This is a genomic window from Pseudarthrobacter enclensis (assembly GCF_030811655.1).
Lineage (GTDB): Bacteria > Actinomycetota > Actinomycetes > Actinomycetales > Micrococcaceae > Arthrobacter > Arthrobacter enclensis_A.
The window spans coordinates 1-45,486 of sequence record NZ_JAUSRE010000030.1 but is presented as its reverse complement, the minus strand read 5'-3'; the positions used below and the strand labels follow the sequence as shown (position 1 = coordinate 45,486).

At 67.0% G+C, this 45,486-nt stretch carries 36 protein-coding genes; 9 read left to right on the top strand and 27 right to left on the bottom strand.

Annotated elements, in window-relative coordinates:
* Window positions 1-101: 101 nt before the first annotated feature.
* The 3 genes from J2X98_RS20485 to J2X98_RS20475 form a co-directional block, all read right to left on the bottom strand.
* Window positions 102-590, bottom strand: coding sequence for a PTS sugar transporter subunit IIA (locus J2X98_RS20485; RefSeq protein WP_307311939.1), 489 nt, complete (start codon window positions 588-590; stop codon window positions 102-104).
* 56 nt (window positions 591-646) lie between these two features.
* Window positions 647-2,386, bottom strand: coding sequence for a glycerol-3-phosphate dehydrogenase/oxidase (locus J2X98_RS20480; RefSeq protein ID WP_307311937.1), 1,740 nt, complete (start codon window positions 2,384-2,386; stop codon window positions 647-649).
* A 101-nt stretch (window positions 2,387-2,487) separates the two neighbouring features.
* Window positions 2,488-3,624: a GuaB3 family IMP dehydrogenase-related protein gene (locus J2X98_RS20475; RefSeq protein WP_141942516.1), complete on the bottom strand. Its 1,137-nt coding sequence runs from the start codon at window positions 3,622-3,624 to the stop codon at window positions 2,488-2,490.
* 73 nt (window positions 3,625-3,697) lie between these two features.
* Between J2X98_RS20475 and J2X98_RS20470 the strand changes: the two genes are divergently transcribed.
* Window positions 3,698-4,303 (top strand): hypothetical protein, encoded by a 606-nt coding sequence (locus J2X98_RS20470; RefSeq protein WP_307311935.1) that lies wholly within the window; start codon window positions 3,698-3,700, stop codon window positions 4,301-4,303.
* Here the strand turns inward: J2X98_RS20470 and J2X98_RS20465 are convergent.
* From J2X98_RS20465 to J2X98_RS20450, 4 genes are all read right to left on the bottom strand, one after another.
* On the bottom strand, window positions 4,300-6,159 hold the full coding sequence (locus tag J2X98_RS20465; RefSeq protein WP_141942519.1) for an ABC transporter ATP-binding protein: 1,860 nt from the start codon (window positions 6,157-6,159) through the stop codon (window positions 4,300-4,302). The two genes, J2X98_RS20470 and J2X98_RS20465, sit on opposite strands and share 4 nt — an antisense overlap.
* Before the next feature lie 73 nt (window positions 6,160-6,232).
* Complete coding sequence (locus J2X98_RS20460) at window positions 6,233-7,765, bottom strand: HNH endonuclease signature motif containing protein (protein ID WP_307311932.1); 1,533 nt, start codon at window positions 7,763-7,765, stop codon at window positions 6,233-6,235.
* Between the two features lie 134 nt (window positions 7,766-7,899).
* Window positions 7,900-9,411 carry an IMP dehydrogenase gene (gene guaB, locus J2X98_RS20455; protein ID WP_141942523.1) on the bottom strand — a complete coding sequence of 504 codons (1,512 nt, stop codon included), beginning with the start codon at window positions 9,409-9,411 and terminating at the stop codon, window positions 7,900-7,902.
* A 213-nt stretch (window positions 9,412-9,624) separates the two neighbouring features.
* Window positions 9,625-11,703, bottom strand: a complete 2,079-nt coding sequence (locus J2X98_RS20450; protein WP_373460937.1) for an acyltransferase family protein — start codon at window positions 11,701-11,703, stop codon at window positions 9,625-9,627.
* A 117-nt stretch (window positions 11,704-11,820) separates the two neighbouring features.
* Between J2X98_RS20450 and J2X98_RS20445 the strand changes: the two genes are divergently transcribed.
* Window positions 11,821-12,789 carry a DUF389 domain-containing protein gene (locus J2X98_RS20445; RefSeq protein ID WP_141942527.1) on the top strand — a complete coding sequence of 323 codons (969 nt, stop codon included), beginning with the start codon at window positions 11,821-11,823 and terminating at the stop codon, window positions 12,787-12,789.
* 24 nt (window positions 12,790-12,813) lie between these two features.
* On the opposite strand, the gene J2X98_RS20440 is transcribed toward J2X98_RS20445, so the two are convergent.
* Window positions 12,814-14,337, bottom strand: coding sequence for an ATP-dependent DNA ligase (locus J2X98_RS20440; RefSeq protein ID WP_307311929.1), 1,524 nt, complete (start codon window positions 14,335-14,337; stop codon window positions 12,814-12,816).
* A gap of 57 nt (window positions 14,338-14,394) precedes the next feature.
* On the opposite strand from J2X98_RS20440, the gene J2X98_RS20435 reads away from it, so the two are divergent.
* Complete coding sequence (locus J2X98_RS20435) at window positions 14,395-14,997, top strand: dihydrofolate reductase family protein (protein ID WP_307311927.1); 603 nt, start codon at window positions 14,395-14,397, stop codon at window positions 14,995-14,997.
* A 185-nt stretch (window positions 14,998-15,182) separates the two neighbouring features.
* On the opposite strand, the gene groL is transcribed toward J2X98_RS20435, so the two are convergent.
* The 3 genes from groL to J2X98_RS20420 all read right to left on the bottom strand — a co-directional run bounded on the left by groL (window position 15,183) and on the right by J2X98_RS20420 (window position 17,801).
* Window positions 15,183-16,793, bottom strand: a complete 1,611-nt coding sequence (gene groL, locus J2X98_RS20430) for a chaperonin GroEL (RefSeq protein WP_307311925.1) — start codon at window positions 16,791-16,793, stop codon at window positions 15,183-15,185.
* Window positions 16,794-16,871: 78 nt separating this feature from the next.
* Window positions 16,872-17,165 carry a co-chaperone GroES gene (gene groES, locus J2X98_RS20425; protein WP_003805290.1) on the bottom strand — a complete coding sequence of 98 codons (294 nt, stop codon included), beginning with the start codon at window positions 17,163-17,165 and terminating at the stop codon, window positions 16,872-16,874.
* Window positions 17,166-17,420: 255 nt separating this feature from the next.
* The gene (locus tag J2X98_RS20420) at window positions 17,421-17,801 is read right to left on the bottom strand and encodes a hypothetical protein (RefSeq protein ID WP_141942535.1); all 381 of its coding nucleotides are present in this window, start codon (window positions 17,799-17,801) and stop codon (window positions 17,421-17,423) included.
* 52 nt (window positions 17,802-17,853) lie between these two features.
* Here J2X98_RS20420 and J2X98_RS20415 point away from each other — a divergent pair, with 52 nt between their 5' ends.
* On the top strand, window positions 17,854-19,119 hold the full coding sequence (locus J2X98_RS20415; RefSeq protein ID WP_307311924.1) for a class I SAM-dependent methyltransferase: 1,266 nt from the start codon (window positions 17,854-17,856) through the stop codon (window positions 19,117-19,119).
* On the opposite strand, the gene J2X98_RS20410 is transcribed toward J2X98_RS20415, so the two are convergent.
* Window positions 19,103-19,900 carry a shikimate 5-dehydrogenase gene (locus tag J2X98_RS20410; RefSeq protein ID WP_307311943.1) on the bottom strand — a complete coding sequence of 266 codons (798 nt, stop codon included), beginning with the start codon at window positions 19,898-19,900 and terminating at the stop codon, window positions 19,103-19,105. The two genes, J2X98_RS20415 and J2X98_RS20410, sit on opposite strands and share 17 nt — an antisense overlap.
* 63 nt (window positions 19,901-19,963) lie before the next feature.
* Complete coding sequence (locus J2X98_RS20405; RefSeq protein WP_307311941.1) at window positions 19,964-21,412, bottom strand: glycoside hydrolase family 3 N-terminal domain-containing protein; 1,449 nt, start codon at window positions 21,410-21,412, stop codon at window positions 19,964-19,966.
* Window positions 21,413-21,785: 373 nt separating this feature from the next.
* Here J2X98_RS20405 and J2X98_RS20400 point away from each other — a divergent pair, with 373 nt between their 5' ends.
* A complete protein-coding gene (locus J2X98_RS20400; protein WP_307311922.1) occupies window positions 21,786-22,937 on the top strand; it encodes a glutamate--cysteine ligase in 1,152 nt (383 codons plus the stop codon).
* Window positions 22,938-23,050: 113 nt separating this feature from the next.
* On the opposite strand, the gene tsaD is transcribed toward J2X98_RS20400, so the two are convergent.
* From tsaD to J2X98_RS20370, 6 genes are read right to left on the bottom strand one after another with little or no spacing between them, the layout of a single operon-like run.
* The gene (gene tsaD, locus J2X98_RS20395; protein ID WP_307311920.1) at window positions 23,051-24,142 is read right to left on the bottom strand and encodes a tRNA (adenosine(37)-N6)-threonylcarbamoyltransferase complex transferase subunit TsaD; all 1,092 of its coding nucleotides are present in this window, start codon (window positions 24,140-24,142) and stop codon (window positions 23,051-23,053) included.
* Entirely contained in the window at window positions 24,139-24,609 is a 471-nt protein-coding gene (gene rimI, locus J2X98_RS20390; RefSeq protein WP_373460938.1) for a ribosomal protein S18-alanine N-acetyltransferase, read from the bottom strand. Before rimI ends, tsaD begins: the two co-directional genes overlap by 4 nt.
* A gap of 44 nt (window positions 24,610-24,653) precedes the next feature.
* On the bottom strand, window positions 24,654-25,325 hold the full coding sequence (tsaB, locus tag J2X98_RS20385; RefSeq protein ID WP_307311914.1) for a tRNA (adenosine(37)-N6)-threonylcarbamoyltransferase complex dimerization subunit type 1 TsaB: 672 nt from the start codon (window positions 25,323-25,325) through the stop codon (window positions 24,654-24,656).
* Window positions 25,319-25,924, bottom strand: coding sequence for a tRNA (adenosine(37)-N6)-threonylcarbamoyltransferase complex ATPase subunit type 1 TsaE (gene tsaE / locus J2X98_RS20380; RefSeq protein ID WP_307311912.1), 606 nt, complete (start codon window positions 25,922-25,924; stop codon window positions 25,319-25,321). The genes tsaB and tsaE overlap by 7 nt, the downstream gene beginning before the upstream one ends.
* On the bottom strand, window positions 25,921-27,159 hold the full coding sequence (gene alr, locus J2X98_RS20375; RefSeq protein ID WP_141942550.1) for an alanine racemase: 1,239 nt from the start codon (window positions 27,157-27,159) through the stop codon (window positions 25,921-25,923). Before alr ends, tsaE begins: the two co-directional genes overlap by 4 nt.
* Window positions 27,160-27,212: 53 nt before the next feature.
* Window positions 27,213-28,304, bottom strand: a complete 1,092-nt coding sequence (locus tag J2X98_RS20370; RefSeq protein ID WP_307311906.1) for a carbohydrate kinase family protein — start codon at window positions 28,302-28,304, stop codon at window positions 27,213-27,215.
* An 80-nt stretch (window positions 28,305-28,384) separates the two neighbouring features.
* Between J2X98_RS20370 and J2X98_RS20365 the strand changes: the two genes are divergently transcribed.
* The 4 genes from J2X98_RS20365 to J2X98_RS20350 all read left to right on the top strand — a co-directional run bounded on the left by J2X98_RS20365 (window position 28,385) and on the right by J2X98_RS20350 (window position 33,963).
* Window positions 28,385-29,812, top strand: coding sequence for a 6-phospho-beta-glucosidase (locus tag J2X98_RS20365; protein WP_307311903.1), 1,428 nt, complete (start codon window positions 28,385-28,387; stop codon window positions 29,810-29,812).
* A 76-nt stretch (window positions 29,813-29,888) separates the two neighbouring features.
* Window positions 29,889-31,154 (top strand): D-inositol-3-phosphate glycosyltransferase, encoded by a 1,266-nt coding sequence (gene mshA, locus J2X98_RS20360; protein WP_307311901.1) that lies wholly within the window; start codon window positions 29,889-29,891, stop codon window positions 31,152-31,154.
* Window positions 31,155-31,244: 90 nt separating this feature from the next.
* Window positions 31,245-32,921 (top strand): formate--tetrahydrofolate ligase, encoded by a 1,677-nt coding sequence (locus tag J2X98_RS20355; RefSeq protein ID WP_307311898.1) that lies wholly within the window; start codon window positions 31,245-31,247, stop codon window positions 32,919-32,921.
* A gap of 124 nt (window positions 32,922-33,045) precedes the next feature.
* The gene (locus J2X98_RS20350) at window positions 33,046-33,963 is read left to right on the top strand and encodes an endonuclease domain-containing protein (protein WP_141942560.1); all 918 of its coding nucleotides are present in this window, start codon (window positions 33,046-33,048) and stop codon (window positions 33,961-33,963) included.
* A gap of 80 nt (window positions 33,964-34,043) precedes the next feature.
* On the opposite strand, the gene J2X98_RS20345 is transcribed toward J2X98_RS20350, so the two are convergent.
* The 8 genes from J2X98_RS20345 to J2X98_RS20310 form a co-directional block, all read right to left on the bottom strand.
* Window positions 34,044-35,129: an inositol-3-phosphate synthase gene (locus J2X98_RS20345; protein ID WP_307311895.1), complete on the bottom strand. Its 1,086-nt coding sequence runs from the start codon at window positions 35,127-35,129 to the stop codon at window positions 34,044-34,046.
* Window positions 35,130-35,291: 162 nt separating this feature from the next.
* Window positions 35,292-36,332 (bottom strand): L-glyceraldehyde 3-phosphate reductase, encoded by a 1,041-nt coding sequence (gene mgrA / locus J2X98_RS20340; protein WP_307311890.1) that lies wholly within the window; start codon window positions 36,330-36,332, stop codon window positions 35,292-35,294.
* A gap of 101 nt (window positions 36,333-36,433) precedes the next feature.
* Window positions 36,434-38,200, bottom strand: a complete 1,767-nt coding sequence (gene treZ / locus J2X98_RS20335; protein WP_307311887.1) for a malto-oligosyltrehalose trehalohydrolase — start codon at window positions 38,198-38,200, stop codon at window positions 36,434-36,436.
* The gene (gene treY, locus J2X98_RS20330) at window positions 38,197-40,524 is read right to left on the bottom strand and encodes a malto-oligosyltrehalose synthase (RefSeq protein ID WP_307311885.1); all 2,328 of its coding nucleotides are present in this window, start codon (window positions 40,522-40,524) and stop codon (window positions 38,197-38,199) included. The genes treZ and treY overlap by 4 nt, the downstream gene beginning before the upstream one ends.
* Window positions 40,521-42,779, bottom strand: a complete 2,259-nt coding sequence (glgX, locus tag J2X98_RS20325; RefSeq protein WP_141942570.1) for a glycogen debranching protein GlgX — start codon at window positions 42,777-42,779, stop codon at window positions 40,521-40,523. The genes treY and glgX overlap by 4 nt, the downstream gene beginning before the upstream one ends.
* A 69-nt stretch (window positions 42,780-42,848) precedes the next feature.
* Entirely contained in the window at window positions 42,849-44,444 is a 1,596-nt protein-coding gene (locus J2X98_RS20320) for an NAD(P)H-hydrate epimerase (protein WP_307311881.1), read from the bottom strand.
* 15 nt (window positions 44,445-44,459) lie between these two features.
* The gene (locus tag J2X98_RS20315) at window positions 44,460-44,807 is read right to left on the bottom strand and encodes a holo-ACP synthase (protein ID WP_141942574.1); all 348 of its coding nucleotides are present in this window, start codon (window positions 44,805-44,807) and stop codon (window positions 44,460-44,462) included.
* A 175-nt stretch (window positions 44,808-44,982) separates the two neighbouring features.
* A partial coding sequence (locus J2X98_RS20310; protein WP_307311877.1) for an SIS domain-containing protein occupies window positions 44,983-45,486 on the bottom strand: 504 nt, incomplete at its 5' end.

Genomic DNA, 45,486 nt, shown 5'->3' with positions numbered 1-45,486 from the left:
TCTTCGCCATGCTCCGAGACGGAACCCTCTACCAGGAGCCGGAACCACGAAACCACCCCGCAGCGGCTTGACGAAAACCATAGAGGCACCCCCCGGCCTGCCTAGTGGTCGAAGAACACCAGGCTGGAATTGATGAGCTCCGCGATCACTTCGGCGTCGTAGGCACGCCGAAGTGATTCGCGGAAGGATTCCTTCGAGAGCGACCGGGCCAGCGTGGCCAGCACCTCCAGGTGGTCCGAAAAGGAGCTGGCCGGCGTGGCAATCAACAGGATGACCGAGGCCGGGCCATCAGCGGCACCGAAGTCCAATGCATGCCCGTACTTGGCAATCCCGACCGCGATGGAGGTCTGGGAAACGAACTCGCTGCGTGCATGTGGCAGCCCGATGCCTCCCGGGAGCCCCGTAGCCAGCTGGTGCTCCCGGGCATTGACGTTCTTCAGGAACCCGTCAAGATCCGATATCCGCCCGGCGGCATACAGCCGCTCTGCCAGTTGGGTGGTGGCGTCGGTCTTGTCCTTCGCCTCCATTTCCAGGATCACCATCTCGGCGGTTGTCAGGTGGGCGTCATACGGGTCCAGTGGTTCCGCCAAGGCGTATCCCTTCAGTCAGCAGTGGGGCGGCCAGCCGCTCCACGCAGAACGGCCCCTCAACGCAAGGGCACGATGTCTTCCGCGCCCAGGCGGGCGGCGTCTGCGGATTCGTCGTCCGGCTGTTGCTGGCTTAGGCGTTCGGCCTCCACTCGGGCAAGGTAGTGGCGGACTTCGTTTTCGCGCTGTGTCTCACTCCAGCCAAGGACGTCACCCATCAGTTTAGCGACAACAGGGGCCGCCGACACGCCGCGGTCCCACGCTTCAATGGAGATCCGTGTCCGCCGCGTCAGGACGTCCTGCACATGGCGGGCGGCCTCGTGGGTGGCGGCATAGACGGCTTCTGCCTGCAGATAGTCATCCGCACCCGGGATGGGCTCGGCCAGTTCGGGATTCTGCTCAATGATGGCCAGGACCTCGGGAGTCATGGACCCATAACGGTTGAGCAGGTGCTCGATCCGCGCCACATGCACTCCGGATTCCTCCGCCGTGCGGTTCCGGCGGTTCCAGGCTGCCCGGAAACCACTGGCACCCAGCAGCGGGATGGTCTCCGTGCAGCTCGGCGGCACTCGTTCGTCCATGGTGCGGGTGGCCTCGTCCACCGCGTCCTTGGCCATGACCCGGTAGGTGGTCCATTTGCCTCCCGCCACCACCACCAGGCCGGGGACCGGGTGTGCCACCACGTGCTCCCGGGAAAGCTTGGCGGTGGAGTCGTTCTCGCCCGCGAGCAGCGGCCGCAGCCCGGCATAGACACCTTCAACGTCTTCCCTGGTGAGGGGGCGTTTAAGCACCTGGTTCACGTGTTCCAGTACGTAGTCGATGTCCTTGCTGGAAGCGGCGGGGTGGGCCTTGTCCAGGTGCCAGTCGGTGTCCGTGGTGCCGATGATCCAGTGGCGTCCCCACGGGATGACGAACAGCACGGATTTCTCGGTGCGCAGGATCAGCCCCACGGTGGATTGGAAACGGTCCCGGGGAACTACCAGGTGGATCCCCTTGGAGGCGCGGACTTTCAGCTGGCCGCGCTCGGTCACCATGGCCTGGGTTTCATCCGTCCAGACGCCCGTGGCATTGATCACCTGCTTGGCCCGGACATTGAATTGGCTGCCGTCCTCACGGTTTTCAACCTTGGCCCCAACCACCCGCTCACCCTCGCGCAGGAAGTCCACCACCTTCATCTGATTCACCGCGTGGGCTCCGTAATAGGCAGCCGTACGTATCAGGTTTGCCACATACTTGGCGTCGTCCACCTGGCCGTCGTAGTACCGGATGGACCCTACGAAGGCATCATCTTTCAGGCTGGGGGCGGCGCGGAGGGTGCCGCGCCTGCTCAGGTGCTTGTGGAATGGGACGCCCCGGCTGTGCCCGCTGGAGATGGACATGGCGTCATACAGCGCGATGCCGGCGCCCACGTAGGGCCGTTCGATGAACGGCTTGGTGAGCGGATACAGGAAGGGCACTGGCCGTGCCAGATGGGGGGCGATCTCGGAAAGCAGGAGCCCGCGTTCCTGAAGGGCTTCCTTGACCAGGGCGAAGTCCAGCATTTCCAGGTATCGGAGGCCACCGTGAATCAGTTTCGAAGAGCGTGAAGAGGTGCCCGCCGCCCAGTCGCTCGCCTCGACGATGCCAACGCTCAATCCGCGCGTCACGGCGTCCAGCGCTGCTCCTGTACCAACGATGCCGCCGCCGACGATCAGGATGTCCAGTTCCTGGCCCGGTTCGGTGGTGGCCCGCAGCCGCTCGATTGCCGCTTCCCGGGCTTCGGGTCCGAGAACCCCGCCGTTTACAGGAACACTCTTCATTGAACGCCTCCAGTGCCTCTAGTGCCGCCAGTAAGCCCACATTACTTGCAACCGGTGGCCTTTGGGCAGGGCAGCGCGGACCGCGCTGCCCTGCCTCCGGGTCAGTTCCCCTCGTAAGGCGAAACGACGACGTCGACCCGCTGGAATTCCTTCAGGTCCGAGTAGCCGGTGGTCGCCATGGAACGGCGCAGCGCACCGATGAGGTTGGACGTGCCGTTGGTGTGGTGTCCGGGCCCGAAGAGGACCTCCTCCAGCGGGCCGACAGTGCCGACGTTGGCGCGGTCTCCGCGGGGCAGCTCCGTGTGGTGCGCCTCCTGGCCCCAGTGCCAGCCCTTGCCCGGCGCCTCCTCGGCCCTGGCCAGCGCACTGCCCAGCATGACGGCGTCGGCGCCCATGGCGATTGCCTTGACGATGTCACCCGAGGTGCCCATGCCGCCGTCGGCAATCACGTGGACGTAGCGGCCGCCGGATTCGTCCATGTAGTCGCGGCGTGCCGCGGCGACGTCGGAGATGGCTGACGCCATGGGTGAGTGGATGCCCAGGGCGCGGCGTGTGGTGGTGGTTGCGCCGCCGCCGAAGCCCACCAGCACCCCCGCCGCACCGGTGCGCATCAGGTGAAGGGCGGGCGTGTAGCCGGCGGCGCCGCCGACGATGACGGGGACGTCGAGTTCATAGATGAACTGCTTCAGGTTCAGCGGCTCGTGGTTCTTGGAGACGTGCTCAGCTGACACGGTGGTGCCACGGATGACGAAGATATCGACGCCGGCGGCCACGACCGTCTTGTAGTGTTCCTGGGTGCGCTGCGGGGTCAGGGACCCGGCCACGGTGACGCCGGCCTCGCGGATCTCGGCCAGGCGGGACGTGATGAGTTCGGGCTGGATGGGTGCCAGGTACAGCTCCTGCATCCGTCCGGTCACGGCCGGGCTGTTGGTTTCATCCTCCAGGGCAGCGATTTCGTCGAGCACCGGCTGCGGATCCTCATAGCGGGTCCACAGGCCTTCGAGGTCCAGCACCCCGAGGCCGCCCAGCTTGCCCAGGGCAATGGCGGTGGCCGGGGACATGGCCGAGTCCATCGGGGCTGCGATCACCGGCATGTCGAACTGGTACGCGTCTATCTGCCAGGAGACCGAGACGTCCTTGGGGTCGCGGGTGCGACGGTTGGGGATGATTGCAATGTCATCCAGGGAGTAGGCACGACGCCCACGCTTGCCACGGCCGATCTCGATCTCATAAGTCACTGCTCTAGGTTATCCCAGTGGCTCATCGCGCCCGCCCAGCCGCGATGGGCCGCCGGTTGGTTACAGTGGCGTGATGGGCAGACGATGGATCTTCGATGGGCACATCGCCGGTGTTGGCACTGCCTCCGGGCTGCGCGCCGTGGTGGGCATGTGGCAGGACTCCGCTTTTGGGCCCTTCTCCGACGTTATGGTCCAGGAACCTTCCGGGCACCGCATACTGCTGGCACCCACACCACACGTCGCCGAATTCATTGCCGCCACATACAGCTTTGACGAAGTGCGGGTGGTGGAAGTCTGTGCCCGGCTGGCGGACGGGACGTTGAATGTCGACGCCGGCCCCCTGGAAATCAAGGCCGTCACCGGCTCCAGGACTTTCCTTGGCTCGGCACTGCGGTCACTGCCCCGGCGCCTTGCAGTCCATCCCCGCTGGCTCGCCGCGGTCAATCCGCTCGCTGCCCTTGCGGCACCCGGCGCCCGCACTTACGGAACTGCCGGCAGCGGAAGGACGGAGTTCTATGGGGTGAGCGACCTCCACCACGTGACCGCCGCCGTCGTTAGCTGGGAAGGGGGCGACGCCGGAGTGCTGGCGCCCATCCGTCCCGCGGTTACGTTCGGGTTCAGCAGCGTCCCGCCGCGGCCCAGCGTGGCCCGTGTCCGCACCACCGTGGTGGAGGGCTAGGAACCGGTGGGCTCCTCCACGGAAAGCTGGGATTCGAACATGCGGAAGTAGCGCCCGCGGAGGGCCACCAGTTCCTTGTGCGTTCCCTGCTCCACGATGCGCCCATCTTCCAGCATGTACACCACATCGGCCTTTTCGATGGTCGCCAGGCGGTGGCTGATGGCAATGATGGTGCTGCTGCGGTCAGCGAAGAGACGGGTGAATATCCTGTGCTCGGCCAACGCGTCAATAGCCGAGGTGGGCTCGTCCATCACCATGAAGGACGCATCCCGATAAAAATTCCGGGCCATCGCCAGGCGCTGCCACTGGCCTCCGGACAGGCCGCTGCCCTTGCGTCCGCGGGGGTCCTCCATCCAGTTGCTGACGTGGTTCTCCAGGCCGTTGGGCAGTTTGTTGATGAAGTCGAGCGCCTCGGCATCGGCGGCCGCCTTGCGGACGCGGTCATCGTCGCGCGGATTCTGCACATCCCCGAAATAGATGTTTTCCGCGGCGGTGGCGAACTCGTACTTCAGGAACTCCTGGCTGAGCACTGCCAGGTGCCGGTGCCAGGAGGTGACGTCGACGGCGGCGAGGTCCACGCCGTCGAGCAGTACCTGGCCTGAGTCGGGGCGGTAGAGGCCCGCGAGGATGCGGATGAGCGTGGACTTGCCGGCACCGTTTTCCCCCACAACGGCAATATGCTGGCCCTGGCGGATGGTGAGGCTGATGCCCCTGATGACTTCGATGTCGCTGCCCGTGTACGTGAAGCGGATGTCCTGCAGCTCGACTTCCCTTGGCGCTTCCATCAACGGTGGTGCGTGTTCAGCATGCAGGGGCAGCGCCATGAACAGCTCGTAGTCCGTCAGGTTGGCGAGGTCTTCATCGATGGAACTCAGGGACGAGACCAGATTGTTGGCCGTGGAAAGGGCGCGGCTGACGATCTGCTGCACGTAGAGGAACTGGCCAACCGGGGCTGCGCGGGCAATGATCCGGCCCACCACCCAGATCAGGGAGACCACCTCAGCGCCGTACTGCAGGGCATCCGCAGCGAGTTGTTTTGGAATGTAGCGCCGCTGGTAGTCGAGGCGCCGGCGTTCGTCCGCGTCGCGAAGGCGGGAACGCAGGTCCATGAGGAAACCGACGATGCCGTAAAGCCGCATCTCGGCAATGTGCTGCGGCCGGAGCAGGTTGGTTTCGATCATGCGGCGCTGGCGGCGGGAGTCGACCTGCGTGTTCCAGTGTGCGATCTGTTCCCGGGACAGCTTGAACTGCAGATACACACTGGGCACGATGGCCACCAATACGATGACGGCGATCCACCAGCTGACCAGCAGCAGGGCACCGATGGCCAGGAGCACCGAGACCAACTGCGTGAAAATGGCGGCAATCCGGTCCAGGACGCGGGCATAGGAATCGGAGAACCGCTTGGCGCGGTCGTACAGGTCCACCGTCTCCTTGTCGTCGTAGCGCCAGAATTCGAGCGCAAGGAAGCGCTCGTACATCTGGTCCCCCACGATGGCGCCCACCTTAAAGCTCATCAGCTGCTGGATGTAGCGGTCCACGCTGTTGAAGGCGCCCCAAAAGAGGCCGAGGGCAGCAGTGACAATCACGTAGATGACGGCAAGGCGGCCGGCCGCGCCGTCTCCTGCGTAGGCCGCTGCCAGTGCCGTGGTGGTGAGGGAGGCGAAGAACGTGGTGACCAGCGGCAACACTGCGGAGATCAGGGAACCCAGCACCTTCATGATCACGGCGCCGGGCGATGCCCGGAAGCTCACTCGAAGTACCTGGGCCACGGCCTTGGCATAGGGGCGCACGGCAAGCCGCTTTTGCGGGTCGCGTTTGGGGGTCAGTTCCGCCGGATGGCGCGGGTGGGACATGGAATCAGCCTAGTGCTGGCCCAGGGCTAAAAGGGCAGCGCCGGACGATCCGCCGACAGACGGGAGGCACGGGTCAGACCAACAGCACGAACGGCCTCGCGAAGAAATCCGCCCACACGGGGTCCTCCGGTGACAGGTCGTCGAGGTCGATGAGGGCTTCGTCGTCCGGTTCCCACGGTGGGAGGTCTTCGGGGCTGGCGTCGACGCACTGGTTGGATGTGGACGTCAGCCATTGTGGCCACTGTGGTGGTTCGGGGTTGGGGTGTTCGGGTTTGTAGTAGCGGCCGGTGGGTGAGGTCCAGCCGGGTGGGTGGTGGTTGGTTGCGGGGTCTGGTGTCCACCTGCTGTGGTGTTTGAGTCGGTGGTGCTTGGGGCAGAGCTGGGCCAGGTTGCTGGTTCCGGTGGTGCCGCCGCGGTGCCAGGCGGTGAGGTGGTCGGTGTCGTTGTCGGGAGTGCGGTTGGTGCAGCCAGGGAAAGTGCATTTCCTGTCGCGCATCCTGATCCAGCGTTTGATGGCCTCCGTGAGCCGGTAGCGGGTGCGTCCGATTTCCAGTGGTGCCCCGTCGCGGGGGTCGACCAGGACCCGATAGAACGAGTCAGCCCCGTCTGCCACCAGCTTCCGCGCCATCGACGCGGGGATCGGGCCGAACCCCTCCAGTGCTGCGGATTCGTCGGTGAGGCCGAGCAGGGAGAACACCGGCACGGTGACCAGGACATCGGCACGCGGCGTGGGAACTTTGCTGAACTCAGTGGCAGTTCCCGCGCCGAGCAGCAGGGAGGCGGCGATGTCGGGGCGGAGTTGGGTGAGGGTGCGGGCCTCGTCCGGGCTTTGGAGGCCGCGGGCGGTGGCGGTGGTGCGGTTCCAGATGGCGCACGCGGTGTCGCCGGGGAGGTAGAGCGAGAGCCAGGCCATGCCGTCCCGGTCCGGGCTGTATTCCATCCGCCGGTCCGCCACACCTTTGGCGTGGCGTTTCCCGATGGAGTCGGGGTGGTGCCGTTCCCACCAGGAACGCACCTTCGCCCGGAACCGTGAGGGGACAAGCTCACCGGGGGCTGCGCCGCGTGCGGGGTTGGGGGCGTCGGGGTCGAAGAAATGCGCCACCAACGCAGCAGCCCCAACCGCGTCGAGGCCCTCGGTTTCGTCCGCAACGATCTTCGCGTGCTGCCAGGACATGTCCCCTGCGGCCAACGCATCCAGGACCGGCGGCAGCGAACAGACCCGGCGGGACTGGTCCACGAAACCACTTGCGGCTGCGGAGCTGACGGTCAGGACCCCGGCGATCTCCTCCACCACCGACATCTCCGCATAAGTGCGCTCATGCACAGGGGCGTCCGGAGCAAGCATCGCGCTCTGGAACTCAACGGCGTCGGCAACATCGCGTGCTTTCACCGCGGCGAGCTGGCCCTCCAGCCGGGACACCACCTCCAGCCGTTCCAGCCGGACCTCATACCGCCGCTGCAACACATCAACATCAGACCCGGCACCAGGCCCAGCACCGACCCCCGCAGACTCCAGGCGAGCGTCCTCAAGGAACAGCGCACCAAGGGCAGCAACAGAGGCATGGACACCGCCCAACTCCGCTCCAACACCCGCGCTGACTCCCATACTCCCATCATCCAACGGGGGTCTGACAGTCACGTCCGGCAGCTCCGCCGGGTGGATGCATTCGCAGGGAAGACTGCGAAGGGAAAACAAAGGAGGCAAGGCCGAAACCTTGCCTCCTTTGGTCACTCGGATGCCTAGCGCGAACCGTAGTTCGGTGCCTCAACAGTCATCTGGATGTCGTGCGGGTGCGATTCCTTCAGGCCGGCGGAGGTGATGCGGACGAACTTGCCGCGGGCCTTCAGTTCGGGAATGGTGGGCGCTCCGGTGTAGAACATGGTCTGGCGGAGGCCACCGACCAGCTGGTACGCCACGGAGGACAACGGACCGCGGTATGCCACCCGGCCTTCGATGCCCTCCGGGATCAGCTTGTCGTCGCCGGAGACATCGGCCTGGAAGTAGCGGTCCTTGGAGTAGGAGGTGTTCTTGCCGCGCGACTGCATGGCCCCGAGGGAGCCCATGCCGCGGTAGGACTTGAACTGCTTGCCGTTGACGAAGATCAGCTCGCCCGGGGACTCGTCGCAGCCGGCCAGGAGGGAGCCGAGCATGACGGTGTCGGCTCCGGCAACCAGCGCCTTGCCGATGTCGCCGGAGTACTGCAGGCCGCCGTCGGCAATCAGCGGCACACCGGCCGGAATGGCAGCCTTGGCGGATTCGTAAATGGCGGTGATCTGCGGGACACCCACCCCGGCCACCACGCGTGTGGTGCAGATGGAGCCGGGGCCCACGCCCACCTTGATGCCGTCGGCGCCGGCGTCGATCAGCGCCTGGGCGCCTTCGCGGGTGGCAGCCTGGCCGCCGATGATGTCCACGTGCGCGGCGGCGGGCTCGGACTTAAGCCTGCGGATCATGTCCAGCACACCCTGGGAGTGGCCGTTGGCGGTATCCACGAACAGGGCGTCCACGCCGGCGTCCACCAGGGTCATGGCGCGCTCCCAGCCGTCGCCGAAAAAGCCGATGGCGGCACCGACCCGGAGCCGTCCTTCGTCGTCCTTGGTGGCCAGCGGGTACTGCTCGGCCTTGGTGAAGTCCTTGGTGGTGATCAGGCCCTTGAGCCGGCCCTGGTCGTCAACAAGGGGAAGCTTTTCGATCTTGTTGGTGGCCAGCTTGTGCGAGGCTTCCTCGCGGCTGATGCCCACGTGCCCGGTGACCAGGGGCATCTTGGTCATGACGTCGCTGACCAGCCGCAGTGGGAAGTCGGACTCCGGCACGAACCGGGTGTCGCGGTTGGTGACGATGCCCAGCAGGCGGTTGTCCTCGTCCACCACGGGCAGGCCGGAGACGCGGTAGTGAGCGCAGAGGTCGTCCAGCTCCCGCAGCGTGGCCTCGGGGCGGATGGTGAGCGGGTTGGTGATCATGCCCGACTCGCTGCGCTTGACCCGGTCCACCTGGTCAGCCTGGTCGGCAATGGAGAGGTTGCGGTGCACCACGCCAAGTCCGCCCTGGCGGGCCATGGCTATGGCCATGCGGGACTCGGTGACGGTATCCATCGCGGCGGAAAGCAGCGGGGTCTGCACGCTGATCCGCTTGGAAATCCGTGAAGAGGTGTCGGCTTCGGACGGGATGACGTCGGTGTGGCCCGGCAGGAGAAGGACGTCATCGTAGGTCAGGCCAATGAAGCCAAAGGGATCGTGTTGGGGCTCGGTCATGAGTGCGCCTCTTACCTTGGTTGCTGGGTCACGGGTAGGGGTTGCAGCCGATGACCAGCCCGTTATTACGGAACTGGCCTGTGCAGAAGATCCTGCGGGACCACCGTGGGATACGGCGTTCCGGGGGCAGAAAGTGTTGAGTAAATATTAGAACCTCGGCGCCGATCCCCCTATTCCACGCCGCCAATGTGAGCAACGGCACCCTCCAAGTGATCAGCTCCAGCCCGTTGCCGCCAGAAGCCGCTGCTCGAACATGGGGATCATGGTCTGCACATAGGTCCTGGTGAGATGGTTGTCGTCCTTGTACACGTACACGTTTCCCACCACGGCCGGGCAGACGCCCCGTGCACAGATGAAGTCGCTCATGTCCATGAGGTGCAGGCCCGGCAATTTGCCCCTGTAATTTTCCAGGGGCGATGGTTCCACCAGGGACTCTGACATGGGTGGGTTGCAGGCGGGCGCATCGGCGCCGTGCCGCTGGGCGCACTGCGGCATGTTGAACGTGAACCGCGGGTTGTCACGGATGCCCACAATCTCGATTCCCGCGTCCGCGAATGGCTTCACGCCGTCCAGGTAGCCCGGCACCTCCGTTTCGAACGGGGCGTCTTCGTGGGTCAGCGAGGCCACGGTGAACACGGCGTCCGGCCGGTGTTCCAGGACATACACGGAACTTGCCTTGTTGTAGGCGTTGCACTCGGCGTTCCGGGCCTCCGATTCGGCGCCGAACCGGCACGCCGGCATCAGCAGCGTCACCAGTTCCCAGCCACGGGCCGCTGCCACGGGTTCCAGGGCGGCGAGGTACTGCTGGGCGTGGGAATCACCCAGCACCACGACGCGCTTGGTGGCCGGTTCCCCGGGCAGCTCCTGCCGGCAGCCCTCCAGGATTGGATCGATCGTGGCGTTGGAGCCCGTGCAGGGTGAGGTGATGCCGGCCCAGTCGTTGTCCAACGCGGCCGGTCCCGGAATGGTCCGGGCCCGGGGCGCGGGAGTGTTCCCGCTTTCCGGGGCAAGTGCCAGCGCCCCGGGGGTAAGCTCGCGGGGTTGTGCCGCCGTCGCGCTTTCCTCCGCCGTGAGCGATGTCTGCCAGACAGCCACGGGGCCGGCCAGCACGGCCCCGCAGGCAACAACGACGACGGCGGTGCGCCAGGTGCGCAGCTTGGGCCAGTGCCAGTCACGCAGGGGCTTTTCCACGAAGCGGGTGGTCAGGACGGCAAGCACGATGGAGGCTCCGACGATGCCCAGGCCCTGCTTGAGGTTTGGCGTTTCCACGCCGGTAGCCGCGAGCGCCAGCACCAGGACGGGCCAGTGCCAAAGGTACAGCGCGTAGGAGTTGTCTCCCAGGGCAACCGCGGGGCGGCTGCTGAGGAGTCGGTCCACACCGAACCGGCTGCCGGTCTGCCCGGCAACGATGATCGCGGCTGCCGCAAGCGTGGGCCAGAGAGCGACGTAGCCGGGGAAGGAGCGGTCCACAGTCAGGACCAGGCCGCAGGAAACCATGGCTGCCAGGCCGGCCCAGCCCAGGCCCACCCGCAGCGTACGTCCGGGCTTCAGGTAGGGCAGTGCCAGGGCCAGCAATGACCCAAGCGCAAACTCCCACAGCCGTGCCCGCGTTTCGAAGTAGGCGTAGGCCTGGTTCGTGGCGGTCTGTTCTATGGAGTACGCCAGGGACACGGCAAATACCGCACCGAACACCATGGCCAGCAGCGCGCGGTAGGTTACCCAGCGGAGCCGGGGAACCCGGCGCAGCCCCGTCAGGACGGCAGCGGTAGCGGCAAAGGCCAGCGGCCACAGGATGAACACCTGGCCCTGGATGGACAACGACCAGAAGTGCTGGAGCGGGCTGGCTCCGGCGTGGTCCTGCGCGTAATAGTCCACCGCGGCGTCCGCCAGCAGCCAGTTCTGGCGGTACAGCAGCGAAGCCCAGGCCTGGTCGAGCACCTCGGGCCAGCGTCCCTGCGGCAGGATCAGCCACGTGCCCGCCAGCACGCCCAGGATCACAACGACGGCGGCGGGCAGGAGGCGCTTGAACAGGTGCAGCCAGTGCGCCAGCAGCCGGAAGGGGGTCCCCGATTCTGCCCTGCGAACAAAGGAGAGAGTCAGCAAGAAAGCCGAGACCAGCAGGAAGATGTCCACGCCGCCGGACACGCGGCCCAGCCATACGTGGTAGGTGACCACTATCAGGACGGCCAGGGCGCGGAGCCCCTGGACCTCGGGGCGGAAGGTGGCTTTGCGTTGCCGGGAAGCTGCCCCGGATTCGGGATTAGGTGCCTGTGGGCTCTCCGTTATCGACACAAAAACCCCTCGGGACGCCCGCCAGCCAAAGCATCAAGCCTAGCCAGCGGCGTCTTTATCAGCCAATCACGCCGCCCGTTGGGACTATGCTGGGCCCAACGGTGGAAGGGGGCGGGCGTGGTTGTCCAGCTGCGGATCTGTGTGCCTGCGGAACTGTCCGGCGTGACCCTGAAAACGTGCCGCAACCAGCGGGGGACGGCAGAAGTTGCGTTGGTTCCAGGGGCTGCAGTGGTGCCGGAGGGCGATCTTATCGAGGTCCTGATCGCCCGGGAGTCAGTGGAGGAACTGCTCGAAAAGCTGGAAATCCTCAAGGTCCAGGACGTGGGGTCCATTGCCATGACCACGCCCGAATTCGTCCTGTCCAGGAACGCCGACCGGGCGGAGCATGCCGCCCCCGGAGACGGCGCGGACGCGGTGATCTGGGACGACGTTACCCGGCAAACCGGCGAGGACTCCCGGCTGACGTGGAACTTCCTTGCGTTCCTGGTGCTGGCAACACAGCTCGCCGGAATAGGCATCGTGACAGACTCCCCCATTGCGATTGTGGGGGCCATGGCGGTGGGGCCAGAGTTCGGGCCGTTGGCCGCCCTGGCCGTCTCGCTTGCCACCCGGAAGTGGAAGCTTGGGCGGCGTGCCGCGGTCGCGTTGGGCGTCGGCTTCCCGGTTGCCATGCTGTTGGCGGCACTGACGGCGTGGCTTTCAATCCCACTCGGACTTTTTCCGCGCGATGCCCTGGACAAGGGCTCCGCCGTCGAATTCATCTACCATCCCGGGCCCTACTCACTCATTGTTGCCCTTCTGGCCGGCATCGCCGGGATGCTCTCCATCATCGGCCGGCGCTCCGCAGCATTGATCGGCGTCTTCATCTCCGTGACCACGGTGCCGGCGGCCGGGTACGTTGCGGTGGCCCTGGTCCTGGGTGAATATCAAAAGGCGGCAGGCTCGGCCCTCCAGCTGCTGCTCAATCTCGTGGGCATCGTGGTGGCCGCTCTCGCGGTTTTGCTCTTTTACCGCACGGTGTCCAGGCGTGTACCGCACGGGGTGGCACGGACCCTGAAGCGTCAGCGGAGCGGAGCCCGCGATTAAGCAGCGGGCCGGCCAGGTACTCCGTTAGGGACGCAGCAGGGCGCGCAACGTCTGGATCGTGTCCGCGTCGGCGGGTGCCTTGTCCTCACGGTAGCGCTTGACGCGCGCAAACCTCAGGGCGATCCCGCCGGGGTAGCGCGGCGACTGTTGCACGCCGTCGATGGCAATTTCGACGACGGTGACCGGCTCAGTCCACACTGTGCCTGCCGTCCGCCGCACCTCGAGCTCCTGGAACCTTTCGGTCTGCCACCGCAGCAGCTCATCGGTAAGCCCCTTGAAGGTCTTGCCCACCATCACATAGCCGCCGGGTTCGCCGAACTCCCCGGTGGGGTCAAGGGCACCAAGGTGCAGGTTCGAGAGCATCCCCGTGCGCCGCCCTGACCCCCATTCGCAGGCGAGCACCACCAGGTCATAGGTGTGCACCGGCTTCACCTTAACCCAGTTGGAGCCGCGCCGCCCGGCCGCGTAGGTGGACTCGACCGCCTTCACCACGACGCCTTCGTGGCCAGCGGCAAGAGCATCCTGCGACACCCGTTCGGCAACCGCCGGATCAGCCGTGACCTCCCCGGGTATCCGGTGCGCCGGGGCAATGCGCTCCAGCACCTCGATCCGGACGGACAACGGCTCATCCAGCAGGTCCTGCCCGTCAATGTGCAGCACGTCGAAGAACCAGGGATGCAGGACCGTTTCCCGCACCGCGTCCGCCCCGAACCGTGACATGGTTTCCTGGAAAGGCCGGGGGACGCCTTCCTCGTCCAAGGCCAAGGTTTCGCCGTCGAGAATCACATCCCGCACGGGCAGGCTGCGCACCACCTGCACCACCTCGGGAAGCCTGTGGGTCACATCCGCGAGGTTGCGCGTGAAGATACTGACGTCGTCTCCGGCGCGGTGGACCTGGATGCGGGCGCCGTCGAGCTTGTGTTCCACCGAGGCCTCCCCCGTCGCCTCCACGGCTGCGCTGGGACTGGCGGCGGTGGCGGCAAGCATGGGCAGCACGGGCCTGCCAACCACCAGGCCCACAGCATCAAGCTCAGCCTCGGTGCCGGTCAGGGCCAGCATGGCGGTTCCACCAAGGTCGCCGGACAGCATGGCTGCCCTACGTACGGCACCGGCCGGCCTGCCGGAAGCGCGGGCAACGGCATCCGTCAGCACTCCTTCCAGGGCACCGGTACGAAGCTCCCCGAGCAGGACGCCCGTAACAAAGGACTGTTCGGGCGCGGTGGCCGCAGCCATCAGTTTCCGCAGGGTGGCTGCCCGCTCCGCCCCCGATCCCGTGCCCGCCGTCGCCAGCAGGCGGTCCAGGCCAGCATCGAGGTCCGCCACTGTCAGGCTGGGCTTCGCGGCGGGCTCCTCCTTGGCCGCTGCCACCGTGCTCCACCCGACGCCCACGCGGCCCTGGCGCGGCTTGGCACTGAGCAAGCCGACCGCCGTCGGGATTTCCGCGGGATCAAGGCGGCGCAGGAGGTGTGCCAGGGCATCCACCTTCGCCAGCCGGGACCGGGTCGACGCGACGGTTTGCGTGGTTTCCACGAGCTCAAGGAGCAGCATGGCACCATCCTGCCACGGGCACTGGACAGTATTTGGGGGCAGGTCCACAATGTCCGCGTGGGGATCATCGTGGCGAACCTGTTCATGACACTGGACGGCGTGTACCAGGCCCCGGGCGGCCGTGAGGAAGACACCGAAGGTGGGTTCTACTTCGGCGGCTGGCAGGCACCGGTATCCGACGACGAGGCAGGCGCTTCGATTGGGGCCGAGATCAGCCGGATGGATGCCCTGCTCCTGGGTCGGAAGACCTACGACATTTTCGCGTCCTACTGGCCCAGGCAGTCCGGTGGGATCGCCGATGCACTCAACCGGGTCCCCAAGTTCGTCGTCTCCGGCACGCTGGCCACCGCGGACTGGCCCGGCACCACTGTCCTGCAGGATCCACAGGCGGCCGGCAGGCTGCGGGATGAGTATGGCCAGGTGCATATGTTCGGCAGCGGCGTGCTGATCCGTTCCCTGCTGGCCGCAGACGTGCTGGACCGCCTCCACCTCTGGCTGTACCCGGTCACGCTTGGGCATGGCAAGCGCCTGTTCGACGCCGGGACCGCCCCGTCCACGTTCCGGCTCGCCGAGCCGGCACGCAGCTTCCCGAAGGGCGCAGTGTCGCTGGTGTACGAGCCCGCAGGAGGAGTGGAGACCCAGGAAATGACTGCCACTTAGTCCCCACCGTCCCCTAACCTCACTTCGCCCGGCCAGGGAACCCGGACGGCGTGGGCCCACCCACCGTCCCCTCACCTCACTTCACTCGGCCAGGGAACCCTCACGGCGTGGGCCTACCCAGGCATACAAAAAACCGGCCCAGCGGATGCTGGACCGGCCTTTTGTTGGGCCTACGCCCGCGGGGATTAGTGGCTGTGGCCTGCGTGCTCGTCCTCTTCGGCCGGCTTCTCCACTACCAGGGTCTCGGTGGTGAGAACCAGGGCGGCGATGGAGGCCGCGTTGCGGAGGGCTGCACGGGTGACCTTGACGGGGTCGATGACGCCCGCGCCGATCAGGTCCTCGTACTCGCCGGACTTGGCGTTGAAGCCGTTGTTGGTCTCGAGCTCGGCCACCTTGGAGGTGACCACGTAGCCGTCGAACCCGGCGTTCTGGGCGATCCAGCGCAGCGGCTGGACCAGGGCGCGGCGGACGATGCCCACCGCAGCGGCGGCGTCGCCTTCGAGGGCCTTGACGGAAGCGTCCTCATCCAGTGCCTTGAGGGCGTGGATCAGGGCGGAACCGCCGCCGGCCACGATGCCTTCTTCCAGGGCCGCGCGGGTGGAGGACACCGCGTCCTCGATGCGGTGCTTCTTTTCCTTCAGCTCAACCTCGGTGGCAGCTCCGACCTTGATGACGCCGATGCCGCCGGCCAGCTTGGCCAGGCGTTCCTGGAGCTTTTCGCGGTCCCAGTCGGAGTCGGTGCGGGTCAGCTCGGCGCGCAGCTGCGCGACGCGGGCCGCGACGTCTTCGGCCGAACCGGCGCCGTCCACGATGGTGGTGTTGTCCTTGGTGACGGTGATGCGGCGGGCTGTACCCAGCACCTCCAGGCCCACGGAGTCCAGGCTCAGGCCCAGCTCCGGGGAGACAACCTGCGCACCGGTGAGGGTGGCGATGTCCTGCAGCATGGCCTTGCGGCGGTCACCGAAGCCCGGAGCCTTGACGGCAACGACGTTCAGGGTGCCGCGGATACGGTTGACGATCAGCGTGGACAGGGCCTCACCCTCAACGTCCTCGGCGATGATGAACAGCGGCTTGGAAGCCTGCAGAGCCTTCTCAAGCAGCGGCAGGAATTCCTGGATCGAGGAGATCTTGCCCTGGTTGATCAGGATGAGCGCGTCCTCAAGGACTGCTTCCTGGCGCTCCGCGTCGGTAACGAAGTACGGGGACAGGTAGCCCTTGTCGAACTGCATGCCCTCGGTGAGGACCAGTTCGGTCTGGGTGGTGGAGGACTCTTCGATGGTGATGACACCATCCTTGCCCACTTTGCCGAAAGCCTCGGCGAGCAGCTCGCCGATTTCGTCGCTCTGGGCGGAGATGGCGGCGACGTTCGCCACCTGGGTGCCCTCGACCGGACGTGCGTTTTCCAGCAGGCGGGCGGCCACGGCTTCAACCGCAACCTCGATGCCGCGCTTGATCTGGCCCGGGGCAGCGCCCGCTGCCACGTTGCGCAGGCCTTCCTTGACCAGCGCCTGGGCCAGGACCGTCGCGGTGGTGGTGCCGTCGCCGGCAACATCGTTGGTCTTGGTGGCTACTTCCTTGGCCAGCTGTGCGCCAAGGTTCTCGTAGGGGTCGTCCAGTTCCACTTCGCGGGCGATGGTGACGCCGTCGTTCGTGATGGTGGGGGCGCCCCACTTCTTGTCCAGGACGACGTTGCGGCCGCGGGGGCCGAGCGTCACCTTGACGGTGTTCGCGAGCTTATCGATGCCGGCCTCAAGGGACCGGCGGGCAGCGTCATTAAACGCAAGCTGCTTTGCCATGGTTTTGTCCTTTCAAAGACAGAACCCCGCACTGCCGGCCAGCGTGAGCATGGCCGGCAGCACGGGGATCCGGAAGGGTTACTTGACGACGATTGCCAGGACGTCGCGGGCGGACAGCACGAGGTACTCTGTGCCGCCGGTCTTGACTTCGGTTCCGCCGTACTTGGAGTAGATGACGACGTCACCAACGGCAACATCAACGGGAACACGGTTGCCGTCTTCGAAGCGGCCGGGGCCTACTGCAACAACTTCGCCTTCCTGCGGCTTCTCCTGCGCGGAGTCCGGGATGACCAGGCCGGAAGCCGTGGTCTGCTCGGCTTCGAGCGGGCGGACAACGATACGATCCTCAAGAGGCTTAATAGAGACCGACACTCGGACCTCTCCTTTTCGTCAGCAAATTCGTGGACTGGAAAGCTTTCCGCCGTAGCTGGCAAACCGTCGTCGCGGTGCCGGCAGCAGCCTGGCTGGCAGCTCTTCATGTATTAGCACCCTCCTAGGGAGAGTGCTAATACAGACTCTATGTAAGGGTTAGCACTCGGTCAAGGTGAGTGCCAACGTTTCGTCGTGGGCGTACACCGTTCGGGCATGCACGACGCCGGGCGGCCGGCCGGGAAGGCGAGGGTACGGCTAGCGGCCCAGCTCTTCGAAGTCCACGTCCTCGCCGCCGTCGTTGTCACTGCCGCCCTGCTGCCGTCCCCGGTACAGGACCCAGCCGGACACTGCTGCGGCGAGCAGTGAAATGACGAGGAAGACGATGCTCCCGGCACGCGCGCCGTCGTACAGCCCGCGGATGTCCCGCGACTCCTGGGTGTTGTCATGGATGTCATTGCCGCCCACGGAGTAGACCGTGGCATTGAACGAATCAAGCAGGAAAATGATCACCAGCAGGGCAATGCACACCACGGCAATAACGGCGGCCGCGATCAGTACAGGACGGGCAAACCTGGCCGCACCGCGCTTCCCTGGTTCCTGGTCGCCGTTCTCTGTGGGTGCTGCGCTCTCATCCATGTTTCAACAGTATCCGCATCCCGGCATGTCCTCCTCCATTAGGCTGGAACCCATGGCTCACGCTCCCCAGGACCAGACTGCACAGGACCAGATCGCACCGCTGTTGACGCCCGAAGGCTGGGATTTGCTCGCATCCCTGGGCCCCTACCGGGACGAGGACTCCTTCGAACTCAATTCCGCCCTCCGGAAGGCCGGCCATCCTGCCGAACTGGTCTCAGCAGTCCTCACCCAGTCAAGGCTGCGCACAAGGGCCGAAGCCAAATTCGGGGAATTCGCCCGCCAAATGCTCTTCACGCAGGCCGGACTGGAGCAGGCCACGCGGCTGAACGTGGCCGCCCACCACGCGCAGCGCTTCGCTGCCGCGGGGATCGGCCAGGTGGCGGATTTGGGCTGCGGCCTCGGAGCCGACTCGCTCGCCCTCGCTTCCCTGGATCTCAATGTCACCGCCGTCGAAATGGACGAAACCACCGCGGCCTGCGCCACGGTGAACCTCATCCCATTCCCCAATGCCACGGTGGTCCACTCGGATGCGGCGTCGGTGCCGCTGGAGGGGATCGACGGGGTCTGGCTGGATCCTGCGCGGCGGGTCACCTCCACATCAGGCACCAAGCGGATCTGGGATCCCGAGGCGTTCTCCCCGCCGCTGTCCTTCGTGGAGTCGTTGGCGGCGCAGGGCAAGGCAGTGGGCGTCAAGATGGGCCCGGGCATGCCGCACGAGTCCGTCCCCGCGGACTGCGAGGCGCAGTGGGTATCGGTGGGCGCAGATGTCACCGAAGTGACCCTCTGGTTCAATGCCGTCCGCCGGCCGGGGGTGCGCCGCGCTGCCCTGCTCCTGGGTCCGCAGGGGCCGGCCGAGCTGACCAGCACGGAGGATTTCGATGCCGGCCCGAGCGCCCCGGTGGGACCCGTGGAGGGCTACCTGTACGAACCGGACGGCGCCGTCATCCGCGCCGGACTGGTGGCGGACGTTGCCCTGCAGCTCGGCGGCCACTTGGTGGACGAGCACATCGCCTACATCTGCGCTCCGGAACTCCTGGACACTCCCTTCGCCCGGGCCTACAAGGTCCTGCGGGTCATGCCTTACAACGTTAAGGCGCTCAAGGCCTGGGTGAAGCAGGAGGGCATCACCGTGCTGGACATCAAGAAACGCGGCACCGCGGTGACGCCGGAAGAGCTGCGGAAGCAGCTGCTGCCCGGCGGAAAGAATGCCAAAAAGGGGTCCGGCAAAACGGCCACCCTGGTCCTGACCCGCATCGGCGAGGACCGGGTGGCCATTGTGGTGGAACCCGTTTTAGCTGCAGCTACTGGGCGCGCATGAACTCCTCGGCCGCCCGCACCTGTTCCGCCGTCGGCCGCACGCCGGTGTAGAGGACGAACTGCTCCAGCGCCTGGATGGTGGCCACTTCAGCTCCCGTGATGACCGGTTTGCCGGCAGCGCGGGCCGCCTTGATCAGCGGGGTCTCGGCCGGCAGCGCCACCACGTCGAAAACCACCTGCGCCGCATCAATGGCTTCGGCAGGGAAGGACAGGGTTTCAGCTTCGGCGCCTCCCGCCATGCCGATCGGGGTGACGTTGATGATCAGGTCAGCCGTCCCGCCGTCGAGCGCTGGACGCCACTGGAAGCCGTACTGGTCCGCAAGCGCGCGCCCGGCTGTTTCGTTCCTGGCGATGACGGTGACGTCGGTGAAGCCGCCGTCCCGGAGGGCCGCCACAGTGGCCTTGGCCATGCCGCCGGCGCCCTGGACCAGCACGGAATAGTCCGTCGGAACCTCGTTGGAAGCCAGGAGCTGCTCAATGGCGGTGTAGTCGGTGTTGTACGCCTTGAGGTGCCCGTCGGTGTTCACGATGGTGTTCACCGAATCGATGGCCTTTGCTGAAGGATCCATCTCGTCAACCAGGGCGATGACGTCTTCCTTGTACGGCATGGAGATGGCGCAGCCGCGGATGCCCAGCCCGCGCACGCCGGCGATGGCCTGTTCAAGGTTGGTGGGCGCAAACGCTTTGTAGATCCAGTTCAGGTCCAGCTGTTCGTACAGGTGGTTGTGGAACCGGGTTCCGTTGTTGCTGGGCCGGGCAGAGAGCGAGATGCAGAGGGTCATGTCTTTATTCAGAATGGGCACCAGACCATTAAACGCGCTCCGGCCCCCGTGCGCGTTCCGGCATCAGGGGCAGCCGCTCCCGGCCGGGAAAGGCCCGACGGCGGCGGGCAGCTTCCCCGGCGCCGGCGCCTTGCCGGCAAGCACGGCTGCCAGCGCGTCGAAGGCCGCGTCCGTGCGGCCGTACAGCGCCAGCTTCACCGGCGCTGTGGAGCCCTGGAGCGGCCAGGGGGCATCCAGGGCCACCGCGATGTCGCCGCCGGCTGGTTTTCCGCCGAACCCGATCAGGCTCACCAGTGGTCCTGATCCCACCGTGAGCCCGGCCCGGGCGGCAGCGGCTTCGAAGCGCTCCCGGTCCCCCGGTCCCCCGCCGGCCACGCGTACCGCACCGGGCACCAGCGGGCCGCTGCAGGGACCGGAAACAACCGTGACGGCCGACGCCGAGACCTGGGCAGACAGGGCCGCAGCACTTCCGGCCGGAGCGCCCGCACCCGCTGCTCCGGGAGCAGGCGCGGTGCGTGCACGCCAGATCATCATGGTGGCCACCCGCTGCGCGGCCTCGTCCAGGCGCGCCTCCGGCAGGGTGCCGGCCGCCAGGGCCTGGAGGATGGCGGCGTGTGCCTGTGACACATCGGCTGGCATCAGCAGCAGGTCCGCGCCCGCGGCGAGGGCCTTTACCGCTGCGGCGCCCGCAGGGTACTGGTTGTCCACCGCACCCATGTTGAGGGCGTCAGTGACGGCAACCCCCTTGAAGCCCAGTTGCCTGAGCGCCGCGTAGCTTGTGGCAGAGAGCGACGACGGCACGCCGGGCTCCAGCGCGGGCACGGCGATGTGCCCGGTCATCACGATCGGGAGGCCGGCTGCGACGGCGGCCTGGAATGGCTTCCAGTCGCGGCCCCGGAGCTCATCAAGGCTGGCCGGCTGCACGGGAAGGCTGAGGTGGGAATCCGTGGTGACCGAGCCGTGCCCCGGAAAGTGCTTGACGGTGGGCAGAACGCCGGCGTCCAGCATGCCTTGGGAAAAAGCCACTCCATGGGCTGCCGCGGCCGCCGGGTCTGCTGACATGGAACGCGCCCCGATGGTGGGGTCGCTCGGGCCAATGGTCACATCGGTGTCAGGGGCGAAGTCGAGGTCGAAACCCAGCGGCAGCAGTTCCCCGGCCAGGCCTTTACCGGCCTGGCGCGTCAGGCCCGGATTGCCGGCGGCACCGTAGCTCATGGGCATCGGCCACTCCGTGAGGGGCGCCCCGACGCGTGCCACCGCACCTCCTTCCTGGTCCACGGCGATGATGCCGGGCCACGGCCGGCCATCAGCGGCAACAGCCTGCAGCAGCCGCTGGTTCACGGCGCCCATGGCGCCCAGGTCCACCCGTCCCTGCGGATCGCGCGGCACGTTGTCGCCCATGATGATGGACCCCGCCAGGTGCAGGCGCTGGATGAGCGCGGCATGTGCCTCCACCTGGTTGCCCTTGAAGAACGGAAGCAGGACCTGCCCGGCCTTTTGCTCCGGCGACATCGCCGCCACGGCCGCCACGGCGGCATCCTGGTCCCGCTGCTCCGGGCCCCACCCCAGAGGTCGGGAACCCGGGTCCGGTGCGGGAGAAGCGGAAGGGGGCGCCGTCGTCGTACTTGCTGATGCTGAAGGAGCCGCCTCCGTTGGGGCAGCAGAAGACGACGGCGGGGCCGGGCTTGGGGAGGCGGAACAGGAGGCCAGCGCCAGGGCGGACAAGGCCAGGAGAAGGGGGAAGGACGTGGCGGGCTTGTGATGCAAGGGGAACGGTGCCATCACTACGATGCTACCCCTGCACTAGACTTGAACCACCCGTTCGCCTGCCGGCTGCAGCCTGTGAGCGGCATCAGCCAGCGGCAACCGGACAGTAAGGAAGCGTGTGAAGATCGACTTCGCCCCATCGAGGCAGTCAACCCTCGGTGTTGAGTGGGAGCTTGCACTGGTGGACGGGAAGACGGGCGAACTCGCATCCGTTGCCAACCAGGTGCTCCGCGGTGTGGCCGCGCGCCATCCGGAACTCAACGAAGACGACGAACATCCGCACATCAAGCAGGAACTGCTGCTGAACACCGTGGAGCTGGTCACCGGTATTTGCGAGACCGCCACAGAAGCCAAGGAAGACCTGAACCGGTCCGTGGCCGCTGTCCGCGAAATCACCGATCCCATGGGCGTCGAACTGTTCTGTGCCGGCAGCCATCCGTTCAGCCCGCCGCAGCTGCAGCCCGTGACGGACAAGGCGCGCTACGCGAAGCTCATCGACCGGACCCAGTGGTGGGGCCGGCAGATGGTCATTTACGGGGTGCACGTGCATGTGGGCCTGGACCGCCGGGACAAGGCGCTTCCCGTACTGGACGGCCTGGTCAACTACTTTCCGCACTTCCAGGCGCTCTCTGCGTCCAGCCCGTTCTGGGGCGGCGAGGACACGGGCTACGCCTCCCAGCGGGCGCTGATGTTCCAGCAGCTCCCCACCGCCGGACTGCCCTTCCAGTTCAAATCCTGGGAGGAGTACGAGTCCTACGTCCAGGACATGTTCACCACGGGTGTCATCGACACCATCTCGGAGATCCGCTGGGACATCCGGCCCGTGCCCGCCCTCGGCACCATCGAAATGCGCATCTGCGACGGCCTGGCCACCCTGGAGGAAGTGGGCGCCATCGCGGCCCTCACCCAGTGCCTGGTGGACGAGTTCTCCACCATCCTGGACAACGGCGGCACCATCCCCACCATGCCGCCCTGGCATGTGCAGGAGAACAAGTGGCGCGCAGCCCGCTACGGGATGGACGCCATCATCATCCTGGACGCCGCGGGGCGCGAGCAGCTGGTGACCGACCACCTGCTGGAGACGCTGAACCGCTTGGAACCTGTCGCGGCCAAGCTGCGCTGCGCTGACGAACTTGCCGACGTCGAGAAGATCATCCGCCGTGGCGCCGGCTACCAGCGGCAGCGCCGGGTGGCAGCGGAGAACGGCGGGAACCTCCAGGCCGTGGTGCTGGACCTGGTGAAGCAGATGCGCAACGGCCCCACCGCCTGAGTGGTCCGCCCCGAAACGGGGCACTTCGACACGGACACGCCGGCCGCCGTCGTGATGTCCGTCGCGGAGCCCCCGAAGTGCCCCGCGACGGCTCCCCGGGGCCAGGGCTGGGGTCAGGCCGGAAGGGATACCGAGGTGACCGGCATTGACGAATCCGGGGCGAACCCAATTCCGCTTGGCTCCACGCCTGCCATCACCAGCTGCGCGCCGAGGGCGGCCACCATGGCGCCGTTGTCCGTGCAGAGATCCAGGGGCGGGACGTGCAGCCGGATGCCGGCGGACGCGCATCGCTGCCCGGTCAGTTCGCGGAGCCGTGAGTTGGCCGCCACTCCCCCGCCCAGCAGGACGTCCTTGATGCCCTGCTCGCGGCAGGCCAGGACCGCCTTGGATGAAATCACGTCCACCACGGCCTCCTGGAAAGCGGCCGCAATGTCGGCAACCGGGAGCTCTTCGCCGCGTGCCTCGAACTGCTCCACGCACCGGGCCACGGCGGTCTTGAGTCCGCTGAAGGACCAGTCGTACCGGTGCGGCCCGGGTTCGTCCGCGGTGCCCATGTACTTGGGCTGGGTCAAGCCGCGGGGGAAGCGGATTGCCTTGGGGTTGCCATTGCGGGCCATCTTGTCGATGGCCGGGCCGCCCGGATAGCCCAGCCCCAGGATCCGCGCCACTTTGTCGTAGGCTTCTCCGGCGGCGTCGTCGATGGTGGAGCCCAGGAGTTCAACGTCGCCGGTAATGCTCTTGATCCGCAGGATCTCGGTGTGGCCGCCGGACACCAGCAGGGCGCCCAGGTTTTCCGGCAGTTCCTGCTTCCGGCCGCTGGCGCGGTCGTCCAGCAGTCCCACGCCGACGTGCGCCACCAGGTGGTTGATCGCGTACAGCGGTTTTCCGGTGGCGACGGCGAGCGCCTTGGCGGTGCACACGCCCACCATGAGCGCGCCGGCCAGCCCGGGCCCGGAAGTGACGGCGATGGCGTCCACGTCGTCCAAGGTGACGCCGGCGTCAGCAAGTGCCTGGTCGAGGGTGGGGACGAAGGCGTCCAGGTGGGCGCGGGACGCGATCTCGGGAATCACGCCGCCGAAGCGGACGTGCTCGTCCATCGAGGAGGAGACGGTGTTGGTCAGGAGGGACGTCCCGCGGACGATGCCGACGCCGGTTTCGTCGCAGGATGATTCGATGCCCAGTACCAGGGGCTGGGTGCGGTTCATGCCTGGCCTGCCTCCGTTGCTTCGTGTCCTTCAGGGTGTGATGCGGCCAGCTGGAGCCGCATGATGAGGGCATCCACGCCGTCGCGGTAGTAGCGCGGCCGGACATGGATCTGTTCAAAGCCGAACCGCACGTACAGGTCCTGCGCCCGCGGGTTGTCGGCACGGACCTCGAGCAGGACGTCGGCGGCGCCGCGGTGCCGGGCCTCATCGATCAGTTGCGTGAGCAGGGCGCTGCCGATGCCGCGGCCCTCATGGTCGGGGACGACGGCGATCGTCTGGACGTCCGCGATCGGCTCGATGCACATCAGGCCGGCGTAGCCCACGATGCCTTCGTCCGTTTCCGCCACGAGGTAGCGGCGGGTCTCCGGCTGGGACAGCTCGTCCAGGAACATCTGCACGGGCCACGCGTCGATGGGGAAAAGCTTGTGTTCCAACACCCCGACGGCGGGGATGTCGTCCAGAGTCATGTCCCGGATGGTGATTCCTGCCAGGCGGAGGTGCGGGACGGTGTTCACAGTGCCCGCTTCCGTGGTCCGGGTACCTGCGCGTCGGACTCGCGCAGGTACAGGGGGGTGGAGTCCAGCAGTTCGGCGCCGGAAGCCAACCGGGCCAGCGCAAACTGGCCCAGGTACAGGGCGTCGGGCTGCTCCCCGGCAAAATCAGGATGGGCCTTGAGCACGTCCCTGTACAGTCCGGCACCTGCCCCGAATGCCGGCAGGTCCGGCAGGTCGGCCGCGAATCCTACGTGCGGACCGTCCTCCAGCAGGGGAAGCTGGTCATCCGAGAGGCTGTAGCGGGCCCAGTAGACCTCCTTGCGGCGGGCATCGGTCACCACCAGGAACTCGGGAACGGCGGCCGTGGACTCGGCGACTTCCAGCGCGACGGCATCCAGGCTCATCACCCCGTGCAGGGGTTTGCCCCAGACAAACGAGAAGGTGCGGGCGGTGGCAATGCCCGAGCGCAGTCCCGTGAACGGGCCGGGTCCCACGCCCACCACCACGGCGTCAACGTCCTGGCCCCTGACACCGGCCCCGGACAGCATCGCGCTGATTCCCGGGGCGAGCACCTCGGCGTGGCTCCGGGTGTCCTCCGTGGAAAAGCTGGCCAGCACGCTTTCCGGCGCGTCATCGGATACCAGGGCTGCGCTGGCGACCGCCGACGTATCGATGGCAAGGATCAGCATCCCGTGCCTCCTTCGAAGCCTCCGAGTTCGGGGGCGGTGGCCCACCGGGGCCCGTATCCGCGCATCACAATGGTGCGGGGTTCGTCCGTGTCTTCGCCATCGAAGTCCAGGTTCACGGCCGGTCCGGAACTCCCGGCAGCAGCCAGGCCGCCGGCCCCCAGCCCGATGGCCCGGTGCAGATCGATCTCCAGCCGGCTCTCGCTCAGGTGCTCCACCCGCTCATGCCCCCACTCCACCACGGTGACGGAGGAGTCCATGGTGTTTTCAAGGTCGATGTCGTCGATTTCAGCCGCCGAGCCCAGCCGGTAGGCGTCAACGTGGACCAGGTCGGGGCCGCCGGGACGGGGACCGTCCGGCAGGTTGGGGTGGATCCGGACCAGGACGAAGGTCGGGGAAATGATGCCTGGCCGGACGCCCAGACCCTCGCCCAGGCCCTGGGTGAACGTGGTCTTCCCGGCACCCAGCTCGCCGGACAGCACCAGCAGGTCCCCGGCCTGCAGTACCTCCGCCAAACGCGCGCCGAAAGCGTGCGTCTGGTCCGCCGTCGTCGCCGTGAAGGTCTTTTCCCAGTTGGCAACTGGCTCTTCAGGCGCGCTCACGGGGTGCCCGCCTTGCCGGGGACGGCAACCAGGCCGGTGTCGTTGCGTGCCGGTTCGTCCTCGTTGATGAAGCGGCGGGGTACGCGGGGGCTGATCCTGGTGACGATTTCGTAGTTGATGGTCCCGGCGGCGCGTGCCCAGTCGTCAGCCGTGGGGCCGCCGTCGGACCCGTCACCGAACAGTTCCGCTTCCGCCCCGTGCAGGCCCGCTCCTGAGGCCTCCGGCCCGAGGTCGATGACCATCTGGTCCATGGCGATCCGCCCCACCACCGGATAGGTCTTACCGGCCACGCGGACTGGGCCGCCCGTGGCGACGCGGGGAACGCCGTCGGCATAGCCCATGGGGATCAGCGCCAAGGTGCTGGCCTCCCTGGTGCGGTAATGCAGGCCGTAGGAGACACCCTGTCCCGCGGGCACCTCCTTGCACTGCGAGACCAGCGTGCGCAGGGTCATGGCAGGGCGAAGTCCCAGCTCGGCGGACGTCTGCCCCTCAAAGGGCGAGAGCCCGTACATTCCGAGGCCCACCCGCACCAGGTCGAAGTGCGTGTCCGGCCGGGACAGGGTGGCCGGGGTGTTGGCCAGATGCCGGACTTCCGGGTCAACGCCTGCATCCTCCGCTATGGCCAGTGCCTCGCGGAATGCCGCCACCTGCTGGTCCGTTTCGGGCCGCTCCGGTTCATCGGCCACGGCCAGGTGGGAGAAGATGCCCACCACGCGCAGCAGGCCCTGGTCCTGGTACTCCACGGCCTCCCCCACCAGGCGGTCCCAGGTCTCCGGAGTTGCGCCATTGCGGCCCAGTCCGGTGTCCACCTTGAGGTGAATGCGGGCAGGGCGTTCCTGCTCACGGGCGGCGGCAACAATGCGTTCCAGCTCCCACCCCGAGCAGCCGATGTCGACGCCGGCAGCCACGGCGGCGCCGAAGTTGCTGTCGGTGGTGTGCAGCCAGGCGAGAAGGGGGGCGTCGATGCCGGCGGCCCGCAGCCCGAGGGCCTCGGAAATGTGGGCGACGCCCAGCCAGGAGGCACCGGCCTGCAGGGCGGCGCGGGCCACCGGGACGGCCCCGTGCCCGTAGGCATCGGCCTTGACGACGGCCATGACTTTCGCTGGGGAAGCTGCGTCGGCCAACCGGCGGACGTTGTGCCGGATGGCGTCCAGGTCGATCACGGCGGACCGCTCGTGGCGGGGGTCCGGCCCGGAGGCAGCACTGAATTCACCGGTTGTTGCGGGGTAGGTCACCTGATTGATTCTAGTGCGGGCACTTCACGCCGAATAATCAGGGGCCGCGCCGCTTAGGCGTCCGACAGGTGCGCGATGGTTGCCGCCGCCCTGCGCTGGGCAGCCAGCGGCACGTCTTCGATGATGTCCGCGAGGAACCCGAAGCGCCTAAGCCACTGGCTGGTCTGCCGTTCCGGGCGCGCATTGGCGCGTTTCCACCAGTCGGCGATGTCCCCCCAGCCCGGAGCGGCCAGGGATCCGCCCACCTCCTGCACCGCCAGGGACGCGCACAGGTTGGCGAACCGGAGCCTGTCCCCCAGCGGCCAGCCAGCCAGGGTTCCCACGATGAACGCCGCGTCGAAACAGTCCCCGGCTCCCGTGGGGTCATGGGCCTTGACCGGAAGGGACGGCACCCACTCCTCCTCACCGGTTTCCGAGTCCACGGCCATGGCGCCCTGCGCTCCGAGGGTCACCACGGCCACGGGCACCCGGTCCGCCAGCGCGTAGAGGGCGCTCCACGGATTGTCCTTGCCCGTGAAGGCCATTGCCTCGCGCTGGTTGGGCAGGAACGCGTAGAAGTACTTCAGGTTTTCGAGCCGCACCGGCGCCCACTCCCCGCTGGGATCCCAGCCTACGTCCCCAAACAGCTTCACCCCGGACGCATGCGCGGCCCGGGCCCAGGTTTCCATCTCCAGGCCCAGCTCGGCTATGCCGGCGAGCGCTTTGGGCGGCTTTCCAATGAGCTCGGAGTTGGTCACGGGAGCGGAGTGCCCGTGGGTGACCAGCGAGCGGTCCTGGTCCACGCACAGGGACACAGTGACCGGTGAGTGCCATCCCGGGACGCGGCGGGAGAGGCTGAGGTCCACGTGTTCCTGGTTGGAGAGGATTTTCCAGTTGAAGTCCCCGTACCCGTCATCCCCGAACGCTGCCGCCAGCCCGGTGCGCAGGCCCAGCCTCGCGGCGGCGATCGCCTGGTTCGCCACCCCGCCGGGACAGCTGCCCATGCCGTCGCTCCAGATCTCGGTGCCCGGTTCCGGCCCGTGGGGAAGGCCGGTGAAGATGATGTCCTGGAACACGGTTCCGGCCAGCAGGAGGTCGAATCCCGGCTCGGCCGGTGAGCGGACGGCCGCCAGCGGATCGAAGGGGCGGGCTGGCATCGCGTCCATAGTGCGCAGGATACGCCGGGCCGCAGCCCTGCGGTAGGGGGTATGGACACGTTGTCGGAGGGCGGTCCTAGACTGCATCCATGCGGCTTCTGATTGCCGGCGGCGGGGGTTTCCGGGTGCCGCTGATATACCGGGCGTTGGTGTCCGGGAGCTTTTCCGGGCTGGTCACCGAGCTGGTGCTGTACGACGTCGATCCTGCCCGCCTGGATGCCGTCACCGCGGTGCTGAAGAGTATGCCCGGGAGCCACGGTGCGCCACTTCGGGTCAGCGCCACCACCGATCCCGCCAAAGCCCTGGCCGGGGCCGGCATGGTGTTCGCCGCCATCCGGCCGGGCGGGACAGGCGGGCGGGTGGCCGACGAGAAAGTGGCCCGCGACCTGGGGCTGCTGGGCCAGGAAACCACCGGGGCCGGCGGGATCTCCTACGCCCTGCGGACCATTCCCTATATGCTTCGCCTGGCCCGGCGGATGCGGGAACAGTGCCCGGACGCGTGGCTGATCAACTTCACCAATCCTGTAGGCATGGTCACCGAGGCGCTGCTTCCGGTCCTGGGGGACCGGGTCATCGGGATCTGCGACTCGGCGTGCGGCCTGGTACACCGGGCAGCCCGCGCTGCCGGCGTCCCCCTGCGGGAGGGACATCTCGACGGCGTGGGCTACTACGGGCTGAACCACCTGGGCTGGCTGTACCGGCTGGGGTCCGGCGGCCGGGACGTGCTGCCCGGGCTTTTGGCGGACCCGGCAGCACTGCGGTCGTTCGAGGAAGGCAGGCTCTTCCCGCAACCCTTCCTGGCCGGGCTGGGCCTGCTGCCCAACGAGTACCTGTATTACTATTACCGGTCAGGTGACGCACGGCAGGCGATTCGGGCCATGGCGCAGACCCGCGGCGAGGCCATTCACGGACAGCAGCTGGAGCTGTACCCGCGGCTCGCCGCTGCCGGACCGGATGCGTACAGGTTGTGGGAGGAAGCCCGGCGTTCCCGCGAAGAGGGGTATCTGGCGGAGGCCCGGAGCGACGGCGGGCACCGCGATGAGGAGGACCTGGCCGGCGGCGGCTATGAACGGGTGGCCCTGGCGGCGATGCGCGCCCTCGGGGGCGGCGGGGACACGCAACTGATCCTCAACACCCGCAATTCACTGCCTCCGCCGGACAAACTGACTCCGTCCGCACCCCCGCCGGCCACCACCGTCCCCGGCAGTGCCCAACCAGCCATTCCGGGCCTGCCGGCGGACGCCGTCGTCGAAGTTCCCTGCACAGTCACGGCCAACGGCGCCGTCCCGCTGCCCCAGGAGCCGCCGGACGGTCCACAGCTGGAACTGCTGCAGCGGGTCAAGGACGTGGAACAACTCACGGTTAATGCCGCCACCACCGGGAACCGTGCTGCCGCCCTTGAGGCCTTCGGCCGGCACCCGCTGGTGGATTCCGCGGAACTGGCGGCAAAGCTCCTGGCCGGCTATGAGGCGGCGTTTCCGGATTTGGGGAAGATGTGGGAGGGCAGTGGGCGTTAGGGGAAGGAGTAGTGTTTTATCGAATGCGCACTGAACCGGCTCCCCTGAAACGCGCCGGCAGCCGGAAGGAGGTCCCGTGGCACTGATCCGCAGGGTTGCTTTGCTCTCCCTCCACACCTCCCCCATGGAACAGCCTGGCTCCGGGGACGCCGGCGGAATGAATGTCTATATCCGCGAACTCGCGTCGGCACTGGCTGAGGCGGGGGTGGAGGTGGAGATCTTTACGCGCGCCACCTCAGCCGACCAGCCCGCCGTCGAACATCCCGATCCCGGCGTGTGCGTGCACAACGTCATGGCCGGCCCGCCCAGGAAGATCCCCAAGGAAGAACTCCCCGGGCTGCTGCACGCAATGGTTGCCGAGATCGAGCAGATCCGCTCCCGCCAGCCGCATGGGCGGTATGACGTGATCCATTCGCACTATTGGGTGTCCGGGATCGCCGGACTTGAACTGTCCGAGCTGTGGGGCGTGCCGCTGGTGCACACCATGCACACCATGGCCAAGGTCAAGAACCTGTTGCTGGAGTCCGGCGAAAAACCGGAACCCCGGCGGCGGGAACTGGGCGAGCACCGGATCGTGGAGGGCGCTGCCCGTCTGATTGCCAACACCAGCTCGGAGGCGGCAGAACTCGTTTCCCACTACGGCGCCACGTACGACCGGATCGACATCGCCCCGCCCGGCGTGGACCTGGCCACCTTCACCCCCGCCTTCCGGGCCCGCTCCAGGGCCGGGCACGGCATCAGCCCGGACACCTTCCACCTGGTATTCGCAGGCCGGATCCAGCGGCTGAAAGGGCCGCAGGTCCTGGTCAAGGCCGCCGCGCTGCTGCGGAAGCGCCGGCCGGACATCGACCTGCGCGTCACCATCCTGGGCGCCCTTAGCGGCAACAAGGAATTCAACCTGCGGTGCCTGGTTGCGGAGGTGGGGATGGACGACGTCGTCACGCAGCTTCCGCCGGTGAAGGCACCTGAGCTTGCATCCTGGTTCCGCGCGGCCGACGTCGTGGTGATGCCTTCCTTCAGCGAATCTTTTGGGCTGGTGGCCCTGGAGGCCCAGGCCTGCGGCACCCCCGTGGTCGCAACCCGGGTGGGCGGACTGTCGCGCGCCATTTTCCACGGCCGGACCGGGCTCCTGGTGGACGGCCACCACGCCGCGGACTGGGCCGACGCGCTTGAGGCCCTTCACGACGATCCCGCCACCCGCGAGGACCTGGGCCGCGCCGCGGCGATCCGTGCCCAGAACTCCGGCTGGCAGCGCACTGCCGCCATTACGCTCGAAAGCTACCATGCCGCCGTCGACAACTTTGTGGGCCGCCGCCTGGCTCCAGTGGTTCCCGCGTCCTGAAGTCCTTCGCCCCCGGGCCTGCTCCTGTTAGCTTAGGGGCAGGTCTCCGGCCGCCGGCCGGTGCCCGCGACTGCGCTGGAAAGGACAACGATGTCTGCCCTCCCTACCGATCTTGAAATCGCCCGCGCCGCCCGCATCCGGCCCATCGGCGAGATCGCGGCAGCGGCCGGAGTCAATGCCGACGCCCTGGAACAGTACGGGCGGTACAAGGCGAAGATTGATCCGGCCCGGCTGGCGGCGCCTGAACCGCACGGCAAGGTGGTGCTGGTGTCCGCCATGTCCCCCACTCCCGCCGGCGAGGGGAAGTCGACCACCACCGTCGGGCTGGCGGACTCGCTGGCGCGCGCCGGGCACAAAGTCATGATCGCGTTACGGGAGCCGTCGCTGGGCCCGGTCCTGGGCATGAAGGGTGGTGCCACGGGCGGCGGCCTGTCCCAGGTGTTGCCCATGGACGAGATCAACCTGCACTTCACCGGCGATTTCCACGCGATCACGTCAGCCAACAACGCGCTGATGGCCCTGGTGGACAACCACATTTACCAGGGCAACGCCTTGAACATCGATCCGCGGCGCATGACCTTCAAACGCGTGCTGGACATGAACGACCGGTCCCTGCGGGAGGTGGTGATTGGCCTTGGCGGGCCGACGCAGGGCGTGCCGCGCCAGGACGGGTTCGACATCACCGTGGCATCCGAAGTGATGGCCGTCTTCTGCCTGGCCACGGACCTGGCGGACCTGCGGTCACGGCTGGGCCGGATCACGTTCGGCTACACCTATGACCGGAAACCCGTGACCGTGGCGGACCTCGGGGTGGAGGGGGCGCTTACGTTGCTCCTCAAGGAGGCGGTCAAGCCCAACCTCGTGCAGACCATCGCGGGTACCCCTGCCCTGGTGCACGGCGGCCCGTTCGCCAACATCGCCCACGGCTGCAATTCGCTCATCGCCACCCAGACCGCCCGGCGCCTGGCCGACATCGTTGTGACGGAAGCCGGGTTCGGGGCTGACCTGGGCGCCGAAAAGTTCATGGACATCAAGGCCAGGTACGGAGGTCTGGCGCCGTCCGCCGTCGTGGTGGTGGCCACTGTCCGGGCGCTGAAGATGCAGGGCGGGGTTGCCAAGGACCAGCTGGCCCGTCCTGATCTGGCTGCTCTTGAGGCAGGCGTGGCCAACCTGCGCCGGCACGTGCACAACGTGGAGAAGTTCGGGGTCACACCGGTGGTGGCCATCAACAGGTTCTCGTCCGATACGCGGGAGGAACTGGATTGGCTGCTGGCGTGGTGTGCCGCCGAGGGAGTGCGCGCCGCCGTCGCCGATGTGTGGGGCCGCGGCGGAGGTGGCGACGGCGGTGACGAGCTCGCAGCGCTGGTTGCGCAGGCCGTGGAGGCGCCGAGCAGCTTTCGGCACCTGTATCCGTTGGAACTGCCTGTGGAGGACAAGATCCGGACCATTGCGCAGGAGATCTACGGGGCGGACGGGGTGGACTTCTCAGTGCCGGCCCTTCGGCGGCTTGCCGACATCGAGCGGAACGGCTGGAGCTCGCTGCCCGTCTGCATGGCCAAAACCCAATACTCCTTCACGGACGACGCCTCCCGCCTGGGCGCACCCAAGGGCTTCACCATCCACGTCCGGGATCTGCTGCCCAAGACCGGCGCCGGGTTCATCGTGGCCCTGACCGGCGCGGTGATGACCATGCCCGGCCTCCCCGCCGTTCCCGCCGCCCTGCGCATGGACGTGGACGACGCGGGCAACCCTATCGGCCTCACCTAGAACGACGCGTTGCTCTATCAGATCTGGTCCCTAAAACCCCGGGTTGGGAACCGTATCTGATAGAGCAACGCGAGCTGTGGATAAGTTCTGCGGGGCAACCGGCTTCCGGTAAACAATGTTCCCCATGCGTCTTGTTTCACCGCTGCCGGCCCACCTCGAAGCCATTCCCTTCACGGTCGCTGAAGCGCGGGCGGCAAACCTCAGCCGGGGTCGATTACGCTCTTCCGATCTGGCTTCGGCCGGACGCCTCCTGTATCTGCCGGCAGGGCGGGACTTCGAGCTTCCCGCAATGGCACGCGCCCTCTCCGCGGCGACTCCCGGAGCGTGGATATCGCACGCAACGGCCGCTATATTGTTGGGGCTCTGGCTCCCGCCGTGGCTCCAGGATTCCCGGGACCTCCATCTCAGTAAACCTCGAGCGTTGCCGCAGGTTCGACGGATGGGCGTCGTGGGGCATACCGTGCTGGCCTATAAGGACGAGACCATGGATTGGCAGGGCATTCGTATCTCGACGGCCTCACGGACGTGGCTGGACCTTTGTCGCCGGCTTCCCATGGAACATGTGGTGGCAATGGGCGACCAATTGGTCCGACAGCCGCACGACGGACTTGAGCTTCGGACCAAGCCCTGGGCAACGGTTCAGGAACTGCGGGAGATGCTGAAGCGGCATCCAAAGATGCAGGGCATTGTGAAAGCTCGGGCCGCCGTCGAACTGATCCGTGTAGGTGCTGATTCAGCACCCGAAACCTTTCTGCGTCTTGCTCTGGTTGACGCCGGATTGCCGGAACCTGAGCTACAGGTTCGGGTTGACGCCGGTAATCCGCGCTCCCCTGCTGCGGACCTGGGCTACAGGCGGCGGAGGATCGGCATCCAGTACGACGGCGGCCATCACCTGACACGCGAACAGCAATCCCGCGACAACCGCCGGGATGCATGCTTCCACTCCGCCGGCTGGCAGTACTTCAAATTCAACGCTGATGATCTTGCGAACGACTTCCGGCGGGCGGCCGGTCTGGTCCGTGCAGCGCTGCGGGAGCCTTAAACGCCAGTTGCTCTATCAGTTTTGGTCCCTAACCGGTAGGTTTAGGGACCAAAACTGATAGAGCAACCAGGGGTGAGGGGTTAGCGCTCCACGTCGCCGCGGATGAAGGCTTCCACCTTCTCGCGGGCCAGGTCGTCGTTGGACTGCTCCGGCGGGGACTTCATGAAGTAGCTCGATGCCGACAGCAGGGGGCCGCCAATGCCGCGGTCCAGGCCGATCTTCGCCGCACGGATGGCGTCGATGATCACACCGGCGGAGTTCGGTGAGTCCCAGACCTCCAGCTTGTACTCCAGCGACACGGGGGCGTCACCGAAGTTGCGGCCTTCCAGGCGCACGAAGGCCCACTTGCGGTCATCAAGCCACTGAACGTAGTCCGACGGGCCGATGTGCACATCCTTCGCCGCCAGCTCGGCCTCCACGTTGGAGGTCACGGCCTGGGTCTTGGAGATCTTCTTGGACTCCAGCCGGTCACGCTCCAGCATGTTCTTGAAGTCCATGTTGCCGCCGACGTTCAGCTGGTAGGTCCGGTCCAGGGTGACGCCACGGTCCTCGAACAGCTTGGCCATCACACGGTGGGTGATGGTGGCGCCGATCTGGCTCTTGATGTCATCGCCCACAATGGGAACACCCGCGGCAGTGAACTTGTCAGCCCATTCCTTGGTTCCGGCAATGAAGACCGGCAGGGCGTTCACGAACGCAACACCGGCGTCGATCGCAGCCTGGGCGTAGAACTCGGCAGCCTGCTGGGAACCGACCGGCAGGTAGCAGACCATGACATCGACCTTGGCGTCCTTGAGGGCCTGGACCACGTCCACAGGCTCTTCGGTGGACTGCTCGATGGTCTCAAGGTAGTACTTGCCCAGGCCATCCAGGGTGTGGCCGCGCTGGACCGTAACACCGGTGGGCGGAACGTCGGCGATCTTGATGGTGTTGTTCTCGCTGGCCAGGATGGCGTCGGAGAGGTCTACGCCGACCTTCTTGCCGTCCACATCGAACGCGGCGACGAACTCAACGTCACCCACGTGGTACTGGCCAAACTCAACGTGCATCAGGCCGGGAATGGTCTCACCGGGATCGGCGTCCTTGTAGTACTGGACGCCCTGCACCAGCGAGGCGGCGCAGTTGCCCACGCCAACGATTGCAACACGGATCGGATGTGAAGACACAGAACTCCTTTGGGGACAAACGTTTGCCGGCCGGACAAGCCTTCCCAGAGAGGACGACGGCGGCCGGCTGGCACGGCGCCGCGCGGCGCCTTTTCATAGTACCCAACACAGCAGGACCGGCCGTTGTTCCGCCGGTCCCGCCGTGTAACGAAAACAGACCGGTCAGGCGTTCTGCTTCCAGAGGTTGATGTCCGATTCCACCGCGAATTCATCGATGGCATTCAGCTCGTCAGCGGAGAAGCCGAGGTTGTCGATCGCGGACAGGCTGTCCTCCAACTGCCGGACACTCGAGGCACCGATCAGGGCGGACGTGACGGGCGAGCCCTTGGGCTGATCGCGCAGGATCCAGGCGATGGCCATCTGGGCCAGCGACTGCCCGCGGCCTTCGGCAATCTTCCGCAGCCCGCGGACCCGGTCCAGCTTCTCCTCCGTGATGGAGTCCTCCGAAAGGAAGCGGGCCTTGGCTGCCCTGGAGTCGGCGGGAATGCCATGGAGGTAGCGGTCCGTGAGCATCCCCTGCGCCAGCGGCGAGAACGCGATGGAGCCCGCGCCCACCTGGTCCAGCACCTCGTACAGGTTGGGCGAGCCGTCCTCCGTCCAGCGGTTGAGCATGGAGTAGCTGGGCTGGTGGATCAGCAGCGGCGTACCGAGTTCCTTGAGGATGCGGGCGGCTTCAAGGGTCTGCTCCGGCGTGTAGGAAGAGATGCCCGCGTACAGCGCCTTCCCGGACCGGACGGCGTAATCGAGGGCGCCCATCGTTTCCTCGAGTGGCGTATCCGGATCGGGCCGGTGGCTGTAGAAGATGTCCACGTAGTCCAGCCCCATGCGCTGCAGCGATTGGTCGAGGCTGGAAATCAGGTACTTGCGGGAGCCCCATTCACCGTACGGGCCGGGCCACATGTAGTAGCCGGCCTTGGTGGAGATGACCAGTTCGTCACGGTAGGGCTTGAAGTCGTCCCTCAGGTGCCGTCCGAAGTTTGTTTCCGCCGATCCGTCCGGGGGACCGTAGTTGTTGGCGAGGTCGAAGTGGTTCACCCCGAGATCGAACGCCCCGCGGAGGATGTCGCGCTGCTCCTCGAACCGTTTGTCGTCCCCGAAGTTGTGCCACAGGCCCAGGGAGATGGCCGGGAGTTTGAGGCCGCTTCGGCCGACGCGGCGATAGGGCATGGAGTCGTAGCGGTTCTCCGCTGCAGAATAAGTCATACATTCCATCCTGCCACCTGTGAGCTGCGCCACGCGGGAGATGTTAGCGCTCAGCAGAAAAAGTTGTGCCGCGGGCGAGGCCCGCGGCACAACTTCCAGGTTTAGGACTTGAGGATCGCGGCACTCCACGGCGCGAGGTCAAGCGAACCGTCGTTCAGCCCGGTCCCTTGGTCGGTGGCGAGGAGGACTGTGCCTGCGCCGTCCACCCGGACCTTGGAGTCCGAGGCGTTGACCAGCACCTCGACGGCCCCGCGCCGGAAACGCAGCCAGCGGGCGTCGTCGTCGAACGAAACCCCTGTCTCACCAAGACCAAGGGAAGCCAGCTCCGGATATTCGCGGCGCAGCGCCGTGAGCGACCGGTACAGCTCAAGGAGCCGCGCATGGTCACCGGTGGCGGCCTCGGCCCAGTCCAGCTTGGACCGGCGGAAGGTTTCCGGGTCCTGGGGATCGGGCACGACGGCGGGATCCCACCCCATGCGCTCGAATTCCTTGATGCGCCCTTCCGCGGTGGCCTTTCCGAGCTCCGGTTCGGGGTGCGAGGTGAAGAATTGCCACGGCGTGGAAGCCCCGTATTCCTCACCCATGAACAGCATGGGCGTGAACGGGGACGTCAGCGTGAGGACGGCGGCCACGGCGAGCTGCCCGTATGACAGGGACTGCGAGAGCCTGTCCCCCGTGGCCCGGTTGCCGATCTGGTCGTGGTTCTGGTTGCAGACGACCAATGCCGCGGGGTGGACCAGCGAAGCGTTGATGGGACGGCCGTGGTGCCGCCCGCGGAAACTGGAGTAGCTGCCGTCGTGGAGGAATCCGTCCTTCAGCACCTTGGCCAGCACGGACAGCGATTCGAAGTCCGAGTAGTAGCCGGTGGTTTCGCCGCTGACGCTCACGTGGACGGCGTGGTGGAAGTCGTCGCTCCACTGTCCGGCCAGGCCGTACCCGTTCGCATCCCGGGGGTAGATCAGGCGCGGGTTGTTGAGGTCCGATTCGGCGATGAGGGTCTTGGGCAGCCCGGTTTCGGCCGAGATGGCATCACCCAAAGCGCCCAGGTCCTCAAGGATGTGTACGGCACGCTCGTCGCGCAGCGCGTGCACGGCATCGAGCCGGAGCCCGTCCACGTGGTAGTCCCGCAGCCACAGTGCCGCGTGGTCCAGGATGTACTCCCGGACCACGTCGGAGCCGGGCCCATCCAGGTTGACCGAGTCGCCCCAGGTGTTGGCGTCGCCCTGCTTGAGGTACGGGCCGAACTTGGGCAGGTAGTTGCCGCTGGGCCCCAGGTGGTTGTACACCACGTCCTGGATGACGCCCAGCCCCGCGGTATGCGCGGCATCCACAAACCGCTGGTAGGCCGCCGGTCCCCCGTAACCCTCGTGGACTGCGTACCACTGCACGCCGTCGTAGCCCCAGTTGTGGGTTCCGTTGAAGCCGTTGACCGGCAGCAGCTCCACGAAGTCGATGCCGAGGTCTACCAGGTAGCCCAGTTTGTCCACGGCTGCGTCCAGCGTTCCTTCGGGCGTGAAGGTGCCGACGTGGAGTTCGTAGATCACCGACCCTTGCAGGTCCTTGCCGCGCCAGGCTGAGTCCCGCCAGGCATGGGCGGCGGGATCGTAGGTGCGGGACTGTTCGTGGACACCGGCAGGGAGGCGGCGGGACCGGGGGTCCGGGATGGGGGTAGTGTCCCCGTCCAGCAGGTAGCCGTAGTCCACATCACCCTCGCCCGGAGCGTCCGGAGCCGTCCACCATCCTTCGCTGCCTGGCGCCGTTTCCTTCGTCCGCATGGTGTACTGCCGGCCATTGGCCAGCAGTACCACGGATTTGGCGTCCGGTGCCCACACGTCGAAGCGTTCGGGTCCAACGTTGGCCAGGGTCATGCCTTTTCTCCGTCCACAGGTGCCAGCAGGGCCACCGGGTAGGTACCCAGGACCTCCGCCACCGAAACCCGGCCGGGTCCGTGGCTGGTTCCAGTGAGTTCGTCGCGCATGGCAGTGGAAAGGTCGACGGCGGTGTCCCGCCAGCCGCCCCCGGCTTCCAGTCCGGCGGGGAGCCGCGTGGCAAGCGTGAGGGCACCGGAAGTGGCGTCGGTTCCGCGGGTGAATGCCAGCAGGTGGTCAGCGGCGGCTCCGGTGGCCGTCACGGCCGAGTATCCCTGGAACAGCTCCGGGCGGTCCCGCCGCAGGCGCAGTGCGCGCGAGGTGACCAGAAGCTTGCTTGCTTCCGTGCCCGCGTCAGGCAACGTCCCGGCGTCGAGCTTTGCCAACTCTGCCTGCCGCGCAGCGAAGTCCACGGGCCGGCGGTTGTCCGGGTCCGTGAGTGACCGTTCCCAGAATTCGCTGCCCTGGTACACGTCCGGCACGCCCGGCATGGTCAGCTGGACCAGCTTTGCCGAGACCGAGTTGGCGGCGGAGAAGGCATCGATGCGGGCCACGAAGTCCTCAACCACCTTGGCCACCTTGGCGTCGTCGAACACGGCGTCGACGGCTGCTTTCACCTTGGACTCGAAGTCCTCATTGGGATCGGTCCACTTGGTGGAGTTGCCGGCCTCCCGGGCCGCCTTTTCCGCATAGCCCTGCAGCCGTTCCCGGCTTGCAGGCCACGCACCTACGATTGCCTGCCACAGCAGGTTCTCGTAGGGGCCATCCGGAATCGGAGCCAGGCCCCGGAGCGTCTCCAGGGTTTTGGCCCACTCCTCCGGCAGTTCGGCGATGACCGAGATCCGGGCCCGGGCATCCTCGCTTCGCTTGGTGTCGTGGGTGGACAGGGTGGTCATGGACAGGGGCAGGTCCTGCTGGCGCCGCTGCATCCGCCGGTGGAATTCCTCCGGCGCCACGGCGAACTCGGTGGGTTCGGCGCCCACCTCGGTCAGGGTGCCCAGCCGGGTGTACCGGTAGAACGCGGTGTCCTCCACGCCCTTGGCCATGACCATGCCGGAGGTCTGCTGGAACCGGATGGCGATGGGGTCGGCAGGATCCAGCAGCAGCGGCAGGAGGGTGCCGACGGCCACTTCCAGGTCCGGCCGGTGCGCCGCGGCGGACTCGCACGCCTCCTTGAGGACGTCGGCGCCCACCGGGAGGTAGGACCGGTAGACGGGGAAGGACGCGATGATCTCTGCGATGCCGTCCGCTGCCTGGTCCACCGCGAGCCCGTACGACTCGGGAACCAGCCGGGCCAGCCGCAGCACCTCGGAGCGCAGGATGCCGTCGGCGATCATGCGCTTTGTGCCGCGGATCATCTCCGCGTAGTCGGCCGGCTCAGGCGTACCCCGCAGCGAAGCGTCCAGGGCGTCCAGGGCCTGCTGCCCTGCCGGGTCCACGAAGACCCGGTCCACGTCCGCCAGTGCGTCATAGCCCGTAGTGCCCTCGCAGGCAAACTCCTGCGGCAGCACTTCACCCGGCTCCAGGATCTTTTCCACGAGGACGTACGCGCCGCCGCTGAGGTCCTTGAGCCAGCGGAGATAGCCCGCGGGATCAGCCAGGCCGTCGGGGTGGTCCACGCGCAGCCCGTCCACCAGGCCCTCCGTGAACCAGCGGCCCACTTCGGCATGGGCCTTCTCAAACACGGACGGTTCCTCCACCCGGATTCCGGCCAAGGTGGTGACCGCGAAGAACCGCCGGTAGTTCAGTTCGGCATCTGCGCGGCGCCAGTCCATCAGCTGGTAGTGCTGCCGGCTGTGCACGTCCTGCGGGGAGTCACCCTCGCTGTACGTGCCGTCGGCCAGCGGGAACCGGTGGTCGTAGTAGCGCAGTTCGCCGTCCTTGACCTCCAGCTTGTCCAGGTCGGCGTCCGAGCCCAGCATGGGCAGCCGCACCTTTCCGCCGCCCAGGTCCCAGTCGACGTCGAACGCTTCGGCGAAAGGCGAGCCGCGGCCCTCCTTGAGCAGCGACCACCACCACGGGTTCTGCGGCGGGGAGGCCACGCCCACGTGGTTGGGCACGATGTCCACCAGCACGCCCATGCCGTGTTCGCGGGCTGCCTTTGAGAGGGCAAGCAGGCCTTCGGGGCCGCCGCGGTCAGGGTCCACGGCGGAAGGATCGGTCACGTCGTAGCCGTGGTCCGAGCCCTTCTCCGCGGTGAGGATGGGCGACAGGTACACCCAGTCCACGCCAAGGTCCTTCAGGTAGGGGACCTGTTCGGCGGCGTCGAAGAGGGTGAAACTGCTGCGGATCTGCAAACGGTAGGTGGAGACCGGAGTCCTCATGCTTTGGCTTTCTTGTCGGCGCCCGTTGCCCTTGCCTCGCTCGCCTCGGCTGCCTTGGCCTGGGCCTCCGCCATCTCCTCCTGGGCCTCCTCGTGCTCCACCCTGGACGCCAGGGACGCGGCCGCGGACGTATCCACCTCAGCCTCGGGGCCGGAGTAGGCACGCAGCACCACCATGGACTTCGCGTCCAGGGTCAGCGTGGCGCCGGCCTTGAGAGGTTCGTAGGCGTCGGCCTGGGCGGCGGTGTCGACCAGGACCTCCCAGTACTGCGAGTACTCGTCGGACGGGACGCAGAAGTCCACCGCGTCGTCATGGGCATTAAAAGCCATGAGGAAGCTGTCGTCGGTAATCCGGCGGCCACGGGAGTCCTGTTCCTGGATGCCGTCGCCGTTGTAGAACACGCCGATGGTCCGGCCGAAGCCACTGCCCCAGTCCTCGGGCAGCATTTCCGTGCCGTCAGTCTTGAGCCAGACGATGTCAGGCAGCTTCTCGCCTTCGCCACGGCGGACGGGGCGGCCGTCGAAGAAGCGGCTGCGGCGGAACGTGGGGTGGTCGTGCCGGAGCTTGTTGACGAATGCCGTGAACTCGACCAGTGGCTGGTCCATGGCTTCCCAGTGCACCCAGCTCAGCTCGGAATCCTGGCAGTAGGTGTTGTTGTTGCCCTGCTGCGTGCGGCCCAGTTCGTCGCCGTGCAGCAGCATGGGGACGCCCTGCGAGAGCAGCAGCGTGGCAATGAAGTTCCGCTGCTGGCGGGCACGGAGGGTCAGCACCTTCTCGTCGTCGGTGTCTCCCTCCACGCCGCAGTTCCAGGAGCGGTTGTGGGATTCGCCGTCGTTGTTGCCTTCGCCGTTGGCCTCGTTGTGCTTCTCGTTGTAGGAGACGAGGTCCCGCATGGTGAAGCCGTCGTGGGCGGTGACAAAGTTGATCGAGGCCACGGGACGCCGGGCCGAGCTTTCGTAGAGGTCAGCCGAGCCGGTGAGCCGGGACGCGAACTCGCCCAGGGTGGAGGGCTCGCCGCGCCAGAAGTCGCGGACGGTGTCGCGGTACTTGCCGTTCCATTCCGTCCACTGCGGCGGGAAGTTGCCCACCTGGTAGCCGCCGGGGCCAACGTCCCATGGCTCTGCGATGAGCTTGACCTGCGAAACGATGGGGTCCTGCTGGATGAGTTCGAAGAAGGTGGAGAGCTTGTCCACGTCGTAGAACTCGCGGGCCAGGGTGGAGGCGAGGTCGAAGCGGAAACCGTCCACGTGCATTTCCGTGACCCAGTAGCGCAGGGAATCCATCAGCAGCTGCAGGGAGTGGGGGTGCCGCACGTTCAGCGAGTTGCCGGTGCCGGTGTAGTCCATGTAGTGCTTCAGGTCGTTGTCCACCAGCCGGTAGTAGGCCTGGTTGTCGATGCCCTTGAAGGACAGGGTGGGGCCCAGGTGGTTGCCTTCTGCGGTGTGGTTGTAAACGACGTCGAGGATCACTTCGATGCCGGCCCGGTGCAGGTCGCGGACCATGGCCTTGAATTCCTGGACCTGGTGTCCCACGTCGCCCGTGGAGCTGTAGGTGTTCTGGGGGGCGAAGAACCCGATGGTGTTGTAGCCCCAGTAGTTGTTGAGGCCCTTCTCCACCAGGGTGCCGTCGTTAACGAACTGATGCACGGGCATGAGCTCGATGGCCGTGACGCCGAGCTTCTTCATGTGCTCGATGACGGCAGGGTGGGCCACGCCGGCGTAGGTGCCGCGCTGCTCTTCGGGGATTTCCGGGTGCAGCTCGGTGAGGCCCTTGACGTGGGCTTCGTAGATGACGGACTCGTGGTACGGGATCTTCAGCTGGCGGTCGCCGTCCCATTCGAAGAACGGGTTGATGACCACGCCGTGCATGGTGTGCGGCGCAGAGTCTGCATCGTTGCGGGAGTCGGGGTCACCGAATTCGTAGGAGAAAAGCGCCGGGTCCCAGTCAATCTGGCCTTGGATGGCCTTGGCGTATGGGTCCATCAGGAGCTTGTTGGGGTTGAAGCGGTTTCCATCGGCGGGATCGTAGGGTCCGTGGACGCGGTAGCCGTACTTCTGGCCCGGCTGGATGTGCGGCAGGTAGCAGTGCCACACGTAGCCGTCCACTTCGGTCAGTTCGATCCGGGTTTCGGTTAAGTCGTCGGCCAGGAGGCAGAGTTCAACCCGCTCCGCCCGTTCGCTGAACAAGGCGAAATTAGTGCCGGTGCCGTCAAAGGTAGCCCCCAGCGGGTAGGCATTTCCAGGCCAGACTTCCATCGTGCTCCTCATTTATTGGTCAGCAGCAGACGGCATCGGGACGCCCCTGCTGCTGGTGCGAACTAATGCCTACCGTAGTGGTTGGCTGTGACTATTACGTTTCCAGGCTCCATAGTTACTAAGCATGCTGACTTTACCCCAGATTTCGGGTAGGGCATCCGCAATTCCGCCAGCGGCGATCGGGCCGCCTGACGCTGCCTCCGATGCAGCCTTCCCTGCCCGGCCGTGCAACGCCGCTCCCAGCGCGGCGATGGCAGCCCACCGTCCGTCCCCTTCAATCCCCAGATCCGTGAAGCGGCCGACGTCGGCCCCGGCCTGCGCGAGCAGCGCGCCGATGACCCCGGCCAGGACGTCCCCGCTGCCGGCGGTGGCGAGCCAGGGCGTACCGTCCGCCTGGCTGAAGGTGGTGCCCCAGGGTGCAGCCACGAGGGTGGTGGCGCCTTTGAGCAGGACGGTGGCCCCGGTGCGGACGGCGGCCTGGCGGACCGCAGCGAGCGTACCGGCTTCCACGGCTTCCCTGTCCTCGCCGTGGCCCAGCCGCTGGAACAGCGATGCGAGCTCACCGGCGTGCGGGGTGAGCACCACGTGCGGCGCAAGCATGGCAGGCAGCGCGGGCAGCGCACCTGCATCGGCCACGACGGGAAGGTCCGATGCAATGGCGTCGCGGGCGCGGGTCAGCTGTTCGTGGTCATGGGGGCCCATGCCGGAGCCCACCAGCCAGGCCTGGACGCGGTTCTCTGCGACGGTTCCGGTGCTGCAGACCACCTCGGGACAGGACTGGCGGACCAGGTCGGCCACCGACGGCGGACCAAGGTACCGGACCATGCCCACCCCGGCGGCCAGCGCACCCCGGCAGGCGAGGACTGCAGCCCCCGGGTAGTTCTCTGACCCGGCCACCACGCCCAGCACACCGCGTGAGTACTTCTGGGCGCGCCGGGACGGGTGCGGCAGGAGTCGGGCCATGTCGGCCTCCTCCAGCCGGCGCATGGAGGGCGCCGGAAGGTGCTCTTCGATGCCGATCTCCACGACCAGGACGCGGCCTGCGTAGTCGGCGCCGGGGTCGGCCAACAGGCCGGTCTTCGCTCCCCCGAACGTCACAGTGATATCGGCCGGCAGGACGGGACCGGCAGCTTCGCCGGTGTCCGCGTCGATGCCGCTGGGAAGGTCGCAGGCCACCAGCAGGCCGTCGCGGTGTTCAGCGTCCCGTGTAGCCGTGATGGCGTCGATCAGGTGGGCGGCACTCCCCCGCAGGCCACCCTTCGCGCCGGTTCCCAGGACGGCATCAATGACGGCGTCCGCCCCGGCGGCTTCGGCGGCGAGTGCCGGAAGCTCTGCTTCGGTGAGCCGCTGCACCCGGCCGCCTGCCCGCTCGAATGCCGCCAGACCGCCGGGGTGGGCGGCATTGCCGGTGAGGACCGCCGTCGTCCGCATCCCGCGGGCTGCGAGGAAGGCGCCTGCGTACAGTCCATCCCCGCCGTTGTTGCCCTTGCCCACCAGCACCACCACGCGGGAACCGTTGAGGCGCGAGCCGCGGGACTTCAATTCATTGACGACGGCGGCGGCCAGCCCGTAGGCGGCGCGCTGCATCAGCACGTCCCCCAGGCCGTCGGCCAGGAGGGGTTCTTCGGCTGCGCGGACCTGCGTTCCGGTGTACGCGGTGATCATGCGGCGGCCGCCGGATCAGCCTTCGGCCAGGACCGTGGCGGTGGCGATGCCGCCGTCGTGGCTGATGGACAGGTGCCAGCGCTTGACGCCCTTGGCCTCGGCCACTGCCAGGACAGTCCCTTTCACCTGGACGGTGGGCCCGTTCTGGTCCAGTCCGATCCAGCAGTCCTGCCAGTTCATGCCGGCCGGGGCACCGAGGACCTTGGCCACGGCTTCCTTGGCGGCAAACCGGGCAGCCAGGGAACGGGTGTTCAGGTCCCGTTCCGCCGGCACGAACAGCCGGTCCCTCAGGCCCGGCGTGCGCTCTAGCTGGCGGCCGAACCGCTCGATGTCTACTACGTCTACCCCAATGCCAACGATCATGCGGTTCATTCTACGGTGGCGGTCCCGGCCGGAGGCCCTCCTGCGCCCCCGTTTGGGCCGGATACTGTCGTTGTCCGCCGTCAGCGCAAAGGGCTTGTTTTTGGGCCGGCAGTGTTAACGCAGGAAGCCCCGGACCGTGAAGGTCCGGGGCTTCCGCTGTCCGCCAGTGGCGCGGTTACTCGACGGTGACGCTCTTGGCGAGGTTGCGGGGCTGGTCCACGTCGTAGCCCTTGGCTGCGGCGAGTTCCGCGGCGAAGATCTGCAGCGGCACGGTGGTCAGCAGGGGCATGAGCAGGGTGGGGGTCTCCGGGACGTAGAAGACGTACTCGGCGTAGGCCTTGACGGCTTCGTCGCCTTCCTCCGCGATGACCAGGGTGCGGGCGCCGCGGGCGCGGACTTCCTGGATGTTGGAGACCACCTTGGAGTGCAGGGAGTCGCGGCCGCGCGGGGACGGGACCACCACGAACACCGGCTGGCCTTCATCGATCAGGGCGATGGGGCCGTGCTTGAGCTCGCCCGCGGCGAAGCCCTCGGCGTGGATGTACGCGATTTCCTTGAGCTTCAGGGCGCCCTCGAGGGCTACGGGGTAGCCGACGTGGCGGCCCAGGAACAGCACCGATTTCTCGTCCGCCATGCTGCGGGCCAGTTCACGCAAGGGCTCGGCGTTGTCCAGGATCTT

Excerpts from the sequence above, each read along its gene's own strand:
- J2X98_RS20415 (WP_307311924.1), top strand. The coding sequence starts at position 17,854 with ATGGCTCACGCTCCCCAGGACCAGACTGCACAGGACCAGATCGCACCG.
- groL (WP_307311925.1), bottom strand. The coding sequence starts at position 16,793 with ATGGCAAAGCAGCTTGCGTTTAATGACGCTGCCCGCCGGTCCCTTGAG.
- J2X98_RS20315 (WP_141942574.1), bottom strand. The coding sequence starts at position 44,807 with ATGATCGTTGGCATTGGGGTAGACGTAGTAGACATCGAGCGGTTCGGC.
- J2X98_RS20420 (WP_141942535.1), bottom strand. The coding sequence starts at position 17,801 with ATGGATGAGAGCGCAGCACCCACAGAGAACGGCGACCAGGAACCAGGG.
- guaB (WP_141942523.1), bottom strand. The coding sequence starts at position 9,411 with ATGACCGAGCCCCAACACGATCCCTTTGGCTTCATTGGCCTGACCTAC.
- J2X98_RS20480 (WP_307311937.1), bottom strand. The coding sequence starts at position 2,386 with ATGAAGAGTGTTCCTGTAAACGGCGGGGTTCTCGGACCCGAAGCCCGG.
- J2X98_RS20365 (WP_307311903.1), top strand. The coding sequence starts at position 28,385 with ATGCGGCTTCTGATTGCCGGCGGCGGGGGTTTCCGGGTGCCGCTGATA.
- J2X98_RS20405 (WP_307311941.1), bottom strand. The coding sequence starts at position 21,412 with ATGTCGCCGGAGCAAAAGGCCGGGCAGGTCCTGCTTCCGTTCTTCAAG.
- J2X98_RS20350 (WP_141942560.1), top strand. The coding sequence starts at position 33,046 with ATGCGTCTTGTTTCACCGCTGCCGGCCCACCTCGAAGCCATTCCCTTC.
- J2X98_RS20465 (WP_141942519.1), bottom strand. The coding sequence starts at position 6,159 with ATGTCCCACCCGCGCCATCCGGCGGAACTGACCCCCAAACGCGACCCG.
- J2X98_RS20460 (WP_307311932.1), bottom strand. The coding sequence starts at position 7,765 with ATGGGAGTCAGCGCGGGTGTTGGAGCGGAGTTGGGCGGTGTCCATGCC.
- J2X98_RS20470 (WP_307311935.1), top strand. The coding sequence starts at position 3,698 with ATGGGCAGACGATGGATCTTCGATGGGCACATCGCCGGTGTTGGCACT.
- J2X98_RS20440 (WP_307311929.1), bottom strand. The coding sequence starts at position 14,337 with ATGCTGCTCCTTGAGCTCGTGGAAACCACGCAAACCGTCGCGTCGACC.
- glgX (WP_141942570.1), bottom strand. The coding sequence starts at position 42,779 with ATGGAAGTCTGGCCTGGAAATGCCTACCCGCTGGGGGCTACCTTTGAC.
- treY (WP_307311885.1), bottom strand. The coding sequence starts at position 40,524 with ATGAGGACTCCGGTCTCCACCTACCGTTTGCAGATCCGCAGCAGTTTC.
- J2X98_RS20370 (WP_307311906.1), bottom strand. The coding sequence starts at position 28,304 with ATGGACGCGATGCCAGCCCGCCCCTTCGATCCGCTGGCGGCCGTCCGC.
- J2X98_RS20320 (WP_307311881.1), bottom strand. The coding sequence starts at position 44,444 with ATGATCACCGCGTACACCGGAACGCAGGTCCGCGCAGCCGAAGAACCC.
- mgrA (WP_307311890.1), bottom strand. The coding sequence starts at position 36,332 with ATGACTTATTCTGCAGCGGAGAACCGCTACGACTCCATGCCCTATCGC.
- J2X98_RS20355 (WP_307311898.1), top strand. The coding sequence starts at position 31,245 with ATGTCTGCCCTCCCTACCGATCTTGAAATCGCCCGCGCCGCCCGCATC.
- J2X98_RS20410 (WP_307311943.1), bottom strand. The coding sequence starts at position 19,900 with ATGACCCTCTGCATCTCGCTCTCTGCCCGGCCCAGCAACAACGGAACC.
- tsaB (WP_307311914.1), bottom strand. The coding sequence starts at position 25,325 with ATGCTGATCCTTGCCATCGATACGTCGGCGGTCGCCAGCGCAGCCCTG.
- tsaD (WP_307311920.1), bottom strand. The coding sequence starts at position 24,142 with ATGAACCGCACCCAGCCCCTGGTACTGGGCATCGAATCATCCTGCGAC.
- treZ (WP_307311887.1), bottom strand. The coding sequence starts at position 38,200 with ATGACCCTGGCCAACGTTGGACCCGAACGCTTCGACGTGTGGGCACCG.
- rimI (WP_373460938.1), bottom strand. The coding sequence starts at position 24,609 with ATGACTCTGGACGACATCCCCGCCGTCGGGGTGTTGGAACACAAGCTT.